Here is a 56042-nt window from a genome sequence, read left to right as displayed (position 1 = left end):
GCATAAAGCGGCCCGAAGTTCCGTGATGAACACTTAGGAGAACAGGCATCGCCGTTCTGCCCACGCTGGCAGTCGCGAACAGATTGCAACACCCGTCAAAATGCACAAGGTCGTTTCGCACGCTCGGTCAAATGGCAGTTCAACCAAGAGGCAGAGCAGAGTCGCTTTCGCTACGCTGCCGACCACGATGTCAATGTAGCGCGCTTTTGTTGATGGCTTATGTGTTTGGGGTCGGCATCTGTTAAAGAGTATGAATGAGCGGTTGGGCGGTCGTTTAAAATTCTTTAGTTGAAAGTATTGACGCGCCGGATGGATTGGCTTATAGTTCACTCCTCTGCACGAAACACAGCGCAGAACAGATTTCAGACGCGGGGTGGAGCAGTCTGGTAGCTCGTCGGGCTCATAACCCGAAGGTCGTAGGTTCGAATCCTGCCCCCGCAACCAAAAACAAAAAACCGAAGCTCAGGCTTCGGTTTTTTGCATTTCTGCCGCGCTTCACGCGTCCTGGCCATCCAGCTGAAAATGCGCAGCCATGCGGCTGAGGCGCTGCGCCCGGCGATTGAAGTCGGACACGGTGCCATGCGCGTTGTCGATGTGGCGATGCGTGGCTTCCAGCTGTTGGACGATGTCCTGCATCTGTCCCGTCAACTGGTTGGCGGTAGCCGACTGCTGGCTATTGGTGGCGGCGATATCCTGCATCATGGCGCTGACGCGATGGACCGCTGCCAGAATGTCTTCCAGCCGGGCATGCGTTTCCTGCTGCGCCGTGCTGCCGGCGTGGGTCTCATTGCACACCTTGTGCATCGCTTCTACGCTGGCATCGGATGCCTGGCGCACCCTCGCCACCAGTTGCTTGATTTCTCCCGTGCTGATGCTGGTGCGTTCCGCCAGTTTGCGCACCTCGTCCGCCACCACGGCGAAGCCGCGGCCCGTTTCGCCGGCGCGGGCGGCTTCGATGGCGGCATTCAATGCCAGCAGGTTGGTTTGCTCCGCGATCTCGTGAATGGCCTGCGCTACCTGGTTGATGCTGCCTATCGATCCGGTCAGCGACTGGATCGAGTCCTGCGCGCGGTTGACTGTGTTGACAGTGGCGGCGCTGAGTTCGCTGGCCAAGGCCATCTGGCCGGCGCTGTGGCTCAGCGTGGCGCTGGATGACTGGCTCAGCTTGGCGGTATCGCCGGCATGGCTGGCCACTTGCTCGATGGAGCTGGACAGTTGTTCGATGGCCGCGCACATGCTGTCCACATTGCCTGCGCCGGCCGCCACGCGCTCAACCACGCCATGCAAGGTGCCATTCAGGTGCTTCGCATCCTGTTCCAAGTCGCGGGCCGTCATCTGCAGTTCGTCTATCACAACCTTCAAATGCACTTGCATGCAGGCCAGAGCGCTTTCCAGCCTGCCGCTTTCGCCACGCCCGTTGATGGACAAGGGCTGGTCGAGACGGCCTTCCGCGATGTTTTCACATGCCTGCAGCAGTTGGCGCTGGCGCTGGCCGCGCCATAGCTCGAAACCCTGCCACAGCGCGACCGTCAGCGCGCCCAGGCCGCCCGCCAGCCAGGCGGCGGCATTGCCGGCGAGCGCGGCCTGGCTGAGCAAGGCGAGGAATAAGGCGGCGGCGAAGAGGCGGCGCATCATGTTTTCTTCCATGCCATGACGTTGGCGCCGTGGCAGGCTGGCGCCTTGCAGCAATTGGGGGTAGAGGCGCTCCGCTTGGGCGACGGCCTCGCGCCGGGCCGGCGAGCGGACCGACATATAGCCGGTCAATTGCCCTTCCTCCCTGACCGGCACCACCAGCGCGTCTACCCAGTAGTGGTCGCCGTTTTTGCAGCGGTTCTTGACCAGGCCTCGCCAGGGCGATTGCCGCTGCAAGGTGCGCCAGAGGTCTTCAAACAGGATGGGCGGCATGTCCGGATGGCGGACGATGTTGTGGCTGCTGCCCAAGAGCTCTTCCCGGCTGAAGCCGGAGATTTCGACAAAGGCGTCGTTGACGTGGGTGACGATGCCTTTGAGGTCGGTTTTGGAGACGATCAGCCCGCTTTCAAAACGCCGCTCCATTCCCGTGACCGGGAAATTCTTTTTCATTCAACGACTCCCGCCTATCGTTTGCAATCGGAACAATCGATTGTAGGGAGGGCGAAATTCGTTTGGCATGCGTTTAGTCAAGGTTAGGCATGCTGTAACCGATTTTCATCGCGCGGAAGTGTGAACAAATGTAGCGTGGCGGATCAAAGGCTTGCTTCGGCGAAAGCGCGCAGCACTTCGCCGTCAATCCGGTAGTAAATTTTGTCCTCGACGATGCGTGCGCCGATGTGATGATAAAAGTCCACAGCGGCCTGGTTGCCCCGTTCTGCGGTCCAATCCAGCCGCAGGCAGCCGTGGTGGACGGCCGTCTGGGCCAGCGCGCGCAGCAGCGCCTTGCCGGCGCCGCTGCCACGGGCTTCCTCAAGCGTGAACAGGTCTTTCATATACAGCTGGCCGCTGTATTCCGGCGCCGGATAAAGCAGGGAAAAAGTGGCGAGGCCGATGGCCTGGCCATCTCGCTCCGCCAGCATGACCTGTACCCCGCAGTGAGGTTGGAACAGGTTGCGCGCCACATAGCGGAGCGCAGCTTCGCGATTGGCCCGCTTGGGGCCGAAATAGTGCAGGTCTATCCGGTAGAACAACTCGGCCAGCGCCGCGGTGTCGGCCGGATTGGCAAGGCGGGTGGCGATCATGCTTTTGTCCTTTCGAATAAAAGCATGATCATAATGATGACGTTTGGATTTGGCTAATCAGGCATGATCCCGGCGGAATACCCAGGTGAGTTCGCCTGAGGCCGCGGCATCGAAGGTGTAGCCCTCGCTGTCGAAGCCGCGCAGCTGCTCCGGATCGGTCACGCCGCGTTCCGCCGCCCAGCGCGCCATCAGCCCGCGCGCGCGTTTGGCGTAGAAGCTGATGATCTTGTACTGGCCATTTTTCTTGTCCTGGAACACCGGCGTGATGATGGCGGCGTTCAAGGCCTTGGGTTTGACCGACTTGAAGTACTCGTCGGAGGCCAAGTTGACCAGGGTGCGCTGGCCCAGGGTTTCCAGCTGCTCGTTGAGCTTGCCGGTGACGATTTCGCCCCAGAACTCATACAGATTCTTGCCGCGGCTGTTGGCCAGCCGAGTGCCCATTTCCAGCCGATAAGCCTGCATCAGGTCCAGCGGGCGCAATACGCCGTACAGGCCGGACAGGATGCGCAGATGGGCTTGCAAATAATCGATGGCGCACTCGCTCAGCGAGGCGGCGTCCAATCCCTCGTAGACATCGCCCATGAAGGCGTAGACCGCCTGCTTGGCGTTGGCCGGCGTGAATGAGGGCTGCCAGTCGGCGTAACGGCCGACATTCAAGGTGGCCAGCGCATCGCTGATGTCCATCAGCTTGGCGATATCCAGCGGGCTTTTCTGCCGCAACACCCGGATCAGCTCGGCGCTGTGGTCGAGCAGATCCGGCTGGCTGTAGCGGTTCACGGCGGGGGGCGTTTGGTAGTCCAGCGTTTTGGCCGGAGAAATCACCATCAACATGCAGCTAATCCTTGGCGAGTGGGACGGCTATTGTACCGGAAGCCGGGCGGGTAGCGTCCGCCGCGGCGGATTTGGATAGAATGGAAGCGATCAATCAATCATGGAAAAGTTGGCATGCGGGTATTGGTGCAGAGAGTGAGCCGCGCCGCGGTGACGGTGGACGGCAGAACCACGGGCGAGATCGGCGGCGGTTTGCTGCTCCTGGTGGGGGTGGAGGAGGCCGATGGCACCGCCGATATCGAGTGGCTGGTGCGCAAGATCAGCCAATTGCGCGTGTTCAACGACGAAGCGGGCGTGATGAACCGCAGCCTGCAGGATTGCGGCGGCGAGGCTTTGGCGGTCAGCCAGTTCACCTTGTATGCCAGCGTGAAAAAGGGTAATCGTCCATCGTATTCGCGCGCGGCGCGCGGCGAAATTTCACAGCCGATGTTCGAGCGCTTCGTCGCTGAGTTGTCGGCCGCGCTCGGCAAACCGGTGCCGACGGGCGTGTTCGGCGCGGACATGCAAGTCAGCCTGGTCAATGATGGCCCAGTGACGATCTGGCTGGACAGCCGCAATCCGGAGTAGCGCGATGAACCGATGGCAACATCCTTGGCGGGTGCTGGTAGTGCCGTACTACCTGAACCGTTACGCGCGCCAGGTGCATGTGCTGCGCGTGTTGCTGGCTTTCCTGCTGGGTTTGGCGCTGGTGGTATTCAGCGGCATTCCGCACGGTGGCTGGATGCTGGTGACGATATTGATCGTGCTGGGCGGCGTGCCGCATTGGGGCGGGGTGCGGCGCAAGGCGCTGGAGCGGATGGGTGGCTCTCTACTGGGCGCGCTGGCAGGCCTGATCGCCATCCTGCTGCATGGCGTTTCGCCTTGGCTGTGTTATGGCTGGATGTTGCTGGTGATTGCCCTGAGCAGTTGGCATGCCCAAGGCAAAGGCGGTTATCTGGCGCTGCTGACCGGCATCACGCTGGTGATCGTCGGCGGTTTGGGTGACGAATCGATCAACGAGGCGCTATGGCGCAGCTGCAATGTGCTGATTGGTTCGCTGATCGGCATGGCGGCCGCCGCCACGCTGCCGCTGCGCGCGATAGACAGCTGGCGTTTCCTGTTGGCCGATAATCTGCGTGAGGCGGCCTTGCTGTACAACCGCATCGCGCGCCGTTTGCCGGTAGAGGGCGATGCGGCGCTGGATCAGTTCAACTCGCGCTTGATCCGCATGCGCGGCTTGTTGGCCGCGGTGACGCAGGAGGCGGCCTTGACGCATCGCCAGCTGGATCAGGTGCAGCGCTGTCAGCGCGGCATCTGGACGCTGCTGGACCGGATGGACGAGGTGGCCGCCACCACCCCGGCGCTGGCCGAAGATCGCTCGCCGCGACGGGCGATTGTCCGCACGCTGTTGCGCGCCGCGCATGCCTTGCGATTCAATCAGCCGCAGCTGCTGGCCGATCCGCTGCCGGAGGCGGACAATCCGGCGCGCATGCGCCAGCCCACGCATTGCCACTGGCTGGTGGCGGAGCTGTCGTTGACGGTGGAGGCGTTGCGATACCAGTTGCAGGAGATTCTGCCGCGGCTGATCGAGGCGCCGCCGCCTGCGCGCAGTTTGGTGCGGCGGCTGAGCGGATCGCGCCGGCGTTAAGAGCCGATAACCAAACCGCTGGTTAACTGTCTGCGTCGGAGCGCCACGGCTCAGCGGCGCTGTGAGGCGCGGTTGGCGACGCTAAGTGTAATAAGCAAATGGCCCGGAGTCTCCGGGCCATTTTTTTGCACTGTCGCGGCTACAGGCCGACGATCTTGACCTTTTGCCCCGGCTGCAGATGGCTAGTCTGGCGGCTGCCGTTCAGGCGGTGGATGTCATAGTGGCTGACGCCGAAGCGGCGGGCGATGCTGTACAGGGTATCGCCGCGCTGGACCACGTACTCGGTGCTGTGCGCAGACGCTTGCGAGCGGTTGTCGCTGACCTTGATCAGCGCCGGATCGGAGCCTGCGCTGCTGGCATTGCTCGCCAGTTGGAAGTCCGTGGCGGCAGGGTTTTTCAGGCGCAATTGCTGGCCCACCTGCACCAGATTGCCATCCAGCTGGTTCAAGGCTTTCAGCTCGTCCACGCTCAGGTTGCTGCGGCGGGCGATGCTGTACAGCGTGTCGCCGCTGGCGACGGTGTAGCTGTCCAGGCTGCGGGTGGTCAGCGAGCGGGCCGGGGCGGCATCATCGTTTGTCGCGCTGGCGATCACGACTGTCTGGCGAGCAGCTTTGCCAGCGTCGATCTCGGCAGCAGGGGCGACGGCCGGTTCAGCGGGCTGGGCAGCTTGTGCGATCAAGGTATTCTGTTGTGCCGGCGCCGCAGCGGCGACTTGGATAGGCGTGGCGGAAAGGTCATCTGCCTTGGCCAGCATCGTTTGGCCTGCCGATGTGTCCGGCAGCGGCGTATCCACCGACTCCAGCGACTGGCCGTCATTCAAGCGCGGGTTCATCGCCACCAAGACCGGCTGCCCGGCCTTCAGCGTGTTGCCGCCGATGCGGTTGGCCGCCAGCAGCTGGCTGGTGCTCATGCCGTGCTGGCTGGCGATGGCCGTCGGGCTTTCGTCGCCCTTGGGCAGATACACTTCCCAGGTCAGCAGGGGTTTGTCCCATTTATCCAGATTGGCCTGGAATTTGTCGACCTTGGTGGCCGGCAGCAGCATCTGGCGGCCGGCTTTGTACGCGAACACCGGCAGGTTGAAGGCCGGATTCAGTTCTTTGAACTCTGCCACGGAAATCCCCGCCAGCTTGGCGGCGATGTCGATATTCATGTGCTTGCCGGTGGAAACGGCGACGAAGTAGGGCTTGTTGGGGAATTTATCCAGATGGACGCCGTACTTTTCCGGGTTGGCCAGAATATTGCGCACCGCCAGCAGCTTGGGCACGTAGTTGCGCGTCTCGTTCGGCATGCGGACGTTTTCGTAGGTCGGGGTCTGGCCCGTGGCCTGCACCCGGGCGATGGAGCGGGCCAGATTGCCTTCGCCCCAGTTGTAGGCAGCTAGCGCCATGTTCCAGTCGCCAAACTGGGCGTACAGGTTCTGCAGATAATCCAGCGCGGCGCGGGTGGCGTCCATCACGTCGCGGCGGCCGTCATACCACCAGGTTTGTTCCAGTCCGTAGTGGCGGCCCGTGGCCGGCATGAACTGCCACAGGCCGGCGGCGCCGACGCGTGAGCTGGCCGTGGGCACAAAGGCGCTTTCCACCATGGGCAGCAGCGCGATTTCGGTCGGCATGCCGCGGCGCTCCACCTCGTTCATGATGTGGAACAGGTATTTGCGGCTGCGGTCCAGCGTGCGTTTGAAATACTCCGGGCGGCTGGCGTAGAAGCGTTCCTGGCGGCGTATCACGTCGGCGTTGACTTCATCCAGCTGGAAGCCTTCGCGCACGCGTTTCCATACGTCGTCGCCATTGCGCAGCAGGCTGGAGTTCATCAGCATCATATCCAAGCCGGCCGCCTGCGCTTCGTCCACTGGCGAAGCCGGTGGCTGATCGACCGCGGCGGCCTTGGCCGGCGATGCGAACAGCAATGCGAGAGACACGCTAAGTGCCAATGGAGTGAAGCGTTTCATGCAGACGAGCCCGTAATTCAGATTTCGGCTGATGCTAAACATGCGCATGGGGGGTGTCAATTCAAAAAACCAAATAATTTCATGCGCTTTCATTGTTAATAGACTATCCGGCCCGTCTGTAAAGGAAGTCGTGGCCAAGCCAAGTGAAGTTACTTATTTCGCATGCGATTCATGGGCGAAAAACATCCTTCCAGGCGCGCAGCCGGGCGAAAGCGGCCGTCTCGTCGTCGCCGGCCTGCGCGCCTTGCGCCAGCAGGCTTTGGCGAATGCCGGCGGTGTCGCAGCGCAAAAACGGATTGCTGGCTTTTTCCAGCGCGATGGTGCTCGGCAGAGTGGGCTGACCGCGGTCGCGCAGCGCCTGGTCGCGGCTCAGACGCATGGTCAGCACGGGATTGGCGGGGTCCGCGGCCAGGGCGAAGCGCAAATTCGACAAGGTATATTCGTGCGCTGGATAAACTTTGGTTTGCGGCGGCAGCTCGGCCAGTTTTTTCAGCGAAGACAGCATCTGCGCAGCCGTGCCTTCAAACAGCCTGCCGCAGCCAGCCGCGAACAGCGTGTCGCCGCAAAACAGCGCATCGTCAAGCCGATATGCCAGGTGGTCCAGCGTGTGGCCCGGCACCGCCAACACATAGGCCTCGCCCATGCTCAGCGACACGGTGTCGCCTTCCATCAGCGGGATGTCGACGCCGGCGATGCCGGCTGGGCCATAGACAATCGCATCCGGCCATGCCTGCTTCAGCTCCGCCAGCCCGCCGCAATGATCGGCGTGGTGGTGGGTGACCAGGACGGCTTCGAGCTGCAGGCCGTGCGACTGCAGATGGCTGAGCAGCGGCGCGGCTTCGCCGGGGTCCACCGCGACGGCGCGCGCGCCTTGCTGCAAAAGCCAGATATAATTGTCTGAGAAAGCCCCGATCGGGGTGATGCTAAATGTGGCTGCCATAAGGCCTTCCTCAATGAAAAATTCGTTTGGCGGCTGGCTGACCGGCACCGAACTGGGCCGTTATCTGCTGGCGCGCGAGCAGGAATACTTCGAGCGGGCGGTGGCCGACGCCTTCGGCTACCATGCGGTGCAGGTGGGCGTGCCGGAGATGGACTGTCTGCTCGGCAATCGCATTCCCTGGCAGTGCCGGGTGGCAGGCCATGGCGAGGTGGACGTGCGTTGCGACCCGGCCTTCCTGCCGTTTGAGACCCGCAGCCTGGACTTGCTGGTCATGCCCCATGTTCTGGATTTTACCACCCTGCCGCACCAGGTGCTGCGCGAGGCCGACCGCGTGCTGATGCCGGAGGGCCGGCTGATTCTGACTGGTTTCAATCCGCTGTCCTTGTGGGGCGTGCGTCGGCTGATCCAGGGCAAGGAATCTGCGCCGTGGAACGGCAACTTTTTTACCCAGTTGCGGATCAAGGACTGGCTGGCTTTGCTGGATTTGGAGCTGGAAGAGGCGGCCTTTCTGGCTTACGCGCCGCCGTTCTCGCGTCAGGACTGGCTGTCGCGCTGCGATTTTCTGGAAGATGTCGGCGAGCGCTGGTGGCCGCTGGCGGCCGGGGTGTACGGCATCGAGGCGGTCAAGCGCCAGCGAGGCATGCGCTTGATTACGCCGACCTGGAAACAGGCGGTCAAGAACAAGGGCGCTTTGGGCGTGGTGGCGGGCAATGAACGCCAGCACACGCACAAGGCGCCGGAAACAAACGAGCGGGACGGCGCATCGTCCTGCCATTGAACGAGACAGCATGACGACTGACGACAAGGTAGAGATTTATACCGACGGCGCCTGCAAGGGCAATCCCGGCCCCGGCGGCTGGGGGGCGCTGTTGCGCTTCAAGGGCAAGGAAAAAGAACTGTTCGGCGGCGAGCGCGGCACCACGAATAACCGCATGGAGATCATGGCCGTGATCCGCGGCCTGGCGGCATTGAACCGGCCGTGCCGGGTGGTGGTCTATACCGACTCGCAATACGTGCAGAAGGGCATTTCGGAGTGGATACACGGCTGGAAGGCGCGCGGCTGGAAGACCGCGGCCAAGGAGCCGGTGAAGAACGCCGATCTGTGGCAGCAACTGGACGCCGAGCGCAATCGCCACCTGGAAGTGGAGTGGCGTTGGGTCAAGGGCCATTCCGGCCACGAATTCAATGAAAGAGCCGACCAGCTCGCCAATAAGGGCGTGGCTTCGGTCTGAGCCAGCAACAAGCAGCCGCCGCGCCTTGGCGTGGCGGCCGGGAAGCAGCATGAGACAGATTATCCTCGATACCGAAACCACCGGTCTCGACCCGAATCAGGGCCACCGCATCATCGAATTCGCTGGCCTGGAAATGGTTGGCCGCAAGCTCACCGGCAAGCATCTTCATCTTTACATTCACCCGGAACGTCCTATTGATCCCGACGCCCAGCGCGTGCACGGCATTTCGCTGGAGTTCCTCGAAGGCAAGCCTGTGTACGCCAAGGTGGCGGCAGAGATCGCCGACTTCCTCCGAGACGCTGAGCTGATCATCCACAACGCGCCGTTTGACGTCGGCTTTCTGAATGCCGAATTCGCCCGGCTCGGCATGGAGCCGATCAACAAGCTGTGCGCCAACGTCATCGACACGCTGGCCGAAGCGCGCGACATGTTCCCGGGCAAGCGCAATAGCCTGGATGCCTTGTGCGACCGTTTCGAGATCGACCGCTCCAACCGGACCTTGCACGGCGCGCTGGTGGACTGCGAGCTGCTGTCGGAAGTCTATCTATGGATGACCCGCGGCCAGGAAAGCCTGGCGATGGACATCGAGGTAGAGGTGCCGGGTGGGCATGCCGGCCACGACCTGACATTCGAGCGCAAACCCTTGAAAGTGCTGGCCGCCGATGAGGCCGAGCTGGCCGAGCACCAAGCCTATTTGGACGTGCTGGACAAGACGGTCAAGGGCAGCTGCGTCTGGCGCGCGCTGGAAAACCCGGCGCCGGCGGAGGCTTGAGCCATGGCCCAAATGATTGCGCTGGTGCCGGCCGCAGGCTCGGGCAGCCGTTTCGGCGCGCCCAGCCCCAAGCAATATCTGCAATTGAACGGCAGGCCGCTGATGTGGCACGCGCTGGCCACGCTGGCGGCGGTGCCGGCGATAGACAAGGTGGCGGTGGTGATATCGCCGCAAGATGAGTGGTTTGATGATTTCGACTGGCGTCTGCCCAAGCTGGAAGTGCACCGCGTCGGCGGTGCCAGCCGTGCCCAGAGCGTGGCCAATGGGTTGGCGGCATTGGCGCCAGGCGAGGACGACTGGGTGCTGGTGCACGACGCGGCGCGCTGCTGTCTGTCGGTGGCGGCGGTGGAGCGTTTGATCGCCGCCTTGGCGGGCCATCCGGTGGGCGGCCTGCTGGCTTTGCCGGTGCCGGACACCGTCAAGCGGGCGGACGCTGAGGGCCATGTCGCCGCCACCGTGCCGCGCAATGGCTTGTGGCTGGCGCAGACGCCGCAGATGTTCCGCGCCGGTCTGCTGGCGCGGGCGCTGGGTGAGGGCTCGGTGGACGACATCACCGACGAGGCTTCCGCAGTGGAGCGGCAGGGATTGAAGCCGCTGCTGGTGGAGGGCGATGCGCAAAACTTCAAGGTGACCTATCCGCGCGATCTGGCCCTGGCCAAGGCCATTCTGGCCGCGCGCGGCGAACAATAGCGCAGAATTGCAATATTAAGGGAAGAGTATGTTTCGTATCGGGCAGGGTTACGATGTGCATCAACTGGTGGCAGGACGGCCGCTGATTCTGGGCGGGGTGGAAATTCCGCATGAGAAAGGCCTCTTGGGCCATTCCGACGCCGACGCCTTGCTGCACGCCATCACCGATGCCTTGCTGGGCGCGGCGGCGCTGGGCGACATCGGCCGCCATTTCCCGGATACGGCGGTGGAATTCAAGGGCGCGGACAGCCGCGTCTTGTTGCGCGAGGCCGCTGCGCGGGTGCGCGCCGCCGGCTGGCGGCCGGTCAATGTTGACAGCACCCTGATCGCGCAACAGCCCAAGCTGGCGCCGCACATCGACGCCATGCGCGCCAATATCGCGGCCGATCTGGGGCTCGATGTCGGCGCGGTCAACGTCAAGGGCAAGACCAATGAGAAGCTGGGCTACCTTGGCCGCTGCGAGGCGATCGAGGCCCAGGCGGTCTGCCTGCTGATCCCGGTTTAGCCCTGCCGCCGGCTGTCATCACAGTCTGCTTGTGGGATAATTGGACATCATCGCTCATGCCGGGCGCCGACTCGGCCGGCACAACAACATGCCAGGAGGCTACATCATGCTGACCCAGGACCAACTGAAACTCGCCGTTGCCAAGAAAGCGCTGGAATTCGTGCCGGAAGACGCCATTATCGGCGTGGGCACCGGCAGCACCGTCAATCTGTTCATCGAGGAACTGGCCGGCATCAAGGACCGGATCAAGGGCGCGGTGTCCAGTTCCGACGCCTCCACGGCTCGCTTGAAGGCGCACCACATCCCGGTATTCGACCTGAACGAGGTGGATAAGCTGCCGGTGTACATCGACGGCGCCGACGAGATCAACCATCACCTGCACATGATCAAAGGCGGCGGCGCGGCGCTGACGCGCGAGAAGATCGTGGCCGGCGTGGCCGACGAGTTCATCTGCATTGCCGACGAGAAGAAGTACGTCACCATGCTGGGCGCCTTCCCGCTGCCGATCGAAGTCATCCCGATGGCGCGCAGCTATGTGGCGCGCGAACTGGTGCGCCTGGGCGGCCATCCGGAACTGCGCCAGGGCGTGACCACCGACAACGGCAATGTGATCCTGGACGTGCACGGCCTGCAGATCATGAAGCCGGTGGAGCTGGAAGAAACCATCAACCATATCGCCGGGGTAGTCACCTGCGGCCTGTTCGCCCGCCGCCGCGCCGATGTGCTGCTGCTGGGCAAGCAGGACGGCGTGGCCGTGCTGCGCTGAGCGCGCGCCGGCCAAGCCGATGCCGGACGCCCGCCTGGCCGAATTTTTGTGTCGATTGGGCGGCGCGTCTTGCCTCGGCGGCAGGCCGCGCTAAGCTGATCTAATTGGTAAGGGCATTGCCTTGCCGACGCGGAGAGAAGACATGTCACGGCACTGTCATCTTGCCGACTTACCATTTTCTTTTTACTTGCAAGATCCTTGAGGCAGACATGGCAGAGCATATTTCCAAGCAGTTCGATCTGGAACTGGAAACCATCCGTACCCGCGTGCTGCAAATGGGCGGCCTGGTGGAGCAACAGATCCTGTCCGCTGTCGATGCCTTGATGTCCGGCGATATCGCCCGCTTGGACAAGGTGGCGGCCGAGGACGCCCTGGTCAATGCGATGGAAGTCGGCATCGACGACGACTGTCTGCACATCATCGCCCGCCGCCAGCCGGCGGCCAGCGATCTGCGCATCGTGTTCACCGTGATCAAGATCATCACCGATCTGGAGCGCATCGGCGACGAAGCGGCCAAGATCGCGCGCATGGGCAAGACCATCCATCAGTCCGAGCGCTATCAGATGCCGCGCTTCCGCGAAATCGAGAAGATGGCCGAGGTGGCGCTTGCCATGCTGCGCCGCGCGCTGGATGCCTTTGCCCGGCTGGACACCTCCGCCGCTTTGGAGCTGGCGGAGGAAGACATGCGGCTGGACGAGAATTTCGCCTCCGAGCTGCGCCAGCTGATCACCTTCATGATGGAAGATCCGCGCACCATCAGCATGTCCATCGACACGCTGTTCATGTCCAAGGCCATCGAGCGCATCGGGGACCACGCCAAGAACATCTCCGAGTACGTGGTCTATCTGGTGAAGGGCAAGGACATCCGCCACACCACGCTGGAAACCATCAAGCGCGAGACCCTGGGCCGCTGACGCGGGCGCTTGCCTGACATGACGCGGGAGGCAAAATGGCGGTAACATTTCACGGTTACCGCCATTTTGTTGCCAAGGCGAGGCGTCGGGCCTTCGCGCCGCGCGCTCCCGGCAGAAACCATCGAACAAGAAAAGGGGTGTCTTTGACACACACCACGCCCCCCCATACCGTATTGGCCACCGTAGACCTGGGCTCCAACAGCTTCCGCCTGCAGGTTTCCCGCGTAGTGGACGACCAGTTGTACGCGCTGGACGTGATGAAAGAAACCGTTCGTCTGGGCGCCGGCCTGACCGCCGAAAAAAATCTGGATGAAGACACTCAGCAGCGCGCGCTGGCTTGTCTGGCCCGTTTCGGCGAGCGTTTGCGCGGTTTTGTGCCGGGCCAGGTGCGCATCGTCGGCACCAATACCCTGCGCGTCGCCAAGAATGCCCAGGCCTTTATCGAAGAGGCCGAGGAAAAACTCGGCTTTCCCATCGAGGTGATCGCCGGCCGCGAAGAAGCGCGGCTGATCTACCTGGGCGCCGCCCACTCGCTGCCGGATACCAAGGAGCGGCGCATGGTGGTGGATATCGGCGGCGGTTCCACCGAATTCATCATCGGCAGCCACTACAAGGCCCTGGTGACCGAAAGCCTGCCGCTGGGCTGCGTCAGCTACACGCTGCGCTTCTTCCCCGGCGGCAAGCTCACGCGCAGCAACTTCCGCGACGCGGTATTGGCCGCGCGCAACGAGATCCAACGCATCCGCCACGAATACCGGCCCAGCGAATGGCAGCTCGCCGTCGGCACATCCGGCACCGCGCGCTCCTTGCGCGACGTGCTGGAAATCAACGACTGGAGCCGCTCCGACATCACGCTGGACGGCATGGAGCAGCTGCGCGAGCTGCTGATCAAGCAGGGCAGCATAGACGCCGTCAAGATCAACGGCCTGAAGGCCGACCGCGCGCCGGTGCTGGCCGGCGGGCTGGCCATCATGATCGCGGTGTTCGAAGAGCTGCAAGTCGAGAAGATGATCGTCACCGAAGGCGCGCTGCGCGACGGCGTGCTGTACGACCTCTTGGGCCGCCAGCGCGAAAAGGACATGCGCGACAGCACGGTGGGGCTGTTCAAGCGGCGTTATCACGTGGATGCGCAGCAGGCCGAGCGGGTCAATCAGCTGGCCGAGCGGCTGTATCGCATGCTGGCCGGCGAGGACGTGGACCAGGACATGCTGAAGCTGCTGTCCTGGGCGGCCAAGCTGCACGAAATCGGCCTGACCATCGCCCACACCGCCTATCACAAGCATTCCACCTATATCCTGCAGAACGCCGACATGCCGGGCTTCTCCAAGCGCGAACAAGCGGCGCTGGCCACGATTGTGCTGGGCCACCGCGGCGACATGGGCAAGATGGCGCAGTACATCAGCCAGCCGGTGCTGTGGCAGGCCGTCGTCGCGCTGCGCATTGCCGTGCTGTTCCATCGCCGCCGCCAGCCGCTGGCATTGCCGGAGGTGCTGGATCTGAAGCAGAACGCCAGCGGTTTTGAGTTGAAAGTCAGCCAATCCTGGCTGCAGGAAAATCCGCTGACCGCCAGCAGTTTCCGCCAGGAAGTGAACCAATGGAAGACTGTCGGGTTCAAACTGGACATCGTCCAGGAATAAGCCGACGCTGATATAGCGGTAACGCGGCCCGGGCTGTCCCGGGCCTTTTCATTGCGCGGCCTGCGCCTGGACCCTCCTTCCCATCATGTCCAAGGAGCCGCATGCGCCATCCTGTCCTGAAACGCCAGATCCCGTCGCTGGGCGAAGCGCCTGGCGCGCTGATTCCCGTCGGCGAGGCCAAACCCGGTGAAACCAGCCTGAGCTGGATCGAATACGACGCCGAAACCCTGAGCGAAACCGTTTGCCGCGACGTCGAGCAGGCCCTGGCGCAGGCTCCGGCCGGCAAGGTGCGCTGGCTGAATGTGTACGGCCTGCGCGACACCGAGGCGATGAAACGCCTGGGCAGCCATTTTGGGCTGCATCCGCTGGTGCTGGAGGATATCCTCAACGCCGGCCAGCGGCCCAAGGTCGAAGACTACGGCGATTATCTGTTCATCGTCAGCCGGGTGTTCGACTATCCGCTAGATGGCAGCCGGCTGGTGTCCGACCAGGTTTACATGGTGTTGGGCGAGGGGTTTGTGCTGACCTTCCAGGCGCGCCCCATCGGCGTGTTCGATGCGGTGCGCGACCGCCTGCGCCGCCAGCGCGGCCAGGTCCGCCGCAAAGGCGCCGACTATCTGGCTTATTCCTTGCTGGATGCGGTGATAGACGATTATCTGGCGGTGCATACCCGGTTCAACGAGCGCATGGAGCAGGTGGATGGCCGTCTGCTGTCCGGCAACGATCACGGCCTGCTGCGCCAGGTGCAGCGCCTGAAGCGCGACTGCCTCAAGCTGCGCCGCGCGCTGTTGCCGCTGCGCGAAGTGCTGCTGGCGCTGAATCGCGGCGAAGATGGCCTGTTCGCGCCGGAAACCCAACTGTATCTGCGCGACGCTTATGACCATACCATCCAGTTGCTGGAATCGCTGGAGATGAGCCGGGAGATGGTCAGCGACATGCTGGATCTGTACCTGTCCACCCAGTCCAACCGGCTCAATCTGCAGATGCGCAAGCTGACTGTGCTGACCATGATCTTCATGCCGCTGACGCTGATCGCCGGCATCTACGGCATGAACTTCGAACACATGCCGGAACTGAAGTGGCACTATGGCTATCACGCGGTGTTGGGCGCGATGGCGTTGCTTACGAGCGGCTTGGCGTGGGCGTTCTGGAAGCGGAAGTGGATTTGACGCTCTATCTTTGCAGTGCCATGATGAAGCGGAGCCTTGATTCTATTGAGAATGGCAGGAGAGTGACATGAAACCGTTTTCAGTTCATGCAGTCAGAGATGCTGAAGCCGGTGTTTGGGTGGCCAGCAGCAAAGATGTCCGAGGGCTGGTTGCGGAGGCATCGACGCGTGAGGAGCTTGTCGCCAAGCTCAAGGTGCGTATTCCGGAGTTGCTGGAGTTGAATGACCAGCCATTGCCTGAGGGCGAGATCCGTTTTCGTCTGAAATGGGAAGAGGTTTCGACCGAGGTCATTTGTGACTGACTTTACCGCAGCGGTAAAGAAAAAGTTGAAGGAGCATGGCTGCCGCTTTGATCGCCAAGGTAAAGGTGATCATGAAATCTGGTATAGCCCAATCACCAATACGAAATTTCCCGTTGATAGCGGCATCAAATCTCGGCATACGGCCAATGAAATCATGAGGCAAGCTGGCATCAAGTATCATTTTTGAATCGCGTTCCAAGCCAAACAGCCGGCGACAAGCCGGCTCATTGGTTTCATACCTCGTCCGATCTCACCCGCTTGACCCCCGCCTGCCGCATTGTCATCCAGGCATCGGCCAGCGAGCCGTCGATGTCTATCGCGCGGCAGGCGTCCTCCACCACGAAGGTTTCAAAACCGGCGGCGCGGGCGTCGATGGCGCTCCAGGCCACGCAGAAATCGGTGGCCAAACCAGCCAGCCACACCTTCTTGACCCCCAGCGTATTCAGATAGCCGCCCAGACCGGTCGGCGTGGTTCGATCCGCCTCCACGAACGCGGAATAGCTGTCCACCGCGGCGTGGATGCCCTTGCGCACGATGAGCCGGGCTCGCTCGGTTTCCAGCTCGGCATGGAAGGCCGCGCCGTGGCTGCCGGCCACGCAATGGTCCGGCCACAGCGTCTGCGCGCCGTAGGGCAGGTCTATGTTCTGGAAGGGCTGCTTGCCGGGATGGCTGCTGGCGAAGGAGATGTGGCCGCGCGGATGCCAGTCCTGGGTCAGCACCACGTTTTCGAACAGCAGCGACAGGTGGTTGATCAGCGGCACCACTTCGTCGCCGTCGGGCACGGCCAGCTCGCCGCCGGGACAGAAGCTGTTCTGCACGTCCACTACCAGCAATGCGCAGTCGGGGCCATAACGTTTCAGGGGCATGGGCAACACCTTATTGTTGTGTTCAGGTGTATTTGTTAACACGCTGACGGCCATGGGTAAAGTCCATGCACGCTTTCTCGCTTGTCTTTAATACCCTTGGGGGGTATATAATGGGCGGCAGGAGGTCGTCATGACGCAATCCCTTACCCTGCCGGTTTCCGGCATGAGCTGCGCTGCCTGCGCCGCTCGCATCGAAAAGCAGTTGAACCGCTTGCCCGGCGTCGATGCCGCGGTCAGCTTCGCCAGCGAAAGCGCGCAGCTGCGTTACGACCCGGCGCAGGCCAATCCGCAGCAACTGGTGGCAGCCATAGAGCGCTGCGGCTTTGCCGTGCCGCGGCAGTCGATGCGCCTCGGCATCGGCGGCATGAGCTGCGCCGCCTGCGCCGCCCGCTTGGAAAAGGTCTTGGGCAAGCTGCCGGGCGTCAGCGCCAGCGTCAGCTTCGCCGGGGAGTCGGCGCAGCTGGCATGGCTGCCAGGCCTGACGGATCTGGATGCCGTGCTGGCGGCGGTGCGCCGCGCCGGCTTCGAACCGCTGCTGCCCGAGACCGAGGACAAAGCCGCGGACGCCTCCGCCGCCCGTTATCGACGCGAACTGGCCTGGTTCGCCGCGTCGGCCGCGATGACCCTGCCATTCCTGGTCGAAATGATCGCCATGTTCGCCGGCAGCCATCATGGCTGGCTGCCGCGGCTGTGGCAGCTGGCGCTGGCCACTCCCGTGCAGTTCGTCATCGGCTGGCGTTTCTACCGAGGCGCCTGGCAGGCCTTGCGCGGCGGCGTCGCCAATATGGACGTGCTGGTGGCCCTGGGCACCAGCATGGCCTGGCTGCTGTCCGCCGCGGTTACGCTGCTCAATCTGCCGGGACAGCATGTGTATTTCGAAGCCAGCGCGATGGTGATCACGCTGGTGTTGCTGGGCAAGCTGCTGGAGACGCGCGCCAAGGGCAAGGCCTCGGCGGCCATCGCCGCCTTGATGAAGCTGGCTCCCAAGACGGCGCGGGTGGAGCAGGGCGGGGAATTGATCGACGTGCCGGTGGATAGACTCAAGCATGGCGATATCGTGGTGGTGCGCCATGGCGACAGCCTGCCGGTGGATGGCGAGGTGGTGTCGGGCGAGGCCTGGCTGGACGAGAGCATGCTGACCGGAGAAAGCCGGCCAGTGGCCAAGCGCGCTGGGGACAAGGTCTACGCCGCCACGCGCAATCAGGACGGCATGCTGAAGGTGCGGGCGCAAAGCGTGGGCAGCGAAACGCAGCTGGCGGAGATTGTGCGCATGGTGGCGGCGGCCCAGGGCAGCAAGGCGCCGATCCAGCGGCTGGCTGATCGTCTCTCCGCCGTGTTCGTGCCCGCAGTCAGCGCCGTCGCGCTGCTGACGTTTCTATCGACGGGCTGGCTGCTGGGCAGCTGGAGCGCGGCCTTGATCCACGCGGTGGCAGTGCTGGTGATCGCCTGCCCCTGCGCGCTCGGCCTGGCGACGCCGACCGCCATCATGGTGGGCGTGGGCAATGGCGCGCGGCGCGGCATCTTGTTCCGCAATGCCGAGGCGCTGGAGCGGGCCGGCAAGGTGGACGTGCTGCTGGTGGACAAGACCGGCACGCTGACCGAGGGGCGGCCGGTATTGCGCCACGCGCTGGCGCTGAGCGGCGATGAGGATGCGCTGATCCAGCTGGCCGCCAGCGTGGAGGCCGGCTCCGAGCATCCCTTGGCGCGCGCCTTGCTGCAAAAAGCGCAGGAGCGGGGACTGCCGTTGCTGACTTGCGCCGATTTCCGGGCCGAGGTGGGGCGCGGCGTCGCGGCGCTGGTGGAGGGGCGCGGCCTGGTGCTAGTCGGCACGCCGGCTTGGCTGGACATGGCCATGCCCGACGAGGCGCGCGCTTGGCAGGACGCAGGCGCTACCGTGGTGGCGGTCCGCATGGATGGTCAGGCGCTGGGTTGGCTGGCGCTGGCCGATCCTCTGCGCGCCAGCTCGGCCGAGGCGCTGCGCCAGGCGCGCAGCCTGGGCGTGCGGGTGATGATGCTGACCGGCGACGACGCGGCCACCGCGCGCAGCATCGCCGCCGAGGCCGGCGTCGACGAATGGCGCGCCGGCATGCGGCCGCAAGACAAGGCCGTCGTGGTGCGCGAGTTGCAGGCTGCCGGCCGCAAGGTGGCGATGCTGGGCGACGGCGTCAACGATGCGCCGGCCTTGGCGGCGGCCGATGTCAGCTTGGCTATGGGGTCCGGTTCCGACGTGGCGATCTCCGCCGCCGACATCACCCTGATGCGCGGCGACTTGCGCCATGCGGTGGACGCCATCCGGCTGTCGCGCCGGACGCTGGCCAAGATACGGCAGAACCTGGCGTTTGCTTTCGTGTATAACATGCTGGGGATACCGCTGGCGGCACTGGGCCTGCTCAATCCGGTGATTGCCGGCGCGGCGATGGCCGCCAGCTCGGTTTCCGTGGTGTCCAATTCTTTATTGTTGCGCCGCTGGCGCTGAATCAATCCTTAACTTTCATTGCGTGGAGAAGAATATGGCGGACTTGACCCTTAACATCGACGGCATGACTTGCGGCGGCTGCGTCAAAACTGTGCAGGACGTGCTGGACACCATGGCCGGCGTCAGCGACACAGCGGTCAGCCTGGAGGCCAAGCAGGCCCAGGTCAGTTACGATCCGGGCATCGTCTCTCCGGAAGAGCTGGCGGCGGCGGTGGCCGAGGCCGGCTTTGAGGTAAGTTTCTGACGCGTCCTGAGCGAAAGATCAGTTTCGCCTGAACTGAAGGCGAGGTCTCCTATGGTCTACCCCATGTCGCCGCCTTGTCGGCGGCGCCGTCCGGCGGTTGGGCATGGGACGAACGTAGGAGACCTGGCATGTGCACGCATTTTCAATTGCAGGCGAAGGACAGGAATCATGTGGTGGGCCGCTCTATGGAGTTCGCCCGTTCGCTTGATCCGGCGTTCTATATCCAGCGGCGCGGTGAGTCCTTCCAGCAGCCGGTTTGGGCCGGCGCGGATTTCCAGAAAATGGCCGATGCGCCGACGTGGTCGGTTCGCTATGGCTATGTCGGCATCAGTTCCACCAATCTGCCCTTGCCAGGCATCAGCCAGCGCATCGTCTCCGACGGCTTGAACGAGGCAGGCCTCAGCGTCAGCCTGTTGTGGCTGCCGTGCACCCGGTATCAGGATTTTTCCCGTGTCGAGACCACGGTGCTGGCGCCACTGTTCGCCGACTGGGTGCTGGCGCATTGCGGCAGCGTGTCGGATGTGCGCGAATTGCTGCCGACGCGCCAATTCTGGCTGCCGGACTGGCTGGCCAAACAGCTGCCGCTGCATGCCGCCATTGTCGACAAGGACGGCCGTTCGCTGGTGGTGGAATTCCAGGATGGCCAGCAGAAGATCTACCATAACCCGGTAGGGGTCTGTACCAATGCGCCGTGGTTTCCCTGGCATCTGGACAATCTGGGCAATTATCTGAATCTGACGCCAGAAGATCCGCAGCTGCGAGAGATCGGCACCTTGCCGGTCAGCCCGCCGGGGCATGGCGGCGGGCTGGCGGGCCTGCCCGGCAACGCCACGCCGCCGGCGCGCTTTGTCCGCACCGTCTACCTGAAGCAGTTCGCCAATCAGCCCGACGATCTGCGGCAGGCCTATGCGCAGGCTACCCATCTGCTCAATGCGGTCGATATTCCGCGCGGCACGGTGCGGGACGGCCAGGACCAGGATTACACGCAATGGGCGGTGGTGAAAGGGCTGAACAGCGGCGAGATTGCCCTGCGCACCTATGACTGCATGCAGTATTGCGGCCTGCGGCTAAACGATATCGACTTCGCCAGCGTGGCCAGCCAGGTGATTCCGCTACCCAAGCTCGACGACATCACTTTCATCCAGCCTGCCGGCTAACCGCAGGCCCGTTTCCGCGCCGGCGGGCCGGCGCGGCTTCAGACTTCTCCCAGCATGCCGTATTCGACGGGCATTTTGACGTAGAACACCTTGACGCCTTCCTCGCGCAGCCGGTCCAGCAGCAAGTCGGCTTCCACCGCGTTCAGCGCCATCGTCACCTCTTCCGGCTGATCGGACAGCTCGAAGAAGCGCGCGGCGTGGATGCGGCGGCCGGTGCCGAATCCTTCGCTGGCCGCGAACAGCGTGGCGCCGCTGATGCCCAGACGGCGCGCTTCCTGCAGAATCCATTCGGCCAGCGGCATGCCATGATGGCGATGCCCTTGCTGGGTGAAGAACGACAGCTGGTAGCCTTGCATCGAATCCTTCCTCCATCACGGCTCAAAGTTCGATCAGCGTACCCTCTTTCAGCAGGCAGGTGTGCATGCCGGGTGGGCAGCGGTTCAGCATCTGCTGCATCACCGCCTCGCGGCAACTGGGGTCGATATGGGTCAGCCACAGATGGACATTGGCGGGCAGCTGCGGCAGTAGGCTGCCCAACAGGGCCGGCACCATGCGGCCTTGCTGTTGCGCGTCGTGCAGGCGTTCGTCGCTGTAGGTGACTTCGCAGATCACATCGGTCAACGCTGGCGTGCCGGCTAGGCGCTGCCAAAAAGCCGGGCAGGTGGCGGAGTCGCCGCTGAAGGCCAGGGCGCGCCATGGGCCTTCGATCAGCCAGCCCAGCGCCGGGACGCTGTGTTCGGCCGGCAAGGCGGTGGCCAAGCCATCTTCCAGCGCCACGGTGTCGCCGACATCTACCGGCTTCAGCCGCAGCCAGGGCGCGTCGGGCGCCGGCTGGCGGGTGTAATCCGGCCAGATGCAGCCGTTGAACACGTGTTTGCGCAGCGCGTCCAGGGTGGCCTCATGCGCATAGACATCGAGGCCGGGGCCGCGCAGGCAGGCATGCACGTCGGCCAGCAGCGGCAGCAGGCCGCAGTGGTCGATGTGGCTATGGGTCAGCAGCACGCGGCGCAGCCGCAGCATCTCTTCCGCCGCCAGGCTGCCGCAACCGGTGCCGCAATCCAGCAGGGTGTCCTGGCCCAGCAGCAGACAGGTGGTCAACCCGGGCTGGCCGATGCAGGCCGCGGTGCCGAGAATGCGGATATCCATGGCTTTCTCCGATCTCCGCGGGAACGCTTTGCTTCGATTGTAGTCAGGCAGCAGGGTGTCGGCGCTTTTTCCTTGCGAAATGCTTTTGGCATGTTGTGGGCAAGGACCGCCGGGGCTATGATCTTTGGGCGTCTTTTCTAGCCAGACGATCCGCATTCGACGGAACCCCGGCGAGGATGCTATGGAAATCAGAGGATGAAAATGAAACAAACCATCATGACCGCGCTGGCGGCATCGCTGCTGTCTGGATCGGTATGGGCGGCGGATATCCCGCTGCGCGACTTTTTCCGCAACCCGGAACAAACCAATTTCACCGTCTCTCCCGATGGCAAGAGCGTGGCCTTCCTGTCGCCGTGGGAGTCGCGCCGCAATATCGTGGTGCGCCGCCCCGGTCAGCCGGACAAGCGCGTAACGGCAGTGAAAGACCGCGATCTGGCAGGGTATTTCTGGAAGGGCAGCGACCGGCTGGTCTACGTCAAGGACAATGGCGGCGACGAAAACTTCCACCTGTTCAGCGTGGACCTGAAAACCGGCAAGACGCGCGACCTGACGCCGTTTCCCGGCGTGCGCGCGGAAATCGTGGACGGCCTGATCGACAAGGACGACCAGCTGCTGATCAGCCTGAACAAGCGCAAGCGCGAAATTTTCGATGTGTACCGGGTGGATCTGAAAACCGGCAAGCTGACGCTGGAAGCGGAAAATCCGGGCAAGGTGACCAGCTGGGGCACGGACCACAAGGGCAATATCCGCATCGCCATCGAGACCGACGGCGTCAACAATACCGTGCTGTACCGCGACGAGCCGGGCGGCAAGTTCCGCAAGCTGCTCTCCACCACCTTCCGCGAGAGCTTCTCGCCGCTGTTCTTCACCTTCGACAACCAGCGTTTCTACGCCGCCAGCAACCTGGGCCGCGACAAGACCGCCATCGTCGAGTACGACCCGAAGACCGGCAAGGAAGTGAAGGAAATCTATTCCCGCCAAGATGTCGATGTCAGCGATCTGGCCTACTCGCGCAAACGTAAAGTCATCACTTGCGCCAGCTTTGAGACCGACAAGCTGGGCCGCGAGTGCTTCGATCCGCAAGCGCGCGAGCTGTATGCCAAGCTGCAGGCGCACTTCCCAGGCAACTTGGTTGAAATCCAGTCTGCGGATCGCGCCGAAGACCGCTTTATCGTGGCGGCTTGGAACGACAAGACTCAGGGCAAGCGCTACCTGTACGACACGAAAACCGACAAGCTGACGCTGTTGGCTAATATCACCCCGTGGCTGCCAGAAGACAAGATGGCTTCCATCAAGCCTATTCAGTATCAGAGTCGCGATGGGCTGACCATTCACGGCTATCTGACGTTGCCCAAGGGCAAGGAAGACGCCAAGAATCTGCCGGTGATCGTCAATCCGCACGGCGGCCCGTGGCATCGCGATAGCTGGGGCTTCAACCCGGAAGTGCAATTCTTTGCCAACCGCGGCTGGGCGGTGTTGCAGATGAACTTCCGTGGCTCCACCGGCTATGGCCGCCAGTTCTGGGAGTCCTCGTTCAAGGAGTGGGGCGGCAAGATGCAGGATGACGTCACCGACGGCGTCAACTGGCTGGTGCAGCAAGGCATCGCCGATCCGAAAAAGGTGTGCATCTACGGCGGCAGCTACGGCGGCTACGCCACGCTGGCCGGCATCACCAAGACGCCGGAGCTGTACCGCTGCGCCGTCGATTACGTCGGCGTGTCCAACCTGTTTACCTTCATGACCACCATCCCGCCGTACTGGAAGCCGTTCCTGGATTCGATGTACGAGATGGTGGGCCACCCGGAAAAGGACAAGGATCTGCTGCGCGAGCGTTCGCCGGTATTCCATGTGGACCGCATCCAGACCCCGCTCCTGGTGCTGCAAGGCGCTAAGGACCCGCGCGTCAACATCAACGAATCGAACCAGATCGTCGATGCGCTGAAAAAGCGCGGCGTGGAGGTGGAATACATCGTCAAGGACAACGAGGGTCACGGCTTCCATAACGAGGAAAACCGTTTCGCCGCCTATGGCGCGATGGAAAAGTTCTTCAAGAAATATCTGGACTGATCGCGAAAGCCTTTGCCGAGAGCCCGCCGCCTGGCGGGCTTTTTCTTGTCCCTTGTCAAACCGGCGGGTGAACTTGGCGGCGCCGGCGGCGACCAATAGCCCATCATTGATAGTCTTCTCGACCGGAGCACCCCATGCATCACGTCAGCCTCAGACCTTTTCCCGACAACTTCCTGTGGGGCGCCGCTTCCGCCGCCTACCAGGTGGAGGGCGCTTTCGATATCGACGGCAAGGGCTTGTCGGTGTGGGATGTTTTCGTGCGCGAGCCGGGCCGCACTTTCCAGGGCAGCAATGGCGACGTTGCGGTGGACCACTACCACCGCATGGAGGAGGACGTGGCGCTGATGGCCGAGATGGGGCTGACCGCCTACCGTTTCTCCGTCAGTTGGCCGCGCGTGCTGCCGCAAGGCCGCGGCGCAGCCAACGAGGCCGGCCTGGCTTTCTACGACCGCCTGATCGACGCCTTGCTGGCGCAGGGCATCGAGCCGGTGCTGACGCTATACCACTGGGACATGCCGCAGGCCTTGCAGGACGAATACGGCGGCTGGGAAGGCCGGCGCGTCATCGACGACTTCGGCGACTACTGCGCCTTGCTGTTCCGCCGTTACGGCGACCGGGTCAAGACCTGGGTGTCGCTGAACGAACAGAACTACAACCTCAGCAACGCCTATCTGCTGGCGACGCACCCGCCGGCACTGGCCGACCGCAAGCGTTTTTACGCCGCCAACCACATCGCCTTCCTCGCCAACGCGCGCGCCATCCAGCTGTTCCGCCAACTCGTGCCGGATGGCCGCATCGGTCCCAGCTTCGCTTATTCGCCGGCCTATCCGGCGTCCTGCGCGCCGGCGGACCTGCTGGCCTTCGACAATGCCGAGGAATTCACCAACCACTGGTGGCTGGACACCTACTGCTACGGCCGCTATCCGCAAGTGGCGCTGGCCTGGCTGCGCCAGCGCGGCGAAGCGCCGGACATTCTGCCCGGCGACATGGCGGCGCTGGCGGCGGCCAAGCCGGATTTCATCGGCCTCAATTACTACTACACGCTGACTTATACCGACAACCCGCCGGACGGGGTCGGTTTGCAGCGCATCAACACCACCGGGCAGAAGGGCAGCACGCCGTCCAGCGGCGTACCCGGCTTGTATCGCACCACACCGAATCCGCAACTGGAAACGTCCAACTGGGACTGGGCGATAGACCCGACCGGCCTGCGCATCGCCTTGCGCCGCCTGACCAGCCGCTATGCGCTGCCGGTGCTGATCACGGAGAACGGCCTGGGCGAGTTCGACCGGCTGGAAGACGGCGACCAGGTCCATGACGCCTACCGCATCGATTACCTGCGCCGCCATCTGGCGGCCTGCCAGGAGGCGATCAGCGACGGCGTGGCGCTGATGGGCTTCTGCGCCTGGTCGTTCACCGACATCCTGAGTTGGCTCAATGGCTACCAGAAGCGCTACGGCTTTGTCTACGTCAACCGCGACGAGACCGATGTCCGCGACTTGCGCCGCGTGCGCAAAGACAGCTTCTTCTGGTATCGGCGCGTGATCGCCAGCGGCGGGCGCGAGCTGTGATTACGCGGCCCGGCGCCAGCGGCGCTGGGCCATATGCCCGCCCAGCTGCAGCAGGGCGCACAGCGCAAGGTAGCCGACGGCGATGGCGCTGAAGATTTCCAGCGGATACACCTGCTCGCGGTTGTTGACCTGGGTGGCGACGAAAGTGAACTCAGCCACGCCGACGATATAGGCCAGCGAGCTGTCTTTCAGCAGCGACACCCACTGATTGACGAAGGAGGGCAGCATGATACGCAGCGCCTGCGGCAGGATCAGCCAGCGCAGCGTCTGCCAGCGCGAGAAGCCCAGCGCCAGGCCGGCCTGCCACTGGCCGCGGCCGACCGCATTGAGCCCGGCCAGCACGGCTTGGCCCAGATACGCCGCGTGGATCAGCGCCAGCGCCAGAATCACGGTGATGAGGCCTGGAATGTCGATGCCGAACAATAGCGGCAGCAGGAAGTAGCACCAGAAGATCAGCATCAGCACCGGGATGGCGCGCAGCATGGCGGTGACGGCCATCACGGCGCGCCGCAGCGCCGCGCCGCCCATTAACTGGGCGATGCCCAGCGCCAGGCCCAGCGCGCTGGCGAGCAGCGCCGCGGCCAGGCTCAGCAGGGCGGTCAACAGCAGGCCGCCGGCTTCGCCATTGGCCAGATTGCCCCACAGCAGGTAGTCCAGATTGTCGTGAATCACGGCCGGGATCATCGCAGCGTCCTCCATTCCGGCTCCTGACGCTGGGCCAGCAGCTGGGTGATCAGCACCAGGATCAGATACAGCGCGGTGGCGACGGCGAAAGCCTGGAAGGCCAGCAGCGTCTCGGTTTCCACCTGGCGCGAGGCGTAAGACAGCTCCGCCAGGCCGATGGCCATGGTCAGCGAGGTGTTCTTGACGATGGCCGTGTACTGGCCCACCAACGGCCGCTTCACCAGCTGCCAGGCCTGCGGCAGCACCACCAGGCTCAATACCTGCCAGCCGCTCATGCCCAGCGCCCGCGCCGCCAGACGCTGGCCTTTGGGCACGGCGTTCAGGCCGGACTGCAGTTCGCCGCAGATGAAAGCCGCGCTGTACAGGGTCAAGGCGGTAAAGGCGGCCAGGAACTCGAACGAGGGCCAAGGCAAGGACAGATCAAAGGGCAGCGCCAAGGCGTGCGGCGTGTTCAGCCAGATTTTCGCTTCGTCCGGCAATAGGCCGGACACGCCGAAATACCACAGCAGCAGCTGCACCATCAGCGGCGTGTTGCGGTGCAGGCCGACGAACAGCCGCGCCGCCAGCCGCAGCGGCCGCAGGCCGCTGTCGAGTAGCGCGGTGAAGACAATGCCAAGCAGGCTGGCGGCCAGGACCACCAGCAGCGACAGCCAGCCGGTGAGCAGCGCGCCCTTGGCCAGCCAGGCCAGATAGTGCGGCTCCAGCCAGTTATGGCCGAGCCAGGAGGGAGGGGTCATGCAAATTTCTTTCTACGGCGTGAAACGGCAAAACCGCCGGCGCGCGGCGGTTGTGGACAGCGGAACAGCTCGTGTCAGGTCGCGTCGCCGATCTTGAAATCGCGCGGCAGCGGGGCCTTGGTCTTGGGGCCGAACCAGTGGTCGTAGATCTTGGCCGCTTCGCCGCTCTTTTCCAGCTGCTGCAGCGTGTCGTTGACCGCCTTGGTCAGACGCGCTTCGCCCTTGGGCAGGCCGATGGCTTGGTATTCGCGGGTCAGCGTGAACGGCGCCAGCTCATACTTGGCCTTGTCCGGCGCGTTGGCCAGCAGGGCGGCCAGCTTGGAGCCGTCCTGGGTGATGGCCTGCACGTTGCCGTTGCGCAGCGCGGTGAAGGCCAGCGGGGTGTCGTCATAGGCGACAACCGTGGTCTTCGGGTATTTCTCACGCAGATACACTTCCTGCGTCGTGCCCTTGTCCACGCCCACGCGCAGGCCAGAGAGCTGTTCCGGCTTCTGCAGCGTGCCCTTGCGCACGATGAATTGCTGGCCGGAGGCGAAGTAGGGCAGGCTGAAGTCCACTTGCTTCTTGCGCTCGTCGGTCACGGTGAAGTTGGCGGCGACGATGTCGGCCTTGCCGGACACCAACAGCGGCACGCGGTTGGCCGGATTGGTTGGGATCAGTTGCAGCTTCACGCCCAGCTTCTTGGCGATGTGCTGAGCCACATCGACATCCAGGCCGACGATCTGGCGGGTCTTGGCGTCGAGAAAGCCGAACGGCGGATTGCTGTCGAAGGCGGCGACGCGCAGCACGCCGGCTTTCTTGATGTCGTCCAGGCGGTCGGCCAGGGCGGCGGTGGAAGTCAGGGCGACGGCGAGTGCGAGAGCGAGGGTCTTGTTCATGGCAGGCCTTGTAAAGTTCTAATGATGCGGAATCGATTGGCGCCATCTTACCCTGTTTGATTAATTCCAATAAATTCTAAAAAATTAGTTACATATTCCTTATTTTGTTATTTTGGTGGGGCATGCATGAAAAAAGCCGGGAATGATCCCGGCTTTTGCATGCTGGATGGGGCGGTTCAAGCAGGCTTGCGTTTGCCGAAGAACACAAACAGCGCTACGCCGATGACGATCATCGGCAGGCTCAGCCATTGGCCCATGCTGATCACGTCGGACTTGCCGAAGATGCCGGCATCGGGATTGCGGAAGTATTCGCTGATGAAGCGGGCCAGGCCATAGCCGATCAGGAATACCGCCGACACCTGGCCGCGCGCGCGCGGCTTGGCGCTGTACAGCCACAGGGCGCCGAACAGCACGATGCCTTCCAGCGCAAACTCGTACAGCTGCGACGGGTGGCGCGTGAGGCCGCCGTAATGCATCAGCATGTTCATCAGGTCCGACGACTGTTGCGCCTCGGCGATATCGTCCATCCGGGCCTGCGGGAACAGCATGGCCCATGGCAGGTCCGGGCTGGCCACGCGGCCCCACAACTCGCCGTTGATGAAGTTGCCGACGCGGCCGGCCGCCAGGCCCAGTGGCACCAGCGGCGCGATGAAGTCGGTCAGTTGCCAGAAGCCCCGGCCTATCTTGCGGCCATACAGCGCCACGGCTACCAGCACGCCGATGAAGCCGCCATGGAAGGACATGCCGCCTTTCCATACCATGAAGATTTCCAGCGGATGGCTGAAATAGAAGCCGGGCTGATAGAACAGCACTTCGCCGAGGCGGCCGCCCACCACCACGCCGACTGCGCCGTACATCAGCATGTCGTCCAGCTGCGGCACGGTCAGCACGTCGTTGCCCTTTTTCAGGCGGTATTTGCCCAGGGTGAGAAACAGGGCGAAGCCCAGCAGGTACATCAGGCCGTACCAGTGCACGGCGAGCGGGCCGAGATGAACGGCAACCGGGTCGAACTGAGGATGAATCAGCATTTGTCAGGGATGTGCGTTTGCGGTAAAAGAAATGGTTGACGAGATTATACGGAAAGCGTTCCCCGCCGTCGCGCCGCTCATCCGCGGCGCCTAGGCAAAAGGCTGGCCCACCCGGCACCCGCGGGCCAGCCGCCGCAAGCTTACCCTGCCTGCGTGACAGAATGACGACCGGCTTTGAACCTATTAAAGGAAGCATCATGCCCCAATACCGCTCCCGCACCTCCACCGCCGGCCGCAATATGGCGGGTGCCCGCGCGCTGTGGCGCGCCACCGGGATGACCGACGCCGACTTCGGCAAGCCCATCATCGCCATCGCCAATTCCTTCACCCAGTTCGTGCCTGGCCACGTCCATCTGCAGAATATGGGCCAGCTAGTGGCGCGCGAGATTGAAAAAGCCGGCGGCGTGGCCAAGGAATTCAACACCATCGCCATCGACGACGGCATCGCCATGGGCCATGGCGGCATGCTGTACAGCCTGCCCAGCCGCGACCTGATCGCCGACAGCGTGGAGTACATGGTCAACGCGCACTGCGCCGACGCGCTGGTGTGCATCTCCAATTGCGACAAGATCACCCCGGGCATGCTGATGGCCGCCATGCGGCTGAACATTCCGGTGGTCTTCGTCTCCGGCGGGCCGATGGAGGCCGGCAAGGTGCAGTGGGGCAACGAAGTGCGCAAGCTGGACCTGGTGGACGCCATGGTGGAGGCCGCCAACAGCGCGGTGTCGGATGAAGATGTGGACCGCGTCGAGCGTTCCGCCTGTCCGACTTGCGGCTCCTGCTCCGGCATGTTCACCGCCAACTCGATGAACTGTCTGACCGAGGCGCTGGGTCTCAGCTTGCCCGGCAACGGCAGCCTGGTGGCGACCCACGCCGACCGCAAGGAATTGTTCCTGAAGGCCGGCCGCCTGATCGTCGAGCTGGCCAAGCGTCATTACGAGGGCGAGGACTATTCCGTTCTGCCGCGCAGCATCGCCACCAAGCAGGCCTTTGAGAACGCGATGAGCCTGGACGTGGCGATGGGCGGCTCCACCAATACCGTGCTGCACCTGCTGGCCGCCGCCAGCGAGGCCGGGGTGGATTTCAAGATGGCCGACATCGACCGCATCAGCCGCGGCGTGCCGTGTCTGTCCAAGGTGGCGCCGGCCACGCAGAAGTATCATATGGAAGACGTGCATCGCGCCGGCGGCGTGATCGGCATCCTGGCCGAGCTGGATCGCGCCGGCCTGCTGCACCGCGATGTGCCCACCGTGCATAGCCCCAGCCTGGGCGCGGCCATTGAACAATGGGATGTGATGCGCCACGGCGAGGGCAGCGAGGCGCACCGCTTCTACCGCGCCGCGCCGGGCGGCGTGGCCACCACCATCGCCTTCTCGCAAAGCATGCGCTACCCGACGCTGGATAATGACCGCGCCGATGGCTGCATCCGCGACAAGGCCAACGCTTACTCGCAGGATGGCGGCCTGGCCGTGCTGTACGGCAATATCGCCGAGCGCGGCTGCATCGTGAAGACGGCCGGCGTCGATGAATCGATACTGAAATTCACCGGACGCGCGCGCATCTTTGAAAGCCAGGACGCTGCGGTGGAGGCGATTCTGGCCGACCGCATCGTCGCTGGCGATATCGTCATCATCCGCTATGAGGGCCCTAAGGGAGGCCCGGGCATGCAGGAGATGCTGTATCCCACCTCGTATCTGAAATCCAAGGGTCTCGGCAAGGCCTGCGCCTTGCTGACCGATGGCCGCTTCTCCGGCGGCACGTCCGGCCTCAGCATCGGCCATGTTTCGCCGGAAGCGGCCGAGGGCGGCGCGATTGGCTTGGCGGAAGAGGGCGACACGGTGGAAATCGACATCCCGAACCGTCGAATCCATCTGGCCGTGTCGGATGAGGTCTTGGCCAAACGCCGCGCCGCGATGGAGGCGAAGGGCCGCGACGCCTGGCAGCCTGTGGGCCGCAGCCGCGTGGTCAGCCCGGCCCTGCGCTCCTATGCCGCGATGACCACCAGCGCGGATACCGGCGCGGTGCGCGATGTGTCGCAAGTGGAACGTAAATAAAAAAACGTAGGGTGCGTCACCCCAAAGTGGCGACGCACCTAATGAAAGGGGAGGCGCTCTGCCTCCCCCTTTTGTTCCAGGCGGGCCTGAAAATTTCGCCGCGGTCCCGCTTGGGACGGTGGAATTTTCGGGCCTGGCTGTTTTAGACGGTGGACAGCGTCACCACCGCCGCTGCGACGATGCCGATGCCGGCCCAGCCGATAGGCTTCAGTTTTTGTTTGTACAGCAGGCGGCCGCCGATGGCGGTGCCGAGAATCCCGATGGAACCCCACAAGGCGTAGGCGATGGCCAAATCCATGCCTTTCACGGCCTGTCCCAGCAGCGCAAAGGCTATCCATACCAGCAGGATGGCGCCGATGCCCCATAGTTTGCGGCGGAAGCCGTCAGATTTTTCCAGCATCAGATTGGCGCCCACTTCTATCAGCGCCGAGGCCAGCACAAACACTAAATACATGGTTTTCATGCTGTGGCCTCCTCGTCATGAGGTTCGCCCAGCGTGACGCAAGTCAGGCCCAGCAAGGCCAGCGCCAGTCCAATCAGCTCTTGCGGCACCAGCTTTTCGCCGAACAGCCAGACGCTGACGATGGTGAGTCCAATCAGACCCAGTCCTTCCCATACGGCGTAGGCTACGCCGACCGAGATGCCGCGCAGGGCCAGGGACAACAGGTAATAAGACAAGGCCAGTGCGCCCGCCATCCAGATATAACCCAGATAGCCGCCGTTGCGAGCCGCGATGGCCATGAAGGAAGTGCCGATAATTTCACAGACAATGGCCGCGAACAACAAGGCCCAGGCCAGCAATAATGGAGAGCATAATTTTCTATACATAGTGTTGAATAAAATAAACAAGACAGGGGTCAGACCCAGGCTGGCTTGGCAGAGTTCCCCGCAGCTTCGGACTATAAAATCGGCATATCGGCGAAAATAAAGAAAAATACGATCAAAAGACGTAAAAAACCGCCTGGCGGCGGCTGGGGACAAATCGCTTCAGTGGTCGTCGTTCAGCAGGGTTTCGCCGTCCTGCAGGGCGAGCGGAAACAGCTTCAGCGGACGATGACGGCGGATCAGTTCGGCTAGATGCGGCGAGTGGCTGGTGACCCAGATTTGGCTGTAGCGGCTGGCTTCCGCTATCAGCCGCGCCAGTGACGGCAGCAGCGCCGGATGCAGGCTGTTTTCCGGTTCGTTCAGCGCCATGAAGGCAGGCGGACGCGGGCTGAGCAGGGCGACTGTCAGACACAGGAAGCGCAGCGTGCCATCGGACAGTTCGGCGGCCTCCAGGGGCCGCAGCAAGCCTTCGCGCTGCATCAGCATCTGGAAACGGCCCTGGGCGGCGTCCACCAAGAAATGGCTGTCGGGAAAGGCCTCGGCCAATACGCTGCGCAGCAAATCGCGGTCGCCTATCTCGACAATGGTCTGGTAGGCTGCGGCCAGGTTGGCGCCGTCGTGCGCCAGCACGGGCGAGCGTATGCCCACTTGCGGCGCGCGCAGCGGCGAGCCCGGCCAGGCGGCGAATTCATGATAGAAGCGCCAGCGACGCAAGGTTTCCCGCAGTTGCGACAGCTCCGGGTAGCGGTGCGGTTCGGCCAATTGGCCGAAGATGGACTCCTCCGCCCGCAGGCTGGCCGGGTAGGTGTTGCGTTCCCCATCCACGCCGCATAGGAAGGCCGCCTGGTTGCGGCGCTCCAGCAGCAGCGTCGAAGGCCTGCGGCCATGGCTGGCCAGCCACAGGCTTTCCTCCTTCACCAGCGGGTCAAGCGAGAACAGGCTCATGCTGGGTTCGGGATAACCCAGTTGCAGCTCGTAGTCGTAGTCATCCAGTCTGACCGACAGAATCATGCGCTTAGGCCCGCGGGCCTTGTCGCCCCGGCGCGGCCCGCCCGCCCACATCGCTTTCTGGATGCCGCCTTCCTCGGCCAGCGCTGCGGCCAGCCGGCCCTCGGCCGAGGCGTGCAATAGATGGATGGCCTTGTACAAATTGGATTTGCCGCAGCCGTTGGCGCCGACGACGACGTTGAGGGCCTCCAGCTCCAATGTCAGTTTGCGGATCGAGCGGAAGCCGGCCAGGCTGATGCTGTTGATGGGCATGGTGAGAGTAGGGGGGACAGAAGGGATTGTGACCAGCGGCGGCGGGGCGGGTTCCGCTTTTGACTATCTTGTTAGGTATTGATCATTGTCATAATTCTGGAAGGCAACGGTGCTATTATGGCGATGTCCTTGTAGGACAATTGGGAACTTGCAGCCTTGCCTGCAGTCCATCCAGACCCATCCCCGGGCTGTTTCTACGTGTTCAGTTATCGCCAAATCGAACAATTCTCCCTGCTTCTTATTCGTTTTGTTTCGAAAATGAAATATTTCTTAAAGTACAATGGGATAATGTAAGGTATTTTTTTACATTTTCAGCATGGCTATTGTGGCTTTCCCGTACGACTGCATAATCGACCATCTGATTTTGGATAGTAGGCGCTTGCTGTTTTGTGCTGGGTTGTGTCGGGCGGAATTATGAAGAAACTGTGCGTATCGCAATGATTTTTAAGAGTTTTGCCAAGAGTTGGCGGTGGGACGGGCAAAAAAAATGCGCGGTGCCTTACGGCCCGCGCCAAGTCTACAAAGGAGAAATAGAGGAGAAACTATCAAGAAGCAATTGCTGCATCTCAACGAGAACGGATTATCCGGATAGCGCTACCAGGTGTCAACATGTGCGTTTCCGAAAATGTCGAGAAATATAACTTTTTGTCGCGCCTAAATACATTTATTGTTTGTGGGCGCAATTCTGGCAAGGGTTTACGTTTTTGTCATGTTGCGATCGTGGCCGAGCAAGCGCGTGGCGGCTGTGCCACAATACGGTTTTTTCGACTGTTGCAGGATGCCCGCCCATGGACGCTGTCCGTCACCTTCTTCCCGATCCGCGTCAATATCACCCGCAAGTTTCCCTGACCAACCGACTGATCCATCATGCCCAGTCCGTGCTGGACGCGCCGGACGCCGGCGAGCGCGATATGTGGCGCCAGGCCCTGGTGGGCGCAATCGACGAGATGTTGCAGCGTGGCGAGGTATTGTCGATCTCCGTGGCCTTGGCCATGGTGCCGACGCAGGCCTGCTATCAGATCGTCTGGGACGCTTTGCGCCAGGCCGTAGAAGAGGCCGGCGGCGCGCGCGCGCTGGTATTCGCCTTGCCGCTGGTGTTGGTGGCCGGCAGCCGCGAGCAGGCCGAGCTGCCCGGCGCCATCGCCGATGTCGAAGGCTTGAACGCGCTGCTGCGCCAGCATGGCGTGTTCGCCGCGGACGGCGACGCGGCCTTGTCCGGCGTGTTGCTGCATCCGGACAGCTTGGTGGGCCTGGATGCGCTGACCTTATATAGAATGGCCCGGCAAGGCGAGGCTGCCCGCGACAGCTTGCCGGCGCAGGCGGCGCCGGTCACCGTGAAGGAGGAAGGCGTATTCCTGCGCTACCTGATAGGCGTGGCCGTGCAGCGCGAAGGCGAGGCGTGTCCGGTCAAGCTCGGCGGTTCGGTCGGCGCCTGGGGCATGCCGCTGATGAAGTTCCTGGGCGAAGAGCTGAAGACCGATGGCGTGACGCTGTTCCCGATTGCCCGGCCGCCGCTGCCGGCGATGCAGGCGCTGGTGGCCGGAAACCATGCCCGCTTCGAGGTGGCGCTGCAAGTGTTCGCCAGCAGCCAGATCCGCCGCTTACGCGAACTGGACAAGGAGCCGGTGGCCATCGTTTCCGCGCATGAGAACGGCGAGCTGCACTTCACCGTTTCCGCCAAGGGAGACGAGCGCAACTGGGAGGGCTTCGTCTGGCCGCTGGCTTCGCTGGACAACCTCAAGCTGATCGAAGAAAACTTCCGCGAGCTGATGAGCGAGTGCCGCGTGCGAGAAGTGCATGTGCTGCCAGAGCTGCAGCCGGAAAGCCGCGACGGCGTGCCGCTGTTTTTCACAGCGGACGATTTGTAAGTTACCAGGAGTAAGGGGCCCCGCATCGCGCGGGGCCTTCTGCTTGGCGGGTCTGGTCGGGGCCCGGGCGCTTGCTTCACGTTAAGGTTTCCGTTTGGGCATTTCGTGTAGAATGGCCCGATCGTTAACCTATTGATGGAAGAGCCAGACGATGTTTGCTGCCGACCAGACGATTGCCAAATTCGACCCCGAACTCGCCGCCGCGATTGCCGCCGAGTGCCAGCGCCAGGAAGATCACATCGAGCTGATCGCCTCGGAGAACTACACCAGCCCGGCAGTGATGGAAGCCCAGGGCTCCCAACTGACCAATAAGTATGCCGAAGGCTACCCGGGCAAGCGCTTCTATGGCGGTTGCGAGCATGTGGACATCGTCGAGCAGCTGGCCATCGACCGCGTCAAGCAACTGTTCGGCGCGGAATACGCCAACGTGCAGCCGCACTCCGGTTCCCAGGCCAACCAGGCGGTGTACTTCTCCATCCTGAAGCCGGGCGACACCGTGATGGGCATGAACCTGGGCCATGGCGGCCACCTGACCCACGGCTCTCCGGCCAACCTGTCCGGCAAGATGTTCAACATCGTCGCCTACGGCCTGAACGACAAGGAAGAAATCGACTACGACGACATGGAGCGCGTGGCGATGGAAACCAAGCCGAAGCTGATCATCGGCGGCGCGTCCGCTTATGCCTTGCGTTTCGACTTCGAGCGCATGGGCCAGATCGCCAAGAAAGTCGGCGCTTACTTCATGGTGGACATGGCGCACTACGCCGGCCTGATCGCCGCCGGCCTGTATCCTAACCCGGTGCCGCATGCCGACTTCGTGACCTCGACCACCCACAAGACCCTGCGCGGCCCGCGCGGCGGCATCATTCTGGCCAAGGCCGAGTTCGAGAAGAGCATCAACAGCAATGTGTTCCCGACCCTGCAAGGCGGCCCGCTGGAGCATGTGATCGCCGCCAAGGCCGTGGCCTTCAAGGAAGCGCTGCAGCCCGAGTTCAAGATCTATCAGGAACAGGTGCTGAAGAACGCCTCCATCATGGCCAAGACCCTGGCCGAGCGCGGCGTGCGCATCGTGTCCGGCCGCACCGAGAGCCATGTGTTCCTGGTGGATCTGCGCGCCAAGGGCCTGACCGGCAAGGCGGCCGACGCGCTGCTGGGCCGCGCCCACATCACCGTCAACAAGAACGCCATCCCGAACGACCCGGAAACCCCGTTCGTGACGTCCGGCATCCGCATCGGCTCCCCGGCCATCACCACGCGCGGCTTCAAGGAAGCCGAGGCCATCGCCGTAGCCAATATGGTGGCCGACGTGCTGGACAATCCGAACGACGACGCGCTGATCGCTCGCGTGGCCGAGCAAGCCACCGCGCTGTGCCATCGCTTCCCGGTTTACGCCAAGTAAATCCGTTTCGCGCTGTGAAGAAGCCGCCCCTAGCCGGGCGGTTTTTTTATGGCCGCGATGTATTGGCGAGGCTTTGCTGATAACATCTATTTATTGCAACTCTCAGGATTCTTGTCATGAAATGCGCGTTTTGTGGCAACCCGGACACTCAGGTGATCGATTCCCGCGTCAGCGAGGATGGCAGCAGCATCCGCCGTCGCCGCCGCTGCCCCGTCTGCGACAAGCGCTTCACGACTTTCGAAACCGCCGATGTGCGCATGCCGCAGGTGGTGAAGACAGCAGGCCACCGTTCCGAGTTCGACATCGAGAAAGTGCGCACCAGTTTCCTGCGCGCGCTGCACAAGCGGCCGGTGTCCACCACGCTGGTGGACGAGGCGATAGACCGCATTTGCCATAAGCTGCTGCAATTGGGCGAGCGCGAGGTCAGCAGCCGGCAGATCGGCGAGATGGTGATGGCGGAGCTAGCGCGGCTGGATAAAGTGGCCTATGTCCGCTTCGCCTCGGTTTACCGCAGTTTCCAGGATATTTCCGAATTTACCGATGCGATCAAGGAAATTCAAAAGTCATCGCATTGACAGTTTGGGAGAGGGCTGATTAGTCTGGATATTTCTTTGTCATTTTAAAGATGCCATGACTACCCTCGCCCAGACACACCTTGCCCTGTTGCCGCCCGGCGTTGACCACGCCGAGCGGCTGTTCGCATTGATAGACGAGAGCCGCCAGACGCTGCGGGCCTGGCTGCCGTGGGTGGATGCCACCCGCAGCGTGGAAGACAGCCGGCAGTTTCTGGCCGGCATCGCCGATGGCCAGCGCAACGGCGCGGCCTGTACCACCTGGTTGATCGAATTGGACGGCGAGTTGGCCGGCTGCATCGATATCCATGGCGTCAGCGCGCTGCATCGTTCCGGCTACCTGGGCTACTGGCTGGCCGACCGTTTTGTCGGCCGCGGCCTGATGCGCGGCGCGGTGGCGCAGGCGCTGGATATCGGATTCGGCGAACGGGGCCTGAACCGCATCGCCATCGTGGCGGGCGTGGAGAACGCGCGCAGCCGGGCGGTGGCCGAGCGTCTGGGGTTCAGCCTGGAAGGCGTGCAGCGCGACGGCCTGTATTTGCACGGTCGCTACCATGATGCCTGCCAGTACAGCCTGCTGGCCAGGGAGTGGAAAGGATTGCGATGCCCACGGTGACCATCCGGCCCGCCGATCCCGCTGCCGATGCGGCGGCGCTGTATGCCTTGATTGAAAGCTATCGCGCCACGCTGAGCCAATGGATGGCCGGCATCGTCAAGCCGCAGTCGGCGGCGGATACCGCGGCTTTTCTGCGGCAGCAGGTTCAGGGCAATGCGGAAGGGCGCAGCGTCCACAGGTTGATCGAAGTGGACGGCGAGATCGCCGGCATCTGTTCATTGCACGGCATCAGCCAAGCGCATCGCTATGCGCGCATCGGTTATTGGCTGGCGGATTGTCATGTCGGCAAGGGCGTGATGCAGCAGGCGCTGCGGCAGCTATTGCGCCATGGTTTCGACGAGCTGGGCCTGCATCGAGTGGAATTGGGTTGCGCGCCGGAAAATGTCCGCAGCTGCAAGGTGGCGGAAAGCCTGGGCTTCCGGCTGGAAGGCGAGCTGCGCGACGCGCAGTATCTGAACGGCCGCTACTGGAATATGCGTTGTTACGGCCTATTGGCCGATGAATGGAAGAATCGAGCATGATGGATTATAGCGCCGACGATCACCTGTATATGCAGCGCGCGCTGCGGCTGGCCGAAGGCGCGACTCGCCGCGCCGCGCCCAATCCCGGCGTCGGCTGCGTGCTGGTGCGCGAAGGCAAGGTGATAGGCGAGGGCGCGACGCTGGCGGTGGGTTCCGATCACGCGGAAATCCAGGCCATCAAGGATTGCCTGGCGCGCGGCGATAGTCCGCGCGGCGCTACCGCCTACGTGACCTTGGAGCCGTGCAGCCACCATGGCCGCACCCCGCCGTGCGCGGAGAGGCTGATCGCCGAGGGCATCGACCGCGTCGTGGCGGCGATGGTCGATCCGTATCATGAGGTGGCAGGCCGCGGCATCGCCATGCTGCAGGCCGCCGGCATTTCCGCGGCGGCGGGCCTGATGGAGCCGGAGGCGCGCCGCGTGCACCGCGGCTTCCTGTCGCGCGTCGAACGCGGCCGGCCGTGGGTGATCCTGAAAGCGGCGGCCACGCTGGACGGCAAGACCGCGCTGCTGAATGGCAGCAGCAAGTGGATCACCGGGCCGCAAGCCAGGCTGGACGTGCAGCGTTTGCGCGCCGCGCATTGCGCCATCCTCACCGGCAGCGGCACGGTGCTGGCGGACGACCCGCAGTTGACGGTGCGTGAGGTGCCGGTGGCGGTTCAGCCGTGGCGGGTGGTTTTGGACGGCGATCTGCGCACCGATCCTTCCAGCCGCATCTATCCTGGCGGGCGAAGCGTGCTGGCCACCTGCGTCGATGACGAGGCGCGGTTGGCGGCATTCCGCGCGCAGGGCGTCGAGCCGCTGATTCTGGGTCGGCGCGGGGGCAAGGCCGATCTGGCCGCGTTGCTGAGCCGCCTGGGCGAACGCGGCATCAATGAGCTGATGGTAGAGGCCGGCGCCGGCCTCAACGGCGCGCTGCTGCGCGCCGGGCTGGTTGACGAGATTGTGCTGTATCTGGCGCCGGCGCTGGCCGGCGACGCCGCGTGCGGCCTGTTCTCCTGGCCAGCGCTGGAGGATCTGGCCGACAAGACGCGTCTGGAAATCGTTGACGTGGCCAAGGTTGGCGGCGATTTGCGGCTGAACTTGCGGCCGCAAGCTTAAGCGGTTGGGTCTGGCAGTCATCATTTTGTTGCGCCAAGCGTTGTATGCTCAAACAGTGGGAATATGGGAGTGTGCGAGCATGGCGGGCAAGGAGCGGAGATGGCGGCACTGAAGGACGCATTGACGGCCTATCTGCATTTGATTGAACGGCTGGGCGCCACGCCGGATGTGGTGGCGGCGCGGCGCGAGCTGTTGCAGAAGCTGCTGGACGGCCTGGCCGGCAAGCGGCGGGATGTCGACAGCTATCATGCCGGCGTGGACGTGTTTCTGGCCGGCTGTCCCTTGCAGGAGAAATTGCTGGCGGTGACCTGCGCCCGCGAGTTTTTCTACTTCTGGCTGGATGACATGAAGAAGGTGATGGAGATCACCTCCGGCGCCGGCTTCACTGTGCGCAACCTCGACATGCCGTTGCAGGGATCGCTGGATGCGCTGCTGCAGTTGATGCGGCGGACAGGTTTCCAGCGCTATCCGCCCTCGCTGGGCCTTTACCTTGGCAAGCTATTCGAGGACGGCATGGCGGAAGACGAGATCCGCCGTCGCGAAACGCTGCTACAGGCCTTGTTGTTTCTGCTTGATTCCCATCCTTTCCATGCGAGCAGCTACCGCATGGCGGTGGATGCCTTGCTGCTGCATTTGGATTCGCAACAAGACGGCGAATACCTGCGCCAACTGGTGCGCGAGTACTTCCCGCATTGGCAGTCCTTTCCGTTTGCTTCGCAACGCTTGGGCGCATCCGGTAAGATTGCGTGAGAAAAACTCATTCTAAACCGGCTTTTCTGAGCAAAAATTCCCTTGTTTCTTATTGTTTTTCAGCATGATCTTCCGCGCTTGACCATTAAATAGTGTCATGTGAGTATGGGGTGAAATCCATACAAAGGAGGATGCCATGCTGAATCAAAAGGCCTATCAAAGCCTCAGCCACACTTTTCAAAGACTGCATCGTTTTGGCCATCTCGGCGCCATCGCTGGCTGGGATCAGGCCGCCATGATGCCGCCCAAGGGCAATGAAGCGCGCGCGGCCGCCCAGGCCGAGCTGCAGGTGCTAATGCACCAGCTGATCACCGCGCCGCAATTGCAGGAGCAGCTGCAGGCCGCGGAGCAAGAAGACCTGGACCCGGCGCAGCGCGCCAATCTGCGCGAAATGCGCCGCGAATGGCAGCAAGCCAATCTGCTTCCGGCCGAACTGGTGGAGGCCAAATCCTTGGCGGCCGCGCGCTGCGAACACGCCTGGCGCAGCCAGCGCAAGGATAATGATTGGCAGGGTTTCCTGGCCAATTTCCGCGAAGTGTTGCGGCTGGCGCGCGAAGAGGCGGCGCTGCTGGCGCAGATCAACGGCGTAAGCCGCTACGATGCCCTGCTGGACAAGTACGAGCCGGGCATGAAGAGCGCGGACATCGCGCGCATCTTCGATGACGTTAAATCCTGGCTGCCGGGCCTGATCGAGGCCGTACGCGCCAAACAGGCCGGCGAGGCCGTGATTCAGCCGACGGGGCCGTTCCCGGTGGCCTTGCAGCGCGATCTGGGTCTGGAGGTGATGCAGCTCTTGGGCTTCGACTTCGACGCCGGCCGGCTGGACGTCAGCAACCATCCGTTCTGCGGCGGCGTGCCGGAGGATGTGCGCATCACCACGCGCTACCGTGAAGACGATTTTGTGCAAAGCCTGATGGGCATCATCCATGAGACCGGCCATGCCCGCTATGAGCAGGGACTGCCGCGGCAATGGGTGGAGCAGCCAGTGGGCCGCGCCCGCTCCATGGGCATTCACGAGAGCCAGAGCCTATCGTTCGAGATGCAATTGGGCCGCAGCCGCGGCTTCCTGGAGTTGATTGCGCCGCTGATCCGCCGCCGTTTTGGCGACCAGCCGGCGTTCGAAGCCGACAACCTGGCGCGGCTGTATACCCGCGTCGAGCCTGGTTACATCCGCGTTGACGCCGACGAGTTGTGCTACCCGGCGCATGTGATTCTGCGTTTCGAGATCGAGCGCGCGTTGATCAATGGCGAGATCGAGGCCGAGGATGTGCCAGCGCTGTGGGACGAGAAGATGATGGCCTATCTGGGCATCGATACCCGCGGCAACTACCGCGACGGCTGCCTGCAGGACATCCATTGGACCGATACCTTCGGCTACTTTCCCAGCTACACGCTGGGCGCGATGTACGCGGCGCAGTATTTCGCCGTCTTGCGCCGGCAGGAGCCGAATCTGGATGCCCGCGTCGCGGCAGGCGATCTGTCGCCGGTATTCGACTGGCTGCAGGCCCACATCTGGAGCCAAGGCAGTTTGTGGACGACGGACGAGCTGGTGCGGCGGGCGACGGGCGAGGCGCTGAATCCGGCCCATTATCGCGCGCATCTGGAGGCGCGCTACCTGGCTTAAGCGCGGCTGCATAGTCTTGCTCTGCGCTGCCAGTTTTATGTCGTATCAGTTGCCGGCCATCTGCTGGTGCAGATGGTCGCACCAGTCCTCGAATTCCACCAGGTCCAATCCCAGGTAGGCCAGCACGGCGGCGCGGCGCTGCGGCCAGCCTGGGTCTTCATGACCGGGCAGCGAGGTGCGCCAGGCGTGCTGCGCCGCGCGCGTCACCGCCACCATCATCCGGCCTTCATGGTCCAGCAGGGCGTCCGGTCCGGTGTCCAATATCTGCGGGTCGTACTGCAGCAGGATGGCGCGGGCAAAGTTTTCCGGCATGTGCCAGACCTTGGCCACCAGATAGCCCACCACCGTGTGGTCGGTGCCGTGCAGCTGCTGTTGCACCTTGCAGATGCGTTCGTCGTCGGCCAGCTCCATCAGCTGCAAGGTGCGCGCATAGCCGGCCTGTCGCATCAGTAGGATGGCGATGCCGCAGCCGTGGAACAGCGCGAAGCTCTGGCACTGGTCCGGCACATGGGCCAGCCGCTCGCTGAGCAGGCCTGACACCGTGGCCAGTTGCATCGCCTTGTCCCAAAACACCTCCAGCGCCTGCGGCGTTTCCTGCGTCAGCCGGCTGCGCAGCACCAGGCCGCTGGCCAGATTGATCACATTGTTGACGCCAAGCAAGTTGATGGCCTGAGCGATGGACTGAATCTTGCGGCCCTGCCCCAAGGCGGGGGAATTGGCCGCCTTCAGCATGGCGATGCCCAAGGCAGGATCGCTGCCGACCAGCTCGCTCAGTTCTTGCAGCGGCGATTCGCTGTCATGGCGCAAGGCCTGCAAACGGTCCAGAATTTCTGGGCGCGGCGGAATCACCAGATTTTCCAGCAGCTTCTCGCGCTGCTCTTCATTCAGTTCGTGGGGCATGATCGAAAGCGGGGGAGTGGAGGCTACTTAAGCAGTGTAGCAGCCGCTTTCGGCATGTGATTGGGAATGGGCTGACTCAGAACAAACGGCCGCAAATCTGCTGAGGCTGGGAGCCACCTCGCCTGATGGCCATGGCCCGCCGCCCTCATAGGGTGGCCAGCATGAAGCTTTCCACCGCCTGCGCCAGCTCTTCCGGCTTTTCCCATTGGATCATGTGGCCGGCGCCCGGGATGGTCGTTTCGCTCAGTCGGGCGAAACAGGCGCGGCGCTCATCCAGCGTGGACATGACGCCTTTGACCGCGGGATGTTCAAAGGGATGTTCGCCCATGACCCATAGCACTGGCGCGGCGATGCGGCGCCAGCAGGCCATCGCCTCCTCCAGCCGGTATAGAATCGGGTTGACCATCTTGTGGCGCGGATCGGCGCGATAGGTGACGCCATTCTCGGTCGGGCGGGTCAGCTCCGTCGCCAGCCATTGCGCGCGTTCATCGCTGAGCAAGGGGTTGCGCCCGCGCAGCTTGTCCGCCACTTGTCCTAGATCCGCCATCGCCTCGTAGCCGATGTCGGATTGGGTTTCCCGCAACCAGCGAGCGAAACGCCCCGGGGCCTCGGCCGGCCGCGTGGCATTTAGGCCGAATCCTTCCACCAGCACCAGGCGCTCGATCCGTTCTGGCCGCACTCCGGCGTAAATCCCGGCGATCATCGCCCCCATGCTGTGCCCCAGCAGCCGGACAGGCTGTTCTGGCGACAGCTGCGTCAATAGATCGTCCAGATCGGCCAGGTAGTCCGGGAAGTAATAGCTGCCTTCATTCCACTGACTGTCGCCGAAGCCGCGCAGATCAGGGGCTACGACCTGCCATTCTTGGCACAGGTTTTCCACCATGAACTGGAATGTCGCCGAACTATCCATCCAGCCGTGCAGCGCAACCAGCAACGGTGCGTTATCCGCTCCCCAGCGGCGCAGATGATAGCGGCGACGGTTGACGGTGAGGTATTGGCTGCGGGCGAGGGGCATGGGACTGACTTCCTGAAAGAAGAAACATGGCCAGTCTAAGCGCATGTTGAGAAGCTGAATAGTCGAAGGGGGGAGCAGAATTCGCACAAATTTATGCTTTTGGTATTGTTATTTCATGTAAATTTGCAATCCAGCATCTATATTAAACTAATAATTTAAAATATATTCATAATGATGTAAGAATGATACACTTCAAAATTTACTGGAATTGAAATTTCAAGGAGGAATTTTATTATCTATCAATGCTTTAGGGTGGTTTTTGTTAAGATTTGTTGAGTAAGGCTATGTTGAAAGTCATGTCTAATTTGCTTTAATCTTGCGGCACATCACATCTAGCCGCGCTGCAAGAGGCCTATCAGGATTCGTTCGCTCGCCAGACGTGATGAGAGCTAAGCATCCTCCAGCCATGGCATGGCGATGGGCGGCCATTTACGGCGTCCTGCCATAGCACAGGCTTTCGCTTGTCTATCTCTAATCAAAAATCGATTGATTTTAAATTAATTCGATCTGATTTGATGGATTTTGTTTAATCTGATCATGGTTTTTATTGATAGATGCTGGTTGAGGGCGCAAGGCTCAACCGCTGGTTGTAATCGCAAGATTGCCGAAGATGCCTCGACACGCCGGACAACTCTGCAATTTCCGCCCACTAGGGCCAAGCAATCGGGCATATGCACTGCCCGCAATTTAAACGGAGACTTTCATGAAACAGATCGTAACTGCAGCGCTGATTGGACTGGGTTTGTACTCTTCTGCCGCCATGGCCGCTGACGGCCAAATCACCGTCACTGGAAACATCGTGGCGCAGACCTGCAACATCGCCGGCAACTCGGGCCAGAACGTAACCGTGACCCTGCCGACCGTGGGCGCAGCCTCCCTGGCTGCCAAGGGCCAAACTTCCGGCGCCACGCCGTTCGCCATCACTTTGAGCAACTGCCCTTCCGCCCTGAAGAATGCACAGACCCGCTTTGAGGTTGGTCCGACTGTCAATGCGACTACCGGCAATCTGTTGAACGCTACCGGCTCCGGCGCTGCCAGCAATGTGGAAGTTCAGCTGCTGAACAACAGCTTCAACGCCATCAACCTCAGCAACAATGCCAATTCGCAAGTGGTGCCGATCAGCAGCGGCGGCGCTTCCATGGCCTATTACGCCCAGTACTACGCTACCGGCGCGGCTGGCGCGGGTTCGGTGAACACCAGCGTCCAGTACTCGATGACTTACCAGTAATTGGCCTCAAGCGGCTGGCAGCCCGCGGGGCGCCAGCCGATTTCCTTATCTGGAAGCGGATTCAAAAATGAAACAAGCAGTATGGCGCGGAACGCTTGCCTTGGCGTTGGCAGGTTCGGTATGGGCCAGCGGGGCTTTGGCGGGCGTAGTGATCTCCGGCACCCGGGTGGTGTACAAGGCTGAGGACCGCGAGGTCACCGTCAAGGTCAATAATCCTGGCAAGGAGCCGTCTCTGGTACAGGTATGGGCGGATAGCGGCAACGAGAAATCCGTGCCGGACACCGCGGACGCGCCTTTCCTGATCATGCCGCCGATTTTCCGCGTAGATCCGACGAAGGGACAGACTCTGCGCTTGACCTTCACCGGCGCCGATCTGCCTAAGGACAGGGAGTCGGTGTTCTGGCTGAACGTGCTGGATGTGCCGCCGCTGCCCAAGGCGAGCAGCGAGCAGCGGAACTTCATGCAGGTGGCGTTTCGTTCCCGCATCAAGCTGTTTTACCGCCCCTCCGGCCTTTCCGGCACGTCTGATGACGCAGCCGACAAGCTTTCCTGGTCATTACTGCCGCAAGTTGGCGGCAAGGGTTATCTGCTGCGCGCCACCAACCAGGCCGCGTACCACGTTTCGCTCAATCGAGCGGTTCTGTTGATCGGCAAGCATGAGTATGAGACAGACGGCGGGATGGTTCCGCCGGCCGGCAGCCATGACTTTCCCTTGAAAGACCTGAAAAACAAGCCGGAAGGCAGCTTGAAGCTCAATTACGAGAGCATCAACGATTACGGCGCGGCCGTCATGCATAGCGCGCCTTTGCTTCCCTGATCATTTTGCTTGCGCCGGCCTGGGCTGCGCGCTTCCGCAGGACTCAATCTAGCCATGAAGCACTTGAAAACACGACAGCCCGATAGCCGCTGGGTTCTCAGCCCGCTCAGCCTGTTGATTTGCGGCCTGTTCGGCGGGCAAGCTGCCTTGGCGGATGCTCCTGCGGCAGGGAACGCCGCGCTCGATGACGTGCAATTCAACCCGGTGTTCATCAACCAGAACGCCAACGGCAAGCAGGTGGATCTGTCTCGCTTCAACCAGATGGACAGCGCCTTTCCGGGCAACTATCGGGCCGATGTCTATGTCAACGCCACCTGGCTGGGGCGTCGCGACGTGCTGATGAAGGAGTTGGCGGAGCGCAAGGTGCTGGCTTGTTTCAACCGGGCGATGCTTGATGATCTGGGGGTGGACTTCTCGCGCTTGCAGAACGCTGTCGGCGTGCCCGGGCGCGACGAGCCGAGTCGTTGCGTGGACATCGCAACCGTAGTCCCGGGCGCGTTTTCGCGTTTCAACAGCGCCGACCTGCGCCTGGATGTCAGCATTCCTCAAAAATACCTGCGCGCCCAGGCGCGCGGTTACGTCGCGCCGGAATATTGGGATGCCGGCGCGCCATTTGCCGGCTTCCTGAATTACAACGCCAATACCTACCGTTATGACAATGGCGCAGCCGGCAAATCCACCCAGTATTACCTTGGCACCAATGCCGGTTTGAACGTTGGCTTGTGGCGCTTCCGTTATAACGGCACGCTGACCCAGCAGAACAACGGCAAGGGTCAGAGCGAGCGCAACTATCAGAATGCCTCCGCCTATGTCCAGCGCGATATGACGGACTTACGTTCCGTGCTGACCATGGGCGATTATTTCACACCGTCCGACCTGTTCGGCAGCGTGCCTTTCCGCGGCATGCAGATGAGTTCCGACGACCGGATGCAACCGGAGTCGCAGCAAGGCTATGCGCCCGTGGTGCGCGGCGTGGCCGAAACCAATGCCAAAGTGTCGATCCGTCAGAACGGCAATCTGATCTATGAGAACGCGGTGCCGCCTGGCGAGTTCAGCATTGATGATCTGTACAACACCGGTTTTGCCGGCGATCTGGAAGTGACGGTGACCGAGGCCGACGGCCGCGTGCGCAAGTTCATCGTGCCTTACGCCGCCGTGCCGCAGTTGTTGCGCGCGGGGCAGTCGCGTTATTCGTTCACGGCCGGCCAATGGCGCGACAGCGCGCTGAGCAAGCGCCCCAATTTCGCTCAGGCCACCTATCAGCGTGGCATCAGCAACAGCCTGACTCTATATGGCGGCGTGATCGCCGCCGATCACTACCAGTCTGCGCTGTTCGGTTCCGGCATCAACACGCCATTGGGCGCGCTGGCGCTGGATGTGACCCAGTCTTGGGCCAATGAGCTGCCGTTCAATGCCCCCACTAGCACTATGCAGGGCCAGAGTTACCGGGTGACTTACAGCAAGCTGATGGAGGCGACGCGCACCAACTTTACCGTGGCGGCCTATCGCTTCTCGACTTCAGGCTTTCTTGAACTGAGCGACTATACCAATTTGCTGAATCAGGTTGGCGTAGTGTATCGAGCCAAGAATAAATTCCAGCTGAATGCCGACCAGCCCTTGGGCGATCGCTGGGGCCATGTGTATCTGACCGGCTCCACGCAAGACTATTGGAATCAGCGCGGACGCGATCTGACTTATCAACTGGGTTACAGCAATAATTTCAAGTCGGTGAGTTTCAATCTGTCCGCCGGACGTACCCAGGACTCCACTGGCCGCATCGTCAACCAATACTCGTTGAGCGTTTCCATGCCTCTGGGGCGCGAGCCGCATTCTCCGTTGTTGACCACCAGCGCCAGCAGCAGCAGTGATCGCAGCGGCACTGCCCAGGTCAATTTGAGCGGCACGGCCGGGACTCTGCGCAACCTCAACTACAGCGTTTACGGCAGCGCGAATCGCGACAGCAACGGCGGCAACAACAGCGGCGGGGGCGGCAACGTGCAGTATGCTACGTCGGTGGCCACGCTCAGCGCCGGCGCCAGTGTCAACGGCAGCAATTCGCAGGCGAATGCCGGTATCAGCGGCGCGCTGGTTTTCCATCCGGGCGGCGTGACGCCTGCCCAGTCTCTGGGCGAGTCTATCGCAGTGGTCGAAGCGCCGGGCGCCGAGGGGGCGGCAGTCAGCAACACCAATGGGGTGCGCGTCAATAAGAGCGGTTATGCGGTGGTGACGTCCTTGATGCCGTATCGACAGAATGAAATCACTCTGGATCCGCGCGGCATGAGCCAGGATGTGGAGTTGCAAGAAACGAGCGTGCAGGATGCGCCGCGCGCCGGCGCCATTGTCATGCTGAAGTTCAATACCCAGCAGGGCAAGCCGGTCATCGTGACGCTACGTCGTCCCGATGGCAGCCATTTGCCGGTGGGCGCCACGGTCAGCACCGGCAATGGCGGAGACTTTCTGACCATGGTGGGGCAGGGCGGTCGCGCCTTCCTGCGCGGCATGGAAGGCAAGCCGCTGTTGGTAAGCTGGGGCAGCACTCAAGATCAGCAATGCCGTTTCAGCTATCCGTTGCCGCAGAACACCGGCGGCGCGGCGTATTTGCAGGCGGACGCTGTTTGCGCCCCGCTGTGATGATGATGGCGCGCCTTTGGGCATGCCGGGAAAGCGATAGAAAAATGAAGAAACTGATTTGCCGTGGACTGTATGGATGGATGCTGGCGTTGCTGCTGGCCATGCCGCTGACCAGCCATGCCTTGGGGTGCTGGAACGGCAGCAGCAGCGCCGGCAGTGTCACGTCCACATTCAATCTGCCGGGCAATCTGTATGTTTCCGCCAACGCGCCGGTGGGGACGATCATCTGGCAGTCGTCGCTGCAGAATCTGCAGCTTTACTGCGAACAGAGCGTGGGTGAGAACGTATATTTTTGGGTCAATCCCAAGAATGCGGTGCTGGCCCCCGGTTTGCAGATCGGCATCATTTTTAATGGCCGGACTTACACCCAGAGTAGTGGCGCAATCGATACGGGGATTACGGTACCTCGCAATGGTTTTGTCAGGACTAATCTGCCGTACTCGATTGTGCTATTGAAGACGGCGGGTGCCCCTTCCAGCGGTTCTGCCTCGATTAACCAGTACTCGGTGTTCCAACTGGATGGGAAAGGCGGACTGAATGCGCATCAGGGCATCAACTTCAACCAGTTGATCAATGGTTCGGTCACCTTCACGCCAGGCGGCACCTGCAACTTGAGCGCGAATGGTCAGTACACGATCAACCTGCCGACGGTTGCCGCCACGCAGTTCCCGGCTGTTGGCAGCGCCCAGGCCCGCAATGCTTTCACCATCAGCGCGGTGAATTGTTCGACCGGCGTCAGGACTGCCACCTTCCGTTTCTCCGGCGCGGCGGATGCCAATAATTCGGTCCTGTTCGCCAATACCGGAGGGACGGCGAAAGGGATAGCCATCAATCTGGGTAGTTCGGCGGACAACGCCAACATCGGCGCCAATAACAGCAACAATACCCGGGTCGTGAATGTTCAGTCGCAGTCTGCGCAGTTGGGCCTATTTGTAGAGTATATGCGGACGTCAAATATCGTCCCGGGGAGTCTGCAGACGGCGATCACGATAGACATGCTGTATCAGTAGCCGACACATCCCTCCCAAAATGCAAAAAGCCTTCGGTCATAATGGCCGAAGGCTTTTTTGTTTGCGGACGATCAGTTGTAGATGACCGTAACCAGCTGTCCGCTGCGCTGAGTCGCGGCGCTTGTCATGTTGACAGCAGACAGGCTGAGCGATTGGGTATTGTCCATCCCGGCGCAGGCGTGGCCAGAGGCTATTTTGCGAGCGGCTTGGTATTGATGCGGGTTCATCGCGTATTTCAGCAGATCGCTGCTGCTCTCCGCGCAGGGTTCCTTGACGATGGCGCCGCTGAAGGTGACGGTGCCGCCGTTGGCAGCCAGAGCCAAGCCGGATTGCAGGGCGAACAGCGCTGCCAGAGTGAAAATGACTTTTTTCATTTGAGTCTCCCGGTAGATGACTCCGCATGAGCCGTTGCGGACTTTTTAAACATAAAGTTTAAGTTGATTTGCTTTTGTTTAACATTTCCTATTAAGTTCAGTATAGCTTGCAAAATTCTAAACAACAATGACGTGTTTAATTGAATTATTAATAATAAAACATTACTAATAGGGCGATTATTCAAGACAGGCAGGATGCTGGCAATTCTAGAGTGCAAGCGCCTGCTTGCACGGCACTGCGTTTGAAACGGGATACTTTCAACTTATTGCATTTTGGAAAAATTGCATGGCTTGATGTGCCTTGCAGGATGCAAGGGGAAAACCTGGCCATGTCTGAAGGGCGCATTCAAATTGCGCCGCTGGCAGTGGGTGGAGATGGGAGAAGCCCCCGTGGCAAGCGGGGGCGGTTGAAATGGATGCTATCCGTGCCGATGGATGTCGTTGCGGAAGGTTTCCTTCAGGAACAGCAGGCTTACGGTCAGGCTGACGGCGTAGACCACGATGGGATACCACAGCCCGTACAAGATATCGCCGGTGTAGACCACCAGCGAGAACGCTACGGTAGGCATCAGCCCGCCTATCCAGCCGTTGCCCAGGTGATAGGGCAGCGACATCGAGGTGTAGCGGATGCGGGTGGGGAACAGCTCCACCATCATCGCCGCCAGCGGGCCGTAAGTCAGCGCCGAGATCACCGACAGCAGCACCAGCACCAGCACCACCATCGCATGGTTGATCTTCTCGGGATCGGCCTTGTCCGGATAGCCCGCCGCCTTTAAGCCCGCTTGCAGCGACTTCTTGTCGAAACCCGACTGCACCACGCCGCCGATGTGGATTTCCGTCACGCCGGCCGGCGCGGCTTGCTGTTTGTACGGCACGCCGTTCTTGGCCAGCAGAGCCTTGGCCTGGTCGCACGGGGTGTCTAGCTTGGCCTTGCCTATCGGATCGAACTGGAAGTGGCAAGTGGCCGGGTCTGCCACCACCACCACTGGCGCGCGGGACTGGGCCGACGCCACGTCCGGATTGGCGTAGTCGGTCAGCCAGCGGAAGGCCGGGAAGGTCAGAACCAAGCCCAGAATCAGCCCGGCAAGCAGCACCGGTTTGCGGCCGATGCGGTCGGACAGGTGGCCGAAGTACAGGAACAGCGGCGTGGTGATGATCAGAGACGCGATCAGCATCAGGTTGGCGGTTTGCGGGTCTACCTTCAGGATCTGCGTCAGGAAGAACAGCGAGTAGAACTGTGCGCAGTAGAAGGTGACGGCCTGGCCGCCATTGAAGCCGAACAGCGAGATCAGCACCACTTTCAGGTTGGCCCAGTTGCCGAAGGCCTCGCTGATCGGCGCCTTGGAGTGCTTGCCTTCCGCCTTCATTTTCAGGAAGGCCGGCGATTCCTGCATGGACAGCCGGATCCAGGTGGAAATGGCCAGCAGGATGATGGACAGCAGGAAGGGCAGGCGCCAGCCCCACTCATTGAAGGCGTCCCCGGTCAGCTTGCGGCAAACCAGAATCACCAGCAGCGACAACAGCAGGCCGGCGCCGGCGGTTACCTGAATCCAGCTGGTGTAGCCGCCGCGCTTGTTGTCCGGCGCATGCTCCGCCACGTAGATGGCCGCGCCGCCGTACTCTCCGCCTATGGCCAGGCCCTGCAGCATGCGCAGGCTGACCAGGATGATAGGCGCGGCGATGCCCAGCGTGGCATGGCCCGGCAGCACGCCCACTAGGAAGGTGGACAGACCCATGATGACGATGGTGGCGAGAAAGGTGTACTTGCGGCCCACCATGTCGCCCAGCCGGCCGAATACCAAGGCGCCGAACGGCCGCACTAGGAAGCCGGCGGCAAAGGTCATCAACGCGAAGATGAAAGCGGTGGTCTCGTTGACGCCGGAGAAGAACTGCTTGCCGATGATGGCGGCCAGCGCGCCGTACAGGAAGAAGTCATACCATTCGAACACGGTGCCGAGCGACGAGGCGAGTATCACCTTGCGCTCGGCTCGGCTGATGCCGACGGTGGACGCCGTCGGCGCGATGCTGTTGCTCATGTCCAGGTCTCCTTTGCGGGTGGGGCCGGCGTCCTGATTGGCGCCGGCGTGTTGTTGTCCTGCGCGATCATCTGCGCCGCCTTGGCGGCGATCATCAGCGTAGGGCTATTGGTATTGCCTGAGGTGATGGCGGGCATGATGGAGGCGTCGGCCACGCGCAGCCCGGCAATGCCATGCACGCGCAGCCTGTCGTCGACGACCGCCAGTTCGTCGTTTCCCATCTTGCACGTGCCCACCGGATGGAAAATCGTGGTGCCGATGTCACCGGCTGCGGTTATCAGCTCCTCCTCGCTTTGATACTGCAGTCCTGGCCGGTACTCCTCCGGCAAATAGCGCGCCAGCGCCGGCGCGGCGGCAATGCGGCGGGTCAGCCGGATGGCGGCGGCGGCAATGCGCTGGTCTTCCGGATGGCTGAGGTAGTTGGGTTGGATGATGGGCGGCGCGGCCGGGGCGATGCCGCCGATCGCCACATGGCCGCGGCTGGCCGGCCGCAGATGGCAGACCGAGGCGGTGAAGGCCGGGAAACGGTGCAAGGGTTCGCCGAAGCGGTCCAGCGACAGCGGCTGCACGTGATATTCCAGGTCCGGCCGCGTCGCGTCCGGTCCGCTGCGGGCGAAGGCGCCAAGCTGGCTGGGCGCCATCGACAACGGTCCGCTGCGTTTCCATAAGTATTCCCAGGCCATCGCCAGTTTGCCGCTCCAGCTGGCGGCGCGCTGGTTCAGCGTGGCCACGCCTTGCACCTTGAATACCAGCCGCAGCTGCAGATGGTCTTGCAGATTGGCGCCGACGCCGGGCAGCGCTCGCAGCGGCGCGATGCCATGCCGCGCCAGCAGCGGCGCCGGGCCGATGCCGCTGCGCTGCAGCAAAAGCGGCGAGCCTATGGCGCCGGCGGCGAGGATGATTTCGCCGCGGCAACGGGCTTGCAGACGCTCGCCATGTTGCATAAATGCGATTGCCGCGGCGCGGCCATCGTTTAGCAGCAGTTTGTCCGCCTCCGCCCCGGTCAGCACCGTGAGGTTGGGACGATGGCGGATGGGATGGAGAAAGGCCTTGGCGCAGTTCCAGCGCAAGCCGTCTTTTTGATTGACCTCGAAGTAGCCGCAGCCGGCGTTGTCGCCGCCATTGAAATCCTCTACCGGCGCGATGCCTTGCTGAGCGGCTGAGGCGCGGAAGGCATCCAGAATCTCCCAGGACAGGCGTTGTTTTTCCACCCGCCATTCGCCGGCATGGCCGTGCTGCGGCCGCGCCGGGTCGTAATGGTCTTCCATCTCGATGAAATGCGGCAGCACGTCGCGCCACCCCCAGCCGGCATTGCCCAGAGAGGCCCAATGGTCATAGTCGGCGGCCTGGCCGCGCATATAGATCATGCCGTTTATGGACGAAGACCCGCCCAGCACCTTGCCGCGAGGATAGCCCAGCGCGCGGCCGTTCAGGCCGCTTTCCGCCACCGTGCGGTAGCACCAGTCGGTGCGTGGATTGCCGATGCAATAGAGGTAGCCGACCGGGATGTGTATCCATGGGTAGCTGTCGCGGCCGCCAGCCTCCAGCAGCAGCACGCGCTTGGCTGGATCCGCCGACAGCCGATTGGCCAGCAGGCAGCCGGCGCTGCCGGCGCCGACGATGATGTAGTCGAACTCGCCGCTGAGCATGGTGCGATACCCGCTTATGTCTTTGTCTTGCCGACCATCTAAACCGAAGTGCGTGCGGGTGGAAATAGTCATCGGGAAACAAGGTGTGTTAATTTTTGAACAGCGGATGGCTGCGAGGCTTTCCTGTCCGTGTGCAAACGCACAAGTCCCGATAGGGGGTGGCATGTTCGATTGGAACGATGTGCGCTATTTTCTGGCGCTGCAGCGCTGCGGCAAGCTGTTGGGCGCCGCGCGGCAACTGGGCACCACTCATGCCACGGTGGCGCGCCATATCGATGCGCTGGAACAGGTGATGGGACAGCCGCTGTTCATCCAGCAGGCCGACGGCTACGCGCTGACGGCAGCCGGCCGGCAACTGCTGCCGCTGGCGGAGGCGCTGGAAAATACCGCCTCGCAGATGCTGGACAGCGGCAAGCGCGGCCATGTCGAGGTCAACGGCGTGGTGAGGCTGGGCGCCCCGGAAGGGCTGGGCGCCCAGTTTCTGGCCAGGCACTTGCCCGCCTTGATGGCGCAGTATCCTGGCCTGGAGATAGACCTGGTGGCCGTGCCGCGTTTCGTCAGCATCACCAGCCGCGAAGTGGACATCGCCATTACGCTGGAGCGGCCGCAGGCCAATCTGGTGGTGACCCGCAAACTGACCGATTACTGCCTGGGCTTGTACGCCACGCCGGCCTATCTGGCGACCCATCCGCCCATCGTCGAGCGCGAGGACTTGAACGGCCATGCCATCCTGGCCTATGTCGACGATTTGTTGTTCTCGCGGGAATTGATGTTCCATCATGGCCTATGCCGCCATCCCAGCATGCCGTTGCGCAGCACCAGCGTGGTGGCGCAGAAGGAAGCAGCCCTGGCCGATGGCGGCATCGTGGTGCTGCCTTACTACATGACTTACGACGATCCGCGGCTGGCTCAGCTATTGCCGGAGCTGCGCATCATTCGTTCTTATTGGATCAGCGCGCGCAGCAATATCCGCCGCACGCTGCGCTACCGTGTGGTGTGGGATTACGTGGTGGAGCTGTGCCAGCGCATGCAATGGCTGCTGCTGCATGAAGAGCAAAATCGATCAATCGGGTGAATGCGCTGTGCGACACGGTGTTCGCACGCCGGATGTGGATGGCAAGTGGTACACTCCGACGGTTGTTTTGCCATTCAAAAGTCATGAAGTTGAAAATCGCTCCCGGCATGGTGACGCCGTTGATCGTTGCCACGGCGCTGTTCATGGAGAACATGGACTCCACCGTCATTTCCACTTCCTTGCCGGCCATCGCCCGCGACCTCGCCGTTGATCCGATATCGTTGAAACTGGCTCTGACATCGTATCTGGTGAGTCTGGCGGTGTTCATTCCCATCAGCGGCTGGATGGCCGACCGCTTCGGAGCCAGGCGCATTTTCCGCTCCGCTATTGTGGTGTTCATGTTGGGATCGCTGCTGTGCGCGGCGACCAGTTCGCTGCATGGCTTCGTGATGGCGCGCTTTCTGCAAGGCATAGGTGGGGCCATGATGGTGCCGGTGGGGCGGCTGGTGATTCTGCGCACGATAGACAAGGCCGATCTGGTGCGGGCGCTGAGCTATCTGACGGTGCCGGCTTTGCTGGGCCCGGTGATCGGCCCGCCGCTGGGCGGCTTCATCAGCACGTATTTTCACTGGCGCTGGATCTTTCTGATCAATATCCCCATCGGTTTGTTGGGGCTGGCGCTGGCCGGGCGTTTCATCGCCAATCTGAAAGAGGACGATGTGCCCAAGCTCGACCTGGCCGGCTTCGTCTTCACCGGCGCCGGTTTGTCCATGCTGATGCTGGGTCTGGCTTCGGAGGGCAAGCATATGTTGTCGGCCCAGGCGTCGATCTGGCTGACCGTCATCGGCGCGGCGCTGCTGCTGGCTTATCTGTGGCACTACAGGCGGCAGGCGCATCCGTTGCTGGATCTTTCCTTGCTGCGCCTGCCGACGTTCCATGCCGGCGTAGTGGGCGGTTTCATGTTCCGCGTCGGCATCGGCACCATTCCGTTCCTGCTGCCGCTGATGCTGCAGCTGGGTTTCGGTTTCTCGCCATTTGAATCTGGCCTCTTGACCTGTTCCACGGCAATGGGGGCGATAGGGATGAAGACCATCGTCGCCAAGGTGCTGCAGCAGTTCGGCTTCCGCCGCATCCTGATACTCAACAGCATCCTGGCCGGTTGTTCGGTAGCCGTGTACGTATTGTTCCAGGCCGATACGCCGCATTCGGTCTTGCTGGCGGTGTTTGTGCTGGGCGGGTGTTTGCGCTCGCTGCAGTTCACCAGTTTGAACGCCATCACGTTTGCCGATGTCGGCAAGGACAGGCTCAGCCATGCCACCAGCTTGTCCAGCGTGGCGCAGCAGCTGGCAGCCGGTTTTGGCGTGACGGTGGGCGCGTTCGCCTTGCAGAGCGTGGCCTGGCTGCAAGGCCATCAGCAGCTGCAAGCCGACGACTTTGGCCACGCCTTCCTGATCATGGGAGGGCTGACCGCGCTGTCCAGCTTGCTGTTCCTGCGGCTGGCGCCGAATGCCGGGCAGCAGGTGTCGGCTGGGCATGAGGGCGGGGGCAAGTAAGGGGCAGGGCGCCGCCGTTGGGCGGCGCTTTGCCGCATGGGTGGCGAGAATGCAAAAAAGCCGTTGATCTATGATCAACGGCTTTTTTGTTTGGTGCCCAAGAGAAGACTCGAACTTCCACACCCTTGCGGGCGCTAGGACCTGAACCTAGTGCGTCTACCAATTCCGCCACCTGGGCAAATCTCTAAATTGTCATGCCACAAGTTTCTTAACTCAGCGAAACCTGCTTGGAAACTTTGGTGCCCAGGAGAAGACTCGAACTTCCACAGTGTTGCCACCGCTAGGACCTGAACCTAGTGCGTCTACCAATTCCGCCACCTGGGCC

At 62.3% G+C, this 56042-nt stretch carries 54 protein-coding genes and 3 tRNA genes; 35 read left to right on the top strand and 22 right to left on the bottom strand.

What is annotated here, in order from left to right:
* Window positions 1-367: 367 nt before the first annotated feature.
* A tRNA-Met gene (locus tag C2134_RS14200) sits at window positions 368-444 on the top strand.
* 51 nt (window positions 445-495) lie between these two features.
* On the opposite strand, the gene C2134_RS14195 is transcribed toward C2134_RS14200, so the two are convergent.
* The 3 genes from C2134_RS14195 to yaaA all read right to left on the bottom strand — a co-directional run bounded on the left by C2134_RS14195 (window position 496) and on the right by yaaA (window position 3545).
* Window positions 496-2082 (bottom strand): methyl-accepting chemotaxis protein, encoded by a 1587-nt coding sequence (locus C2134_RS14195; RefSeq protein WP_103320818.1) that lies wholly within the window; start codon window positions 2080-2082, stop codon window positions 496-498.
* Between the two features lie 143 nt (window positions 2083-2225).
* On the bottom strand, window positions 2226-2714 hold the full coding sequence (locus tag C2134_RS14190) for a GNAT family N-acetyltransferase (protein WP_103320817.1): 489 nt from the start codon (window positions 2712-2714) through the stop codon (window positions 2226-2228).
* A 57-nt stretch (window positions 2715-2771) separates the two neighbouring features.
* A complete protein-coding gene (gene yaaA / locus C2134_RS14185) occupies window positions 2772-3545 on the bottom strand; it encodes a peroxide stress protein YaaA (RefSeq protein ID WP_103320816.1) in 774 nt (257 codons plus the stop codon).
* 114 nt (window positions 3546-3659) lie between these two features.
* Between yaaA and dtd the strand changes: the two genes are divergently transcribed.
* A complete protein-coding gene (dtd, locus tag C2134_RS14180; protein WP_103320815.1) occupies window positions 3660-4112 on the top strand; it encodes a D-aminoacyl-tRNA deacylase in 453 nt (150 codons plus the stop codon).
* Window positions 4113-4116: 4 nt separating this feature from the next.
* Entirely contained in the window at window positions 4117-5172 is a 1056-nt protein-coding gene (locus C2134_RS14175) for an FUSC family protein (RefSeq protein WP_103320814.1), read from the top strand.
* A gap of 139 nt (window positions 5173-5311) precedes the next feature.
* Here the strand turns inward: C2134_RS14175 and C2134_RS14170 are convergent, their stop codons facing one another.
* Window positions 5312-7090: a lytic transglycosylase gene (locus C2134_RS14170; protein ID WP_233196462.1), complete on the bottom strand. Its 1779-nt coding sequence runs from the start codon at window positions 7088-7090 to the stop codon at window positions 5312-5314.
* Window positions 7091-7289: 199 nt separating this feature from the next.
* On the bottom strand, window positions 7290-8060 hold the full coding sequence (gene gloB / locus C2134_RS14165) for a hydroxyacylglutathione hydrolase (RefSeq protein WP_103320813.1): 771 nt from the start codon (window positions 8058-8060) through the stop codon (window positions 7290-7292).
* A 13-nt stretch (window positions 8061-8073) separates the two neighbouring features.
* Here gloB and C2134_RS14160 point away from each other — a divergent pair, with 13 nt between their 5' ends.
* The 11 genes from C2134_RS14160 to C2134_RS14110 all read left to right on the top strand — a co-directional run bounded on the left by C2134_RS14160 (window position 8074) and on the right by C2134_RS14110 (window position 16233).
* The gene (locus C2134_RS14160) at window positions 8074-8838 is read left to right on the top strand and encodes a class I SAM-dependent methyltransferase (RefSeq protein WP_103320812.1); all 765 of its coding nucleotides are present in this window, start codon (window positions 8074-8076) and stop codon (window positions 8836-8838) included.
* Between the two features lie 10 nt (window positions 8839-8848).
* Window positions 8849-9292, top strand: coding sequence for a ribonuclease HI (gene rnhA / locus C2134_RS14155; protein ID WP_043629931.1), 444 nt, complete (start codon window positions 8849-8851; stop codon window positions 9290-9292).
* A gap of 49 nt (window positions 9293-9341) precedes the next feature.
* Window positions 9342-10064 carry a DNA polymerase III subunit epsilon gene (gene dnaQ, locus C2134_RS14150; RefSeq protein WP_103320811.1) on the top strand — a complete coding sequence of 241 codons (723 nt, stop codon included), beginning with the start codon at window positions 9342-9344 and terminating at the stop codon, window positions 10062-10064.
* 3 nt (window positions 10065-10067) lie between these two features.
* Window positions 10068-10754: a 2-C-methyl-D-erythritol 4-phosphate cytidylyltransferase gene (gene ispD, locus C2134_RS14145; protein ID WP_103320810.1), complete on the top strand. Its 687-nt coding sequence runs from the start codon at window positions 10068-10070 to the stop codon at window positions 10752-10754.
* Window positions 10755-10782: 28 nt separating this feature from the next.
* Window positions 10783-11259: a 2-C-methyl-D-erythritol 2,4-cyclodiphosphate synthase gene (gene ispF, locus C2134_RS14140; RefSeq protein ID WP_103320809.1), complete on the top strand. Its 477-nt coding sequence runs from the start codon at window positions 10783-10785 to the stop codon at window positions 11257-11259.
* 106 nt (window positions 11260-11365) lie between these two features.
* The gene (gene rpiA / locus C2134_RS14135) at window positions 11366-12025 is read left to right on the top strand and encodes a ribose-5-phosphate isomerase RpiA (RefSeq protein ID WP_103320808.1); all 660 of its coding nucleotides are present in this window, start codon (window positions 11366-11368) and stop codon (window positions 12023-12025) included.
* A 209-nt stretch (window positions 12026-12234) separates the two neighbouring features.
* Window positions 12235-12939 (top strand): phosphate signaling complex protein PhoU, encoded by a 705-nt coding sequence (gene phoU / locus C2134_RS14130; RefSeq protein WP_103320807.1) that lies wholly within the window; start codon window positions 12235-12237, stop codon window positions 12937-12939.
* A 143-nt stretch (window positions 12940-13082) separates the two neighbouring features.
* Window positions 13083-14576 carry an exopolyphosphatase gene (gene ppx / locus C2134_RS14125; protein ID WP_233196470.1) on the top strand — a complete coding sequence of 498 codons (1494 nt, stop codon included), beginning with the start codon at window positions 13083-13085 and terminating at the stop codon, window positions 14574-14576.
* A gap of 101 nt (window positions 14577-14677) precedes the next feature.
* Window positions 14678-15745, top strand: a complete 1068-nt coding sequence (gene corA / locus C2134_RS14120; RefSeq protein WP_103320805.1) for a magnesium/cobalt transporter CorA — start codon at window positions 14678-14680, stop codon at window positions 15743-15745.
* Window positions 15746-15812: 67 nt separating this feature from the next.
* On the top strand, window positions 15813-16046 hold the full coding sequence (locus C2134_RS14115) for a DUF1902 domain-containing protein (RefSeq protein ID WP_103320804.1): 234 nt from the start codon (window positions 15813-15815) through the stop codon (window positions 16044-16046).
* On the top strand, window positions 16039-16233 hold the full coding sequence (locus C2134_RS14110) for a type II toxin-antitoxin system HicA family toxin (protein ID WP_103320803.1): 195 nt from the start codon (window positions 16039-16041) through the stop codon (window positions 16231-16233). The genes C2134_RS14115 and C2134_RS14110 overlap by 8 nt, the downstream gene beginning before the upstream one ends.
* A 46-nt stretch (window positions 16234-16279) precedes the next feature.
* On the opposite strand, the gene pncA is transcribed toward C2134_RS14110, so the two are convergent.
* Window positions 16280-16912 carry a bifunctional nicotinamidase/pyrazinamidase gene (pncA, locus tag C2134_RS14105; protein WP_103320802.1) on the bottom strand — a complete coding sequence of 211 codons (633 nt, stop codon included), beginning with the start codon at window positions 16910-16912 and terminating at the stop codon, window positions 16280-16282.
* Window positions 16913-17042: 130 nt separating this feature from the next.
* Between pncA and C2134_RS14100 the strand changes: the two genes are divergently transcribed.
* The 3 genes from C2134_RS14100 (at window position 17043) to C2134_RS14090 (ending at window position 20789) form a co-directional block, all read left to right on the top strand.
* Complete coding sequence (locus tag C2134_RS14100) at window positions 17043-19388, top strand: heavy metal translocating P-type ATPase (protein WP_103320801.1); 2346 nt, start codon at window positions 17043-17045, stop codon at window positions 19386-19388.
* 34 nt (window positions 19389-19422) lie between these two features.
* Window positions 19423-19632, top strand: coding sequence for a heavy-metal-associated domain-containing protein (locus C2134_RS14095; protein ID WP_103320800.1), 210 nt, complete (start codon window positions 19423-19425; stop codon window positions 19630-19632).
* A gap of 128 nt (window positions 19633-19760) precedes the next feature.
* Window positions 19761-20789: a linear amide C-N hydrolase gene (locus tag C2134_RS14090; protein WP_103320799.1), complete on the top strand. Its 1029-nt coding sequence runs from the start codon at window positions 19761-19763 to the stop codon at window positions 20787-20789.
* 38 nt (window positions 20790-20827) lie between these two features.
* Here C2134_RS14090 and C2134_RS14085 read toward each other — a convergent pair whose 3' ends face one another.
* Window positions 20828-21145: a DUF190 domain-containing protein gene (locus C2134_RS14085; RefSeq protein ID WP_103320798.1), complete on the bottom strand. Its 318-nt coding sequence runs from the start codon at window positions 21143-21145 to the stop codon at window positions 20828-20830.
* Between the two features lie 22 nt (window positions 21146-21167).
* Window positions 21168-21935 (bottom strand): 3',5'-cyclic-nucleotide phosphodiesterase, encoded by a 768-nt coding sequence (locus C2134_RS14080; protein ID WP_103320797.1) that lies wholly within the window; start codon window positions 21933-21935, stop codon window positions 21168-21170.
* A 195-nt stretch (window positions 21936-22130) separates the two neighbouring features.
* Here C2134_RS14080 and C2134_RS14075 point away from each other — a divergent pair, with 195 nt between their 5' ends.
* Both C2134_RS14075 and C2134_RS14070 read left to right on the top strand, forming a co-directional pair.
* Window positions 22131-24002 carry a S9 family peptidase gene (locus tag C2134_RS14075; RefSeq protein ID WP_199179945.1) on the top strand — a complete coding sequence of 624 codons (1872 nt, stop codon included), beginning with the start codon at window positions 22131-22133 and terminating at the stop codon, window positions 24000-24002.
* 134 nt (window positions 24003-24136) lie between these two features.
* A complete protein-coding gene (locus C2134_RS14070; RefSeq protein WP_103320796.1) occupies window positions 24137-25573 on the top strand; it encodes a glycoside hydrolase family 1 protein in 1437 nt (478 codons plus the stop codon).
* Here C2134_RS14070 and C2134_RS14065 read toward each other — a convergent pair whose 3' ends face one another.
* From C2134_RS14065 to lgt, 4 genes are all read right to left on the bottom strand, one after another.
* Window positions 25574-26272 carry an amino acid ABC transporter permease gene (locus C2134_RS14065; protein ID WP_233196461.1) on the bottom strand — a complete coding sequence of 233 codons (699 nt, stop codon included), beginning with the start codon at window positions 26270-26272 and terminating at the stop codon, window positions 25574-25576.
* The gene (locus tag C2134_RS14060) at window positions 26254-26994 is read right to left on the bottom strand and encodes an amino acid ABC transporter permease (protein WP_103320795.1); all 741 of its coding nucleotides are present in this window, start codon (window positions 26992-26994) and stop codon (window positions 26254-26256) included. Before C2134_RS14060 ends, C2134_RS14065 begins: the two co-directional genes overlap by 19 nt.
* A 74-nt stretch (window positions 26995-27068) precedes the next feature.
* Window positions 27069-27872 (bottom strand): ABC transporter substrate-binding protein, encoded by an 804-nt coding sequence (locus tag C2134_RS14055; RefSeq protein ID WP_103320794.1) that lies wholly within the window; start codon window positions 27870-27872, stop codon window positions 27069-27071.
* A gap of 176 nt (window positions 27873-28048) precedes the next feature.
* Window positions 28049-28900: a prolipoprotein diacylglyceryl transferase gene (gene lgt / locus C2134_RS14050; RefSeq protein ID WP_103320793.1), complete on the bottom strand. Its 852-nt coding sequence runs from the start codon at window positions 28898-28900 to the stop codon at window positions 28049-28051.
* 197 nt (window positions 28901-29097) lie between these two features.
* Here lgt and ilvD point away from each other — a divergent pair, with 197 nt between their 5' ends.
* Window positions 29098-30954: a dihydroxy-acid dehydratase gene (gene ilvD, locus C2134_RS14045; RefSeq protein ID WP_103320792.1), complete on the top strand. Its 1857-nt coding sequence runs from the start codon at window positions 29098-29100 to the stop codon at window positions 30952-30954.
* Window positions 30955-31096: 142 nt separating this feature from the next.
* Here the strand turns inward: ilvD and C2134_RS14040 are convergent, their stop codons facing one another.
* The 3 genes from C2134_RS14040 to C2134_RS14030 all read right to left on the bottom strand — a co-directional run bounded on the left by C2134_RS14040 (window position 31097) and on the right by C2134_RS14030 (window position 33039).
* Entirely contained in the window at window positions 31097-31417 is a 321-nt protein-coding gene (locus C2134_RS14040; protein WP_103320791.1) for an SMR family transporter, read from the bottom strand.
* Entirely contained in the window at window positions 31414-31782 is a 369-nt protein-coding gene (locus C2134_RS14035; RefSeq protein ID WP_103320790.1) for an SMR family transporter, read from the bottom strand. The genes C2134_RS14040 and C2134_RS14035 overlap by 4 nt, the downstream gene beginning before the upstream one ends.
* A 159-nt stretch (window positions 31783-31941) precedes the next feature.
* Complete coding sequence (locus C2134_RS14030; RefSeq protein WP_103320789.1) at window positions 31942-33039, bottom strand: AAA family ATPase; 1098 nt, start codon at window positions 33037-33039, stop codon at window positions 31942-31944.
* 609 nt (window positions 33040-33648) lie between these two features.
* On the opposite strand from C2134_RS14030, the gene C2134_RS21575 reads away from it, so the two are divergent.
* The 9 genes from C2134_RS21575 to C2134_RS13990 all read left to right on the top strand — a co-directional run bounded on the left by C2134_RS21575 (window position 33649) and on the right by C2134_RS13990 (window position 41489).
* On the top strand, window positions 33649-33888 hold the full coding sequence (locus tag C2134_RS21575) for a hypothetical protein (protein WP_158248774.1): 240 nt from the start codon (window positions 33649-33651) through the stop codon (window positions 33886-33888).
* The gene (locus tag C2134_RS14025) at window positions 33828-34907 is read left to right on the top strand and encodes a hypothetical protein (protein ID WP_103320788.1); all 1080 of its coding nucleotides are present in this window, start codon (window positions 33828-33830) and stop codon (window positions 34905-34907) included. Before C2134_RS21575 ends, C2134_RS14025 begins: the two co-directional genes overlap by 61 nt.
* A 151-nt stretch (window positions 34908-35058) precedes the next feature.
* A complete protein-coding gene (glyA, locus tag C2134_RS14020; RefSeq protein WP_103320787.1) occupies window positions 35059-36306 on the top strand; it encodes a serine hydroxymethyltransferase in 1248 nt (415 codons plus the stop codon).
* A gap of 116 nt (window positions 36307-36422) precedes the next feature.
* Window positions 36423-36881, top strand: coding sequence for a transcriptional regulator NrdR (gene nrdR / locus C2134_RS14015; protein WP_043625973.1), 459 nt, complete (start codon window positions 36423-36425; stop codon window positions 36879-36881).
* A 55-nt stretch (window positions 36882-36936) separates the two neighbouring features.
* The gene (locus tag C2134_RS14010) at window positions 36937-37494 is read left to right on the top strand and encodes a GNAT family N-acetyltransferase (protein ID WP_103320786.1); all 558 of its coding nucleotides are present in this window, start codon (window positions 36937-36939) and stop codon (window positions 37492-37494) included.
* Window positions 37482-38015 (top strand): GNAT family N-acetyltransferase, encoded by a 534-nt coding sequence (locus C2134_RS14005; RefSeq protein WP_103320785.1) that lies wholly within the window; start codon window positions 37482-37484, stop codon window positions 38013-38015. Before C2134_RS14010 ends, C2134_RS14005 begins: the two co-directional genes overlap by 13 nt.
* Entirely contained in the window at window positions 38012-39115 is a 1104-nt protein-coding gene (gene ribD, locus C2134_RS14000; protein WP_233196459.1) for a bifunctional diaminohydroxyphosphoribosylaminopyrimidine deaminase/5-amino-6-(5-phosphoribosylamino)uracil reductase RibD, read from the top strand. The genes C2134_RS14005 and ribD overlap by 4 nt, the downstream gene beginning before the upstream one ends.
* Before the next feature lie 99 nt (window positions 39116-39214).
* Window positions 39215-39865, top strand: coding sequence for a hypothetical protein (locus C2134_RS13995; protein ID WP_103320784.1), 651 nt, complete (start codon window positions 39215-39217; stop codon window positions 39863-39865).
* Between the two features lie 136 nt (window positions 39866-40001).
* Window positions 40002-41489, top strand: a complete 1488-nt coding sequence (locus C2134_RS13990; protein WP_103320783.1) for a carboxypeptidase M32 — start codon at window positions 40002-40004, stop codon at window positions 41487-41489.
* A 45-nt stretch (window positions 41490-41534) separates the two neighbouring features.
* Here the strand turns inward: C2134_RS13990 and C2134_RS13985 are convergent, their stop codons facing one another.
* Both C2134_RS13985 and C2134_RS13980 read right to left on the bottom strand, forming a co-directional pair.
* Entirely contained in the window at window positions 41535-42389 is an 855-nt protein-coding gene (locus tag C2134_RS13985) for an HDOD domain-containing protein (protein WP_103320782.1), read from the bottom strand.
* Window positions 42390-42534: 145 nt separating this feature from the next.
* Window positions 42535-43404 carry an alpha/beta fold hydrolase gene (locus tag C2134_RS13980; RefSeq protein ID WP_103320781.1) on the bottom strand — a complete coding sequence of 290 codons (870 nt, stop codon included), beginning with the start codon at window positions 43402-43404 and terminating at the stop codon, window positions 42535-42537.
* 703 nt (window positions 43405-44107) lie between these two features.
* On the opposite strand from C2134_RS13980, the gene C2134_RS13975 reads away from it, so the two are divergent.
* The 4 genes from C2134_RS13975 (at window position 44108) to C2134_RS13960 (ending at window position 49090) form a co-directional block, all read left to right on the top strand.
* A complete protein-coding gene (locus C2134_RS13975; RefSeq protein WP_103320780.1) occupies window positions 44108-44632 on the top strand; it encodes a fimbrial protein in 525 nt (174 codons plus the stop codon).
* A 67-nt stretch (window positions 44633-44699) separates the two neighbouring features.
* A complete protein-coding gene (locus C2134_RS13970; protein WP_103320779.1) occupies window positions 44700-45449 on the top strand; it encodes a fimbrial biogenesis chaperone in 750 nt (249 codons plus the stop codon).
* Window positions 45450-45503: 54 nt separating this feature from the next.
* Complete coding sequence (locus C2134_RS13965; RefSeq protein ID WP_103320778.1) at window positions 45504-48080, top strand: fimbria/pilus outer membrane usher protein; 2577 nt, start codon at window positions 45504-45506, stop codon at window positions 48078-48080.
* A 44-nt stretch (window positions 48081-48124) separates the two neighbouring features.
* Complete coding sequence (locus C2134_RS13960) at window positions 48125-49090, top strand: fimbrial protein (RefSeq protein WP_158248773.1); 966 nt, start codon at window positions 48125-48127, stop codon at window positions 49088-49090.
* A gap of 71 nt (window positions 49091-49161) precedes the next feature.
* On the opposite strand, the gene C2134_RS22130 is transcribed toward C2134_RS13960, so the two are convergent.
* The 3 genes from C2134_RS22130 to C2134_RS13945 all read right to left on the bottom strand — a co-directional run bounded on the left by C2134_RS22130 (window position 49162) and on the right by C2134_RS13945 (window position 53149).
* A complete protein-coding gene (locus C2134_RS22130) occupies window positions 49162-49464 on the bottom strand; it encodes a fimbrial protein (RefSeq protein ID WP_103320776.1) in 303 nt (100 codons plus the stop codon).
* Window positions 49465-49883: 419 nt separating this feature from the next.
* Window positions 49884-51500, bottom strand: a complete 1617-nt coding sequence (locus tag C2134_RS13950) for an MFS transporter (RefSeq protein WP_103320775.1) — start codon at window positions 51498-51500, stop codon at window positions 49884-49886.
* Complete coding sequence (locus tag C2134_RS13945; protein ID WP_103320774.1) at window positions 51497-53149, bottom strand: GMC family oxidoreductase; 1653 nt, start codon at window positions 53147-53149, stop codon at window positions 51497-51499. Before C2134_RS13945 ends, C2134_RS13950 begins: the two co-directional genes overlap by 4 nt.
* Before the next feature lie 163 nt (window positions 53150-53312).
* Here C2134_RS13945 and C2134_RS13940 point away from each other — a divergent pair, with 163 nt between their 5' ends.
* Window positions 53313-54224 carry a LysR family transcriptional regulator gene (locus tag C2134_RS13940; protein ID WP_103320773.1) on the top strand — a complete coding sequence of 304 codons (912 nt, stop codon included), beginning with the start codon at window positions 53313-53315 and terminating at the stop codon, window positions 54222-54224.
* Window positions 54225-54307: 83 nt separating this feature from the next.
* Complete coding sequence (locus tag C2134_RS13935) at window positions 54308-55717, top strand: DHA2 family efflux MFS transporter permease subunit (protein ID WP_233196457.1); 1410 nt, start codon at window positions 54308-54310, stop codon at window positions 55715-55717.
* A gap of 91 nt (window positions 55718-55808) precedes the next feature.
* Here the strand turns inward: C2134_RS13935 and C2134_RS13930 are convergent.
* Both C2134_RS13930 and C2134_RS13925 read right to left on the bottom strand, forming a co-directional pair.
* Window positions 55809-55895, bottom strand: a tRNA-Leu gene (locus tag C2134_RS13930).
* A gap of 59 nt (window positions 55896-55954) precedes the next feature.
* Window positions 55955-56041, bottom strand: a tRNA-Leu gene (locus tag C2134_RS13925).
* Window position 56042 lies beyond the last annotated feature (1 nt).

This window comes from Chromobacterium sinusclupearum (genome assembly GCF_002902845.1).
GTDB classification, from domain to species: Bacteria; Pseudomonadota; Gammaproteobacteria; order Burkholderiales; family Chromobacteriaceae; genus Chromobacterium; species Chromobacterium sinusclupearum.
This window is presented reverse-complemented; position numbering and strand designations above follow the sequence as displayed.

Bases quoted from the DNA above. Each gene is read 5' to 3' on its own strand.
- C2134_RS14195 (WP_103320818.1), bottom strand. From the start codon at position 2,082: ATGAAAAAGAATTTCCCGGTCACGGGAATGGAGCGGCGTTTTGAAAGC.
- C2134_RS14190 (WP_103320817.1), bottom strand. From the start codon at position 2,714: ATGATCGCCACCCGCCTTGCCAATCCGGCCGACACCGCGGCGCTGGCC.
- yaaA (WP_103320816.1), bottom strand. From the start codon at position 3,545: ATGTTGATGGTGATTTCTCCGGCCAAAACGCTGGACTACCAAACGCCC.
- dtd (WP_103320815.1), top strand. From the start codon at position 3,660: ATGCGGGTATTGGTGCAGAGAGTGAGCCGCGCCGCGGTGACGGTGGAC.
- C2134_RS14175 (WP_103320814.1), top strand. From the start codon at position 4,117: ATGAACCGATGGCAACATCCTTGGCGGGTGCTGGTAGTGCCGTACTAC.
- gloB (WP_103320813.1), bottom strand. From the start codon at position 8,060: ATGGCAGCCACATTTAGCATCACCCCGATCGGGGCTTTCTCAGACAAT.
- C2134_RS14160 (WP_103320812.1), top strand. From the start codon at position 8,074: ATGAAAAATTCGTTTGGCGGCTGGCTGACCGGCACCGAACTGGGCCGT.
- rnhA (WP_043629931.1), top strand. From the start codon at position 8,849: ATGACGACTGACGACAAGGTAGAGATTTATACCGACGGCGCCTGCAAG.
- dnaQ (WP_103320811.1), top strand. From the start codon at position 9,342: ATGAGACAGATTATCCTCGATACCGAAACCACCGGTCTCGACCCGAAT.
- ispD (WP_103320810.1), top strand. From the start codon at position 10,068: ATGGCCCAAATGATTGCGCTGGTGCCGGCCGCAGGCTCGGGCAGCCGT.
- ispF (WP_103320809.1), top strand. From the start codon at position 10,783: ATGTTTCGTATCGGGCAGGGTTACGATGTGCATCAACTGGTGGCAGGA.
- rpiA (WP_103320808.1), top strand. From the start codon at position 11,366: ATGCTGACCCAGGACCAACTGAAACTCGCCGTTGCCAAGAAAGCGCTG.
- phoU (WP_103320807.1), top strand. From the start codon at position 12,235: ATGGCAGAGCATATTTCCAAGCAGTTCGATCTGGAACTGGAAACCATC.
- corA (WP_103320805.1), top strand. From the start codon at position 14,678: ATGCGCCATCCTGTCCTGAAACGCCAGATCCCGTCGCTGGGCGAAGCG.
- C2134_RS14115 (WP_103320804.1), top strand. From the start codon at position 15,813: ATGAAACCGTTTTCAGTTCATGCAGTCAGAGATGCTGAAGCCGGTGTT.
- pncA (WP_103320802.1), bottom strand. From the start codon at position 16,912: ATGCCCCTGAAACGTTATGGCCCCGACTGCGCATTGCTGGTAGTGGAC.
- C2134_RS14100 (WP_103320801.1), top strand. From the start codon at position 17,043: ATGACGCAATCCCTTACCCTGCCGGTTTCCGGCATGAGCTGCGCTGCC.
- C2134_RS14095 (WP_103320800.1), top strand. From the start codon at position 19,423: ATGGCGGACTTGACCCTTAACATCGACGGCATGACTTGCGGCGGCTGC.
- C2134_RS14090 (WP_103320799.1), top strand. From the start codon at position 19,761: ATGTGCACGCATTTTCAATTGCAGGCGAAGGACAGGAATCATGTGGTG.
- C2134_RS14085 (WP_103320798.1), bottom strand. From the start codon at position 21,145: ATGCAAGGCTACCAGCTGTCGTTCTTCACCCAGCAAGGGCATCGCCAT.
- C2134_RS14080 (WP_103320797.1), bottom strand. From the start codon at position 21,935: ATGGATATCCGCATTCTCGGCACCGCGGCCTGCATCGGCCAGCCCGGG.
- C2134_RS14075 (WP_199179945.1), top strand. From the start codon at position 22,131: ATGAAAATGAAACAAACCATCATGACCGCGCTGGCGGCATCGCTGCTG.
- C2134_RS14070 (WP_103320796.1), top strand. From the start codon at position 24,137: ATGCATCACGTCAGCCTCAGACCTTTTCCCGACAACTTCCTGTGGGGC.
- C2134_RS14065 (WP_233196461.1), bottom strand. From the start codon at position 26,272: ATGGAGGACGCTGCGATGATCCCGGCCGTGATTCACGACAATCTGGAC.
- C2134_RS14060 (WP_103320795.1), bottom strand. From the start codon at position 26,994: ATGACCCCTCCCTCCTGGCTCGGCCATAACTGGCTGGAGCCGCACTAT.
- C2134_RS14055 (WP_103320794.1), bottom strand. From the start codon at position 27,872: ATGAACAAGACCCTCGCTCTCGCACTCGCCGTCGCCCTGACTTCCACC.
- lgt (WP_103320793.1), bottom strand. From the start codon at position 28,900: ATGCTGATTCATCCTCAGTTCGACCCGGTTGCCGTTCATCTCGGCCCG.
- ilvD (WP_103320792.1), top strand. From the start codon at position 29,098: ATGCCCCAATACCGCTCCCGCACCTCCACCGCCGGCCGCAATATGGCG.
- C2134_RS14040 (WP_103320791.1), bottom strand. From the start codon at position 31,417: ATGAAAACCATGTATTTAGTGTTTGTGCTGGCCTCGGCGCTGATAGAA.
- C2134_RS14035 (WP_103320790.1), bottom strand. From the start codon at position 31,782: ATGTATAGAAAATTATGCTCTCCATTATTGCTGGCCTGGGCCTTGTTG.
- C2134_RS14030 (WP_103320789.1), bottom strand. From the start codon at position 33,039: ATGCCCATCAACAGCATCAGCCTGGCCGGCTTCCGCTCGATCCGCAAA.
- C2134_RS21575 (WP_158248774.1), top strand. From the start codon at position 33,649: ATGTGCGTTTCCGAAAATGTCGAGAAATATAACTTTTTGTCGCGCCTA.
- C2134_RS14025 (WP_103320788.1), top strand. From the start codon at position 33,828: ATGGACGCTGTCCGTCACCTTCTTCCCGATCCGCGTCAATATCACCCG.
- glyA (WP_103320787.1), top strand. From the start codon at position 35,059: ATGTTTGCTGCCGACCAGACGATTGCCAAATTCGACCCCGAACTCGCC.
- nrdR (WP_043625973.1), top strand. From the start codon at position 36,423: ATGAAATGCGCGTTTTGTGGCAACCCGGACACTCAGGTGATCGATTCC.
- C2134_RS14010 (WP_103320786.1), top strand. From the start codon at position 36,937: ATGACTACCCTCGCCCAGACACACCTTGCCCTGTTGCCGCCCGGCGTT.
- C2134_RS14005 (WP_103320785.1), top strand. From the start codon at position 37,482: ATGCCCACGGTGACCATCCGGCCCGCCGATCCCGCTGCCGATGCGGCG.
- ribD (WP_233196459.1), top strand. From the start codon at position 38,012: ATGATGGATTATAGCGCCGACGATCACCTGTATATGCAGCGCGCGCTG.
- C2134_RS13995 (WP_103320784.1), top strand. From the start codon at position 39,215: ATGGCGGCACTGAAGGACGCATTGACGGCCTATCTGCATTTGATTGAA.
- C2134_RS13990 (WP_103320783.1), top strand. From the start codon at position 40,002: ATGCTGAATCAAAAGGCCTATCAAAGCCTCAGCCACACTTTTCAAAGA.
- C2134_RS13985 (WP_103320782.1), bottom strand. From the start codon at position 42,389: ATGCCCCACGAACTGAATGAAGAGCAGCGCGAGAAGCTGCTGGAAAAT.
- C2134_RS13980 (WP_103320781.1), bottom strand. From the start codon at position 43,404: ATGCCCCTCGCCCGCAGCCAATACCTCACCGTCAACCGTCGCCGCTAT.
- C2134_RS13975 (WP_103320780.1), top strand. From the start codon at position 44,108: ATGAAACAGATCGTAACTGCAGCGCTGATTGGACTGGGTTTGTACTCT.
- C2134_RS13970 (WP_103320779.1), top strand. From the start codon at position 44,700: ATGAAACAAGCAGTATGGCGCGGAACGCTTGCCTTGGCGTTGGCAGGT.
- C2134_RS13965 (WP_103320778.1), top strand. From the start codon at position 45,504: ATGAAGCACTTGAAAACACGACAGCCCGATAGCCGCTGGGTTCTCAGC.
- C2134_RS13960 (WP_158248773.1), top strand. From the start codon at position 48,125: ATGAAGAAACTGATTTGCCGTGGACTGTATGGATGGATGCTGGCGTTG.
- C2134_RS22130 (WP_103320776.1), bottom strand. From the start codon at position 49,464: ATGAAAAAAGTCATTTTCACTCTGGCAGCGCTGTTCGCCCTGCAATCC.
- C2134_RS13950 (WP_103320775.1), bottom strand. From the start codon at position 51,500: ATGAGCAACAGCATCGCGCCGACGGCGTCCACCGTCGGCATCAGCCGA.
- C2134_RS13945 (WP_103320774.1), bottom strand. From the start codon at position 53,149: ATGCTCAGCGGCGAGTTCGACTACATCATCGTCGGCGCCGGCAGCGCC.
- C2134_RS13940 (WP_103320773.1), top strand. From the start codon at position 53,313: ATGTTCGATTGGAACGATGTGCGCTATTTTCTGGCGCTGCAGCGCTGC.
- C2134_RS13935 (WP_233196457.1), top strand. From the start codon at position 54,308: ATGAAGTTGAAAATCGCTCCCGGCATGGTGACGCCGTTGATCGTTGCC.